Origin of the sequence: Kitasatospora sp. NPDC036755 (genome assembly GCF_040636595.1) — a bacterium.
GTDB lineage: Bacteria > Actinomycetota > Actinomycetes > Streptomycetales > Streptomycetaceae > Kitasatospora.
In genome coordinates this window covers 1-48,898 of sequence record NZ_JBEZUT010000019.1, presented here as the reverse complement: position 1 = coordinate 48,898, position 48,898 = coordinate 1, and the positions used below count along the sequence as shown (strand labels likewise).

General features: G+C 71.5%; 50 protein-coding genes and 2 riboswitches. Of the genes, 31 read left to right on the top strand and 19 right to left on the bottom strand.

All coding sequences use genetic code 11. The features are described from left to right. A partial coding sequence (locus AB0E96_RS05075; RefSeq protein ID WP_359818643.1) for a transposase domain-containing protein occupies window positions 1-172 on the bottom strand: 172 nt, incomplete at its 3' end. 45 nt (window positions 173-217) lie between these two features. Continuing rightward, a complete protein-coding gene (gene sodX / locus AB0E96_RS05070) occupies window positions 218-673 on the bottom strand; it encodes a nickel-type superoxide dismutase maturation protease (RefSeq protein ID WP_359818631.1) in 456 nt (151 codons plus the stop codon). Between the two features lie 177 nt (window positions 674-850). Between sodX and sodN the strand changes: the two genes are divergently transcribed. From sodN to AB0E96_RS05030, 8 genes are all read left to right on the top strand, one after another. Next, window positions 851-1,246, top strand: a complete 396-nt coding sequence (sodN, locus tag AB0E96_RS05065; RefSeq protein ID WP_045699892.1) for a superoxide dismutase, Ni — start codon at window positions 851-853, stop codon at window positions 1,244-1,246. 89 nt (window positions 1,247-1,335) lie between these two features. Next, window positions 1,336-1,484, top strand: a riboswitch (cobalamin riboswitch). A gap of 91 nt (window positions 1,485-1,575) precedes the next feature. Beyond that, window positions 1,576-2,655 (top strand): iron ABC transporter permease, encoded by a 1,080-nt coding sequence (locus tag AB0E96_RS05060; protein WP_359818628.1) that lies wholly within the window; start codon window positions 1,576-1,578, stop codon window positions 2,653-2,655. Then, a complete protein-coding gene (locus AB0E96_RS05055; RefSeq protein WP_359818625.1) occupies window positions 2,652-3,470 on the top strand; it encodes an ABC transporter ATP-binding protein in 819 nt (272 codons plus the stop codon). The genes AB0E96_RS05060 and AB0E96_RS05055 overlap by 4 nt, the downstream gene beginning before the upstream one ends. Window positions 3,471-3,512: 42 nt before the next feature. Then, window positions 3,513-4,505: an ABC transporter substrate-binding protein gene (locus AB0E96_RS05050; protein WP_359818623.1), complete on the top strand. Its 993-nt coding sequence runs from the start codon at window positions 3,513-3,515 to the stop codon at window positions 4,503-4,505. An 88-nt stretch (window positions 4,506-4,593) separates the two neighbouring features. Beyond that, window positions 4,594-4,977 carry a nuclear transport factor 2 family protein gene (locus AB0E96_RS05045; RefSeq protein WP_359818620.1) on the top strand — a complete coding sequence of 128 codons (384 nt, stop codon included), beginning with the start codon at window positions 4,594-4,596 and terminating at the stop codon, window positions 4,975-4,977. A gap of 9 nt (window positions 4,978-4,986) precedes the next feature. Then, window positions 4,987-5,463, top strand: a complete 477-nt coding sequence (locus AB0E96_RS05040) for a GNAT family N-acetyltransferase (RefSeq protein WP_359818617.1) — start codon at window positions 4,987-4,989, stop codon at window positions 5,461-5,463. A gap of 188 nt (window positions 5,464-5,651) precedes the next feature. Further along, window positions 5,652-6,062, top strand: a complete 411-nt coding sequence (locus AB0E96_RS05035; RefSeq protein ID WP_359818614.1) for an anti-sigma regulatory factor — start codon at window positions 5,652-5,654, stop codon at window positions 6,060-6,062. A 180-nt stretch (window positions 6,063-6,242) separates the two neighbouring features. After that, the gene (locus AB0E96_RS05030; protein ID WP_359818612.1) at window positions 6,243-7,256 is read left to right on the top strand and encodes a SigB/SigF/SigG family RNA polymerase sigma factor; all 1,014 of its coding nucleotides are present in this window, start codon (window positions 6,243-6,245) and stop codon (window positions 7,254-7,256) included. Between the two features lie 71 nt (window positions 7,257-7,327). Here the strand turns inward: AB0E96_RS05030 and AB0E96_RS05025 are convergent, their stop codons facing one another. Beyond that, the gene (locus tag AB0E96_RS05025) at window positions 7,328-7,756 is read right to left on the bottom strand and encodes a hypothetical protein (protein ID WP_359818609.1); all 429 of its coding nucleotides are present in this window, start codon (window positions 7,754-7,756) and stop codon (window positions 7,328-7,330) included. A gap of 50 nt (window positions 7,757-7,806) precedes the next feature. Here AB0E96_RS05025 and AB0E96_RS05020 point away from each other — a divergent pair, with 50 nt between their 5' ends. After that, a complete protein-coding gene (locus tag AB0E96_RS05020) occupies window positions 7,807-8,778 on the top strand; it encodes a diacylglycerol kinase family protein (protein WP_359818607.1) in 972 nt (323 codons plus the stop codon). A 369-nt stretch (window positions 8,779-9,147) separates the two neighbouring features. Next, a complete protein-coding gene (locus AB0E96_RS05015; protein ID WP_014138019.1) occupies window positions 9,148-9,399 on the top strand; it encodes a WhiB family transcriptional regulator in 252 nt (83 codons plus the stop codon). Between the two features lie 548 nt (window positions 9,400-9,947). Here AB0E96_RS05015 and AB0E96_RS05010 read toward each other — a convergent pair. From AB0E96_RS05010 to AB0E96_RS04980, 7 genes are all read right to left on the bottom strand, one after another. Beyond that, window positions 9,948-11,468: a PAS domain-containing sensor histidine kinase gene (locus AB0E96_RS05010; RefSeq protein WP_359818605.1), complete on the bottom strand. Its 1,521-nt coding sequence runs from the start codon at window positions 11,466-11,468 to the stop codon at window positions 9,948-9,950. A gap of 480 nt (window positions 11,469-11,948) precedes the next feature. Continuing rightward, window positions 11,949-13,007: an SIS domain-containing protein gene (locus AB0E96_RS05005; protein WP_359818604.1), complete on the bottom strand. Its 1,059-nt coding sequence runs from the start codon at window positions 13,005-13,007 to the stop codon at window positions 11,949-11,951. A gap of 238 nt (window positions 13,008-13,245) precedes the next feature. Next, window positions 13,246-14,526, bottom strand: coding sequence for an extracellular solute-binding protein (locus tag AB0E96_RS05000; protein ID WP_359818602.1), 1,281 nt, complete (start codon window positions 14,524-14,526; stop codon window positions 13,246-13,248). A gap of 454 nt (window positions 14,527-14,980) precedes the next feature. Beyond that, window positions 14,981-16,534: a glycoside hydrolase family 3 protein gene (locus tag AB0E96_RS04995; RefSeq protein WP_359818599.1), complete on the bottom strand. Its 1,554-nt coding sequence runs from the start codon at window positions 16,532-16,534 to the stop codon at window positions 14,981-14,983. A 6-nt stretch (window positions 16,535-16,540) separates the two neighbouring features. Then, window positions 16,541-17,368, bottom strand: a complete 828-nt coding sequence (locus tag AB0E96_RS04990) for a carbohydrate ABC transporter permease (RefSeq protein WP_359818596.1) — start codon at window positions 17,366-17,368, stop codon at window positions 16,541-16,543. After that, on the bottom strand, window positions 17,365-18,336 hold the full coding sequence (locus AB0E96_RS04985; RefSeq protein ID WP_359818594.1) for a sugar ABC transporter permease: 972 nt from the start codon (window positions 18,334-18,336) through the stop codon (window positions 17,365-17,367). The genes AB0E96_RS04990 and AB0E96_RS04985 overlap by 4 nt, the downstream gene beginning before the upstream one ends. A 147-nt stretch (window positions 18,337-18,483) precedes the next feature. After that, a complete protein-coding gene (locus AB0E96_RS04980; protein WP_359818592.1) occupies window positions 18,484-19,773 on the bottom strand; it encodes an extracellular solute-binding protein in 1,290 nt (429 codons plus the stop codon). Between the two features lie 336 nt (window positions 19,774-20,109). Here AB0E96_RS04980 and AB0E96_RS04975 point away from each other — a divergent pair, with 336 nt between their 5' ends. The 5 genes from AB0E96_RS04975 (at window position 20,110) to AB0E96_RS04955 (ending at window position 24,861) form a co-directional block, all read left to right on the top strand. Further along, window positions 20,110-20,901, top strand: a complete 792-nt coding sequence (locus AB0E96_RS04975) for a GntR family transcriptional regulator (protein ID WP_359818590.1) — start codon at window positions 20,110-20,112, stop codon at window positions 20,899-20,901. Window positions 20,902-21,327: 426 nt separating this feature from the next. Next, window positions 21,328-21,624 carry a DUF3311 domain-containing protein gene (locus AB0E96_RS04970; RefSeq protein WP_359818587.1) on the top strand — a complete coding sequence of 99 codons (297 nt, stop codon included), beginning with the start codon at window positions 21,328-21,330 and terminating at the stop codon, window positions 21,622-21,624. Further along, window positions 21,621-23,231 carry a monocarboxylate uptake permease MctP gene (gene mctP, locus AB0E96_RS04965; protein ID WP_359818584.1) on the top strand — a complete coding sequence of 537 codons (1,611 nt, stop codon included), beginning with the start codon at window positions 21,621-21,623 and terminating at the stop codon, window positions 23,229-23,231. The genes AB0E96_RS04970 and mctP overlap by 4 nt, the downstream gene beginning before the upstream one ends. Before the next feature lie 154 nt (window positions 23,232-23,385). Beyond that, window positions 23,386-24,288 carry a histidine phosphatase family protein gene (locus tag AB0E96_RS04960; RefSeq protein ID WP_359818581.1) on the top strand — a complete coding sequence of 301 codons (903 nt, stop codon included), beginning with the start codon at window positions 23,386-23,388 and terminating at the stop codon, window positions 24,286-24,288. A gap of 66 nt (window positions 24,289-24,354) precedes the next feature. Next, window positions 24,355-24,861 (top strand): N-acetyltransferase, encoded by a 507-nt coding sequence (locus AB0E96_RS04955; RefSeq protein ID WP_359818579.1) that lies wholly within the window; start codon window positions 24,355-24,357, stop codon window positions 24,859-24,861. Between the two features lie 7 nt (window positions 24,862-24,868). Here AB0E96_RS04955 and AB0E96_RS04950 read toward each other — a convergent pair whose 3' ends face one another. The 3 genes from AB0E96_RS04950 to AB0E96_RS04940 form a co-directional block, all read right to left on the bottom strand. Then, entirely contained in the window at window positions 24,869-26,557 is a 1,689-nt protein-coding gene (locus tag AB0E96_RS04950; protein ID WP_359818576.1) for a hypothetical protein, read from the bottom strand. Between the two features lie 187 nt (window positions 26,558-26,744). Then, window positions 26,745-27,920: a LamG domain-containing protein gene (locus tag AB0E96_RS04945; protein ID WP_359818573.1), complete on the bottom strand. Its 1,176-nt coding sequence runs from the start codon at window positions 27,918-27,920 to the stop codon at window positions 26,745-26,747. A gap of 271 nt (window positions 27,921-28,191) precedes the next feature. After that, window positions 28,192-29,403: a ricin-type beta-trefoil lectin domain protein gene (locus AB0E96_RS04940; RefSeq protein ID WP_359818572.1), complete on the bottom strand. Its 1,212-nt coding sequence runs from the start codon at window positions 29,401-29,403 to the stop codon at window positions 28,192-28,194. A 444-nt stretch (window positions 29,404-29,847) separates the two neighbouring features. Here AB0E96_RS04940 and AB0E96_RS04935 point away from each other — a divergent pair, with 444 nt between their 5' ends. The 5 genes from AB0E96_RS04935 to AB0E96_RS04915 all read left to right on the top strand — a co-directional run bounded on the left by AB0E96_RS04935 (window position 29,848) and on the right by AB0E96_RS04915 (window position 37,846). Next, complete coding sequence (locus tag AB0E96_RS04935) at window positions 29,848-31,266, top strand: glycosyltransferase family 2 protein (RefSeq protein ID WP_359818640.1); 1,419 nt, start codon at window positions 29,848-29,850, stop codon at window positions 31,264-31,266. A gap of 5 nt (window positions 31,267-31,271) precedes the next feature. Then, window positions 31,272-32,360 (top strand): glycosyl hydrolase, encoded by a 1,089-nt coding sequence (locus AB0E96_RS04930; RefSeq protein WP_359818569.1) that lies wholly within the window; start codon window positions 31,272-31,274, stop codon window positions 32,358-32,360. Continuing rightward, entirely contained in the window at window positions 32,357-34,021 is a 1,665-nt protein-coding gene (locus AB0E96_RS04925; protein WP_359818566.1) for a glycosyltransferase family 39 protein, read from the top strand. Before AB0E96_RS04930 ends, AB0E96_RS04925 begins: the two co-directional genes overlap by 4 nt. Before the next feature lie 62 nt (window positions 34,022-34,083). Further along, window positions 34,084-34,228: riboswitch (cobalamin riboswitch) on the top strand. A gap of 190 nt (window positions 34,229-34,418) precedes the next feature. After that, window positions 34,419-36,830 carry a ribonucleoside-diphosphate reductase subunit alpha gene (locus AB0E96_RS04920; protein ID WP_359818637.1) on the top strand — a complete coding sequence of 804 codons (2,412 nt, stop codon included), beginning with the start codon at window positions 34,419-34,421 and terminating at the stop codon, window positions 36,828-36,830. Then, window positions 36,830-37,846: a ribonucleotide-diphosphate reductase subunit beta gene (locus tag AB0E96_RS04915; RefSeq protein WP_359818564.1), complete on the top strand. Its 1,017-nt coding sequence runs from the start codon at window positions 36,830-36,832 to the stop codon at window positions 37,844-37,846. Before AB0E96_RS04920 ends, AB0E96_RS04915 begins: the two co-directional genes overlap by 1 nt. Window positions 37,847-37,906: 60 nt before the next feature. Here AB0E96_RS04915 and AB0E96_RS04910 read toward each other — a convergent pair whose 3' ends face one another. Continuing rightward, window positions 37,907-38,116, bottom strand: coding sequence for a DUF397 domain-containing protein (locus tag AB0E96_RS04910; RefSeq protein ID WP_359818562.1), 210 nt, complete (start codon window positions 38,114-38,116; stop codon window positions 37,907-37,909). Between the two features lie 29 nt (window positions 38,117-38,145). Next, the gene (locus tag AB0E96_RS04905) at window positions 38,146-38,793 is read right to left on the bottom strand and encodes a DUF5753 domain-containing protein (RefSeq protein ID WP_359818559.1); all 648 of its coding nucleotides are present in this window, start codon (window positions 38,791-38,793) and stop codon (window positions 38,146-38,148) included. 126 nt (window positions 38,794-38,919) lie between these two features. On the opposite strand from AB0E96_RS04905, the gene AB0E96_RS04900 reads away from it, so the two are divergent. The 9 genes from AB0E96_RS04900 to AB0E96_RS04860 all read left to right on the top strand — a co-directional run bounded on the left by AB0E96_RS04900 (window position 38,920) and on the right by AB0E96_RS04860 (window position 43,160). After that, on the top strand, window positions 38,920-39,198 hold the full coding sequence (locus tag AB0E96_RS04900; RefSeq protein ID WP_359818556.1) for a hypothetical protein: 279 nt from the start codon (window positions 38,920-38,922) through the stop codon (window positions 39,196-39,198). 142 nt (window positions 39,199-39,340) lie between these two features. After that, on the top strand, window positions 39,341-39,547 hold the full coding sequence (locus AB0E96_RS04895) for a hypothetical protein (RefSeq protein ID WP_359818554.1): 207 nt from the start codon (window positions 39,341-39,343) through the stop codon (window positions 39,545-39,547). Next, window positions 39,534-40,037 carry a DUF6879 family protein gene (locus AB0E96_RS04890; RefSeq protein WP_359818551.1) on the top strand — a complete coding sequence of 168 codons (504 nt, stop codon included), beginning with the start codon at window positions 39,534-39,536 and terminating at the stop codon, window positions 40,035-40,037. Before AB0E96_RS04895 ends, AB0E96_RS04890 begins: the two co-directional genes overlap by 14 nt. A 484-nt stretch (window positions 40,038-40,521) precedes the next feature. Then, window positions 40,522-40,725 (top strand): hypothetical protein, encoded by a 204-nt coding sequence (locus tag AB0E96_RS04885; RefSeq protein WP_359818549.1) that lies wholly within the window; start codon window positions 40,522-40,524, stop codon window positions 40,723-40,725. Continuing rightward, window positions 40,709-41,230, top strand: a complete 522-nt coding sequence (locus tag AB0E96_RS04880; protein WP_359818547.1) for a DUF6879 family protein — start codon at window positions 40,709-40,711, stop codon at window positions 41,228-41,230. Before AB0E96_RS04885 ends, AB0E96_RS04880 begins: the two co-directional genes overlap by 17 nt. After that, window positions 41,152-42,060, top strand: a complete 909-nt coding sequence (locus AB0E96_RS04875) for a helix-turn-helix transcriptional regulator (RefSeq protein WP_359818544.1) — start codon at window positions 41,152-41,154, stop codon at window positions 42,058-42,060. Before AB0E96_RS04880 ends, AB0E96_RS04875 begins: the two co-directional genes overlap by 79 nt. A 62-nt stretch (window positions 42,061-42,122) precedes the next feature. Further along, a complete protein-coding gene (locus AB0E96_RS04870; protein ID WP_359818542.1) occupies window positions 42,123-42,359 on the top strand; it encodes a hypothetical protein in 237 nt (78 codons plus the stop codon). Between the two features lie 91 nt (window positions 42,360-42,450). Continuing rightward, the gene (locus tag AB0E96_RS04865) at window positions 42,451-42,687 is read left to right on the top strand and encodes a DUF397 domain-containing protein (RefSeq protein WP_359818539.1); all 237 of its coding nucleotides are present in this window, start codon (window positions 42,451-42,453) and stop codon (window positions 42,685-42,687) included. 74 nt (window positions 42,688-42,761) lie between these two features. Beyond that, window positions 42,762-43,160: a hypothetical protein gene (locus AB0E96_RS04860; RefSeq protein WP_359818536.1), complete on the top strand. Its 399-nt coding sequence runs from the start codon at window positions 42,762-42,764 to the stop codon at window positions 43,158-43,160. 30 nt (window positions 43,161-43,190) lie between these two features. On the opposite strand, the gene AB0E96_RS04855 is transcribed toward AB0E96_RS04860, so the two are convergent. Continuing rightward, window positions 43,191-43,649 (bottom strand): SRPBCC family protein, encoded by a 459-nt coding sequence (locus AB0E96_RS04855; protein WP_359818533.1) that lies wholly within the window; start codon window positions 43,647-43,649, stop codon window positions 43,191-43,193. Between the two features lie 153 nt (window positions 43,650-43,802). Here AB0E96_RS04855 and AB0E96_RS04850 point away from each other — a divergent pair, with 153 nt between their 5' ends. Both AB0E96_RS04850 and AB0E96_RS04845 read left to right on the top strand, forming a co-directional pair. Beyond that, entirely contained in the window at window positions 43,803-44,294 is a 492-nt protein-coding gene (locus AB0E96_RS04850) for a hypothetical protein (RefSeq protein WP_359818531.1), read from the top strand. Between the two features lie 77 nt (window positions 44,295-44,371). Beyond that, window positions 44,372-45,241 (top strand): transcriptional regulator, encoded by an 870-nt coding sequence (locus AB0E96_RS04845; RefSeq protein ID WP_359818528.1) that lies wholly within the window; start codon window positions 44,372-44,374, stop codon window positions 45,239-45,241. 269 nt (window positions 45,242-45,510) lie between these two features. On the opposite strand, the gene def is transcribed toward AB0E96_RS04845, so the two are convergent. The 3 genes from def to AB0E96_RS04830 all read right to left on the bottom strand — a co-directional run bounded on the left by def (window position 45,511) and on the right by AB0E96_RS04830 (window position 48,894). Continuing rightward, on the bottom strand, window positions 45,511-46,161 hold the full coding sequence (def, locus tag AB0E96_RS04840) for a peptide deformylase (protein ID WP_359818526.1): 651 nt from the start codon (window positions 46,159-46,161) through the stop codon (window positions 45,511-45,513). Window positions 46,162-46,203: 42 nt separating this feature from the next. After that, window positions 46,204-47,196 (bottom strand): hypothetical protein, encoded by a 993-nt coding sequence (locus tag AB0E96_RS04835; protein WP_359818523.1) that lies wholly within the window; start codon window positions 47,194-47,196, stop codon window positions 46,204-46,206. 312 nt (window positions 47,197-47,508) lie between these two features. Beyond that, window positions 47,509-48,894 (bottom strand): HD domain-containing phosphohydrolase, encoded by a 1,386-nt coding sequence (locus AB0E96_RS04830; protein WP_359818634.1) that lies wholly within the window; start codon window positions 48,892-48,894, stop codon window positions 47,509-47,511. Window positions 48,895-48,898 lie beyond the last annotated feature (4 nt).

Genomic DNA, 48,898 nt, shown 5'->3' with positions numbered 1-48,898 from the left:
AGTACACGACCACCCGCGCCGGCAGCAGACGGCTGCGCTTCTCACCCCGACCGGTCTCGGCGATCACCTCATCGACCAGACCCGGAGGAAACGCCTGCGTCAGCACCCCGATCGCAATCCGGTCCGACAACCGCTCACCCGCAGGCGACTTGACCTGCCCCACCCTCGCCACACCACAACCAACGAGAGCAGCAAGACAAAGTCACCGGCATTGGCCCTAGACCTCCTCGACCCACGCGCCGAGCCGGCGGGCCAGGCCCGGCACCCGGGCCAGCCGCGGGGTGAGCAGCAGCCGCTCCAGCCGGTGCCCCGGCGCCAGCCAGACCGGGCTCGGGCGCAGCCGCAGCAGCACCCGGCCGAGCACCAGCTCGTCCGGGACGGCGCCGTAGCTGCGGCTGTCGCTGTCCACCGGGCGGTTGTCGGAGAGCAGCCACCAGCCCCGGTCCCGGCGCCCGGCGGCCCGCTTCACCACCAGCAGGTCCTGTTGGAGGGGGTGCCGGAAGAGCACCACCGCCCCCGGCCGGATCGGCGCGCCGTAGCGGACCAGCAGCCGGTCGCCCTCGCGCAGGGTCGGCACCATCGACGGGCCCGCCACGTCGACCAGCCCGAACGGCAGCACGCTGCCCCGCCGCCCCCCGGCCCCGGCGTCCTCCGGCCGCGTGCTCCGCGCCACGACTCCTCCTCCCACTGCGCCCGCCCCCAGTCTGCCGTACGGAGCGCCACCGGTCCGATGTCCGGAATACCCCGGTTCCTGGTCCGTCTTTTGCCCTAGGCCCGCCGCCCGACCGCGAAACCGCGAGGGCGGAAGGGTAATCTCGGGCGCGGGAAGACGATCTAAGGAAGGACTCCCATGTTCTCTCGTCTGTTTGCACCGCGCGCCACCGCCCACGCCCACTGCGACCTGCCCTGCGGCGTGTACGACCCCGCTCAGGCCAAGCTGGAGGCCGAGTCGGTCAAGGCCACCCAGGAGAAGTACCAGGCCAACGAGGACCCGCACTTCCGCGCCCGCGCCATCATCATCAAGGAGCAGCGCGCCGAGGCCGTCAAGCACCACATCTCGGTGCTGTGGAGCGACTACTTCAAGGCCCCGCACTTCGAGAAGTACCCGCAGCTGCACCAGCTGATCAACGACACCCTGAAGGCCGCCTCGGCCGCCAAGGCGTCCACCGACCCGGCCACCGGCCAGGCCCTGCTGGACCTGATCGCCGAGGTCGACAAGATCTTCTGGGAGACCAAGCAGGCCTGAGCCTGACGCGTCGCCACCCCGACCGCCCCCGTCCGCACCGCCGGACGGGGGCGGTCGTGCGTCCACGTCCGACCCGCCCCCGGTAAGGGTCACCCGCACTGAGCGGCTGTTATGCTGCCTGGGCGTCCGAGGGGGAAGTCCGGTGCGAATCCGGCGCTGACCCGCAACGGTGAGCACGGCCCGTACCGCCCGTACGACCGCGCCAGCCCGATCGCCCTCGGCCGCTGACCTCCCGACAACTCGCCGTGGACTGCGAAGGGAACGGCGCCCGGCACACCTCCGGCCCGCGCCCGCCCCGGCGCACCCGAGGCCCGAGGCAAGGCGCACCCGTGAACCGCGCACCCGCAGACCGTGCAGTCGGCCCGCCCACTCGTCGCATACCCGTCGCCCCGCTCGCCGCCGGCCTCTGCGCCGCCCTGCTGCTGTCGCTGGTCTGCGGGGTCGCCCTCGGCTCCGCCGGGCTCGACGTCCCCCGGGTGCTGCGGCTGCTGGGCGCCGGGCTGACGGGCGGCCGGCTGGACGCGAGCGAGGCCTCCGCGTACGCGATCGTCTGGGAGATCCGGCTGCCGCGCACCGTGCTGGCCGCCGTGGTCGGCGCCGGGCTGGCCGCCTGCGGGGTCGCCGTCCAGGCGCTGGTGCGCAACCCGCTGGCCGACCCCTTCGTCCTCGGCATCTCCTCCGGCGCGGCCGTCGGCGCCAACGCCGTGCTGCTGTTCGGCGCCTTCGCCGCGCTCGGCGTGTGGGCGATCTCCGCCTCCGCCTTCGGCTCCGCGCTGGTCGCCATGACCCTGGTCTACCTCGCCGCCCGCACCGCGTACGGGCTCACCCCGCTGCGCCTGGTGCTCACCGGCACCGCTCTGTCCTACGGCTTCTCCGCCGCCACCACCCTGATGGTCTTCGCCGCCGACCGCGGCGAGGCCGCCCGGGACGCCATGATGTGGCTGCTCGGCAGCCTCGGCGGCGCCACCTGGGGCTCGGTGCCGATCGCCGCCGTCACCGTGGCGGCCGGACTCGTCCACCTGACCTGCTCCGCCGGGCGGTTGGACGCGCTCGCGATGGGCGACGAGACCTCCGCCTCGCTCGGCGTGGACCCGGACCGGCTGCGCCGGGAGCTGTTCGTGGTGACCGCCGCCGTCACCGGCACCGTGGTCGCGGTCAGCGGGGCGATCGGCTTCGTCGGACTGCTGGTGCCGCACCTGGCGCGGATGCTGGTCGGCGCCGGCCACCGCCGGGTGCTGGTGATCGCGCCGCTCGCCGGGGCGCTGCTGCTGGTCTGGGTGGACATCGCCTCGCGCACCCTGCTGGCGCCCGCCGAACTGCCCGTCGGGGTGTTCACCGCGGTGCTCGGCGTGCCCGCCTTCCTATTGATGATGCGCCGCCGCGGCCAGGCCTTCGGAGGCACCCGATGACCGACGTGACCGCGGTGGACACCGCGACCGGGCCCGCCCAGGACCTCGCTGTCGACGGCGTCTCGGTGCAGCTGGCCGGCACCCGGCTGGTCCACGAGGTGAGCCTGGCGGCCGCCGCCGGGCAGGTGGTCGGGCTGGTCGGCCCCAACGGCAGCGGCAAGTCGACCCTGCTGCGCTGCGTCTACCGGGTGCTGAAGCCGGCCGGCGGCGCGGTCCGGCTGGCCGGCGACGACCTGCACGCGCTCACCGCCCGCGAGTCGGCCCGCCGGGTCGCCGCGCTCTCCCAGGAGCACTCCGCCGAGTTCGACTTCACCGTCGCCGAGGTCGTCGCCATGGGACGGCTGCCGCACCGCCGCGGCTTCGGCGCCCCGGGCGACGGCGACGCGGAGCGCTGTGCCGAGGCGCTGCGCAAGGTCCGGGCGGGGCACCTCGCCGAGCGGGGGTTCCTGAGCCTGTCCGGGGGCGAGAAGCAGCGGGTGCTGTTCGCCCGCGCCCTCGTCCAGGAGCCGCGCCTGCTGGTACTGGACGAACCCACCAACCACCTCGACATCGCCCACCAGTTGGAGGTGCTGGCGCTCGCCCGCGAGGCCGGCCCGACGGTGCTCACCGCGCTGCACGACCTCAACCTGGCGGCGAGCCACTGCGACCTGCTGTACGTGCTGCGGGCCGGCCGGATCGTCGCCTCCGGACCGCCCCACGAGGTGCTCCGGCCCGCCCTGCTGGCCGAGGTGTTCGGCGTCCGGGCCACCCCGGTGCGCCACCCGGAGACGGGCGCCGTCCAGTTGCTGTTCGACCGCCTCGCCCCGTCCGCCTGACCCGCCCACCCGTTGACCCGCCCCCTGCTCAGAGGAACCACCGTGCGCACCAAGGCCGTTGCCGCCACCGCCCTGCTCGCCCTCGGACTCACCGCCTGCGGCGCCGAGATCGCCCCGAAGGAGGCCGCCACCGCCTCCGCCCACTACCCGGTGACGGTGGACAACTGCGGCGAGAAGCTCACCTTCGCGCAGAAGCCCGCCCGGACGGTGACCAACGACGTCAACATCACCGAGCTGATGCTCTCCCTCGGCCTCGCCGACCGGATGGCCGGCTACGTGATGCCCGACGACAAGGGGCGGGTCGACGAGGTCGCCTGGAAGGACGGCTACCAGCAGACCACCTGGCTCTCCAAGAAGACGCTCACCAAGGAGATCGCCCTGGACGCCAAGGCCGACCTGGTGTTCGCCGGCTGGCACTACGGCTTCGGCGAGGGCAACGGCGTCACCCCGGAGGCCTTCAAGGCGCTCGGCATCGACTCCTACGTGCTCACCGAGTCCTGCCGCAGCGGCAAGGGCACCGTGCGCGGCGTGATGGACCCGCTGGAGGCGCTCTACACCGACCTGGCCAACCTCGGCGAGATCTTCGACGTCAAGGACCGCGCCGACAAGCTGATCGCCGGCTTCAAGGCCCGGATCGCCGCCGTCCCGGCGCCCGAGCGGCGCCCGTCCGTCTTCCTGTACGACAGCGGGCAGGACAAGCCGTACACCGCCGGGAAGTTCGCGGCCGCCAACGAGATCATCGCCAAGGCCGGCGGGACCAACATCATGGGCGACCTCGACGACACCTGGGTCACGGCCGGCTGGGAGAGCGTGGTCGAGCGCGACCCCGAGGTGATCGTGATCAACGACTACGCGACGCCCAAGGCCGAGGAGAAGCGGCAGTTCCTCAGGTCCTTCCCGCCGCTGGCCGGCGTCTCCGCGGTCAAGAACGACCGGATCTTCGTCATGGACTACGCCGACATGGTGGAGAGCCCGCGCAACCCGGCCGCGATCAGCGCGCTGTCGGCGTACCTGCGCACCGTACCGGCCCGCTGACCGGCCCTGCCGGAGCTCCTCCGGGCGGGGGCGGCCGGGCGTACGCTCAAGGTACGAGCCGACGGAACCCGACCGGAGGAGCGAGATCATGACCACCACGGCGGCCCCCGCCGCCTTCGACACCCGCGCGCTGCGCGAGGGCATCGAGCGCCGCGACGCCGAGACCCTCCTGGCGCTCTACGCGGACGACGCCGAACTGCGCGTGGTCGATCGCACGACCCAGCCCAGCCACCCCCTGGTGGTGCACGGGCGGGAGGAGATCGGCGCCATGCTGGAGGACGTCTGCAGCCGCGAGATGACCCACAAGCTGGAACAGGTGGTGGTCCAGGGCGACCACGTGGCCTTCCTGGAGTCCTGTCGGTACCCGGACGGCGTCCGGGTGCTGATGTCCTCGATGGCCGGCCTGCGCGAGGGACGGATCGTCGACCAGACCTCCGTCCAGGCCTGGGACGAGACCGGCCCCGAGCAGTAGGCTCACCACATGATCCGCACCGCCGTCTCCACCGACGTCCCCGTCATCCACGCCATGATCCGCGAACTCGCGGACTACGAGCAGGCCCTGCACGAGGCGAAGGCCACCGAGGAGCAGCTGCACGAGGCCCTGTTCGGCGAGAACCCGGCCCTGTTCGGGCTGATCGCCGAGGACGACGCCACCGGCGAGCCGGTCGGCTTCGCGGTCTGGTTCCGCAACTTCTCGACCTGGCGCGGCACCCACGGGATCTACCTGGAGGACCTGTACGTCCGCCCCCAGGCCCGTGGCGGCGGCCACGGAAAGGCACTGCTGCTGGAACTCGCCCGGATCGCCGTCGAGCGCGGCTACTCCCGGGTCGAGTGGTCGGTCCTGGACTGGAACCAGCCCTCGATCGACTTCTACAAGTCCATCGGCGCGGTGCCGATGGACGAGTGGACGGTCTACCGGCTCACCGACGAGGCGTTGGCCGCCGCCGGACGGCGCTGAACGGCTCCTCGGAGTCCGGGCAAAGGGTCTGCCACCCTGCGTCGCAATGCCTTACCATGAGTAACTCCCGAACCGGGGTGCGGAAGGCAGAGCGATGGCGGATCCGCGGCACCGGACCCCCTTCGGGGGTAGCAAGAGGCAACAAGCGGGGTACCAAGAAAGCACAGCGCGTCACCCAGGAGGCAAGGGTGTCCCAGATCGACGGCGATCTCGGTGTTCAGGACTTCGTGGAGGTCCGGCTGCCCGCAGCGGGGGCCTACCTCTCCGTCCTGCGAACAGCGACGGCCGGGTTGGCGGCCCGGCTGGACTTCACGCTCGACGAGATCGAGGATCTGCGGATCGCGGTCGACGAAGCCTGCGCCATCCTGCTCCAGCAGGCGGTGCCCGGCTCCGTGCTGTCCTGCGAGTTCCGGCTGGTCGGTGACTCGTTGAAGGTCACCGTCTCCGCCCCGACCACCGACGGCAAGGCTCCCGAACGGGACACCTTCGCCTGGACGGTGCTCTCCGCACTGGCCGGCGAGGTCGACTCCTCGGTCGCCGAGGACAACACCGTGTCGATCAGCCTGCACAAGAAGCGCGGCGGCTCCCCCGCCCACTGACCGGGCGCCGGACCGAACCGCACGACCGAGCAGCACCGAGCAGCACCCGCGCAAGGGCCGTCCGCCGCTCCCCGCCCCCGGGGACGGACGGACGGCTCCCGGTACCGCACCCCAGGCGGTACGACCAACGAGACGAATCCGGGGCCCGCGGCCCCGGTGCTCCCGGAACGGAACGGGGGAATGGCCGTGAGTGATCTGGACCGTACCGGCCTCGCGACGGCGGGACCTGCCGTACCGACCCAGGCGAGCGTTCCCGGCCTCGCCGCCAACGACGAAGCGCACCCGAAGGACGCCCAGCGGATGAGCCACCCCACCGAGCCGACGTCCGAGCCGACGCCTGCCTCCGTGCCCCCGCCGGACCCGGCGGCGGAATCGGACCCGGCGGTCGAGGCCGAACTGCACGGCGCCGTGCCCGCCCAGGGCTCGCACCGCACCGGCGCCCCGGACCGCGAGGCCGCCCGCGCGCTGTTCGTCCGGCTGTCCGCACTGCCCGAGGGCTCCCCGGAGCGGGTCGAACTGCGCAACCAGCTCGTGCGGATGCACATCCCGCTGGTCGAGCACCTGGCCCGGCGCTTCCGCAACCGGGGCGAGCCGCTGGACGACCTGACCCAGGTCGCCACCATCGGCCTGATCAAGTCGGTGGACCGCTTCGACCACGAGCGCGGGGTCGAGTTCTCCACCTACGCGACGCCGACCATCGTCGGGGAGATCAAGCGGCACTTCCGCGACAAGGGCTGGGCGGTGCGCGTCCCGCGCCGGCTCCAGGAGCTGCGGCTGTCGCTGACCACGGCGACCAGCGAACTGTCCCAGCGGCACGGCCGCTCCCCCACGGTGCACGAGCTGGCCGAGCACCTGGGGATCTCGGAGGAGGACGTCCTGGAGGGCCTGGAGTCCGCCAACGCGTACTCCACGCTGTCCCTGGACGTGCCGGACAGCGACGACGAGTCGCCGGCCGTCGCGGACACCCTGGGCGCGACCGACGAGGCGCTGGAGGGCGTCGAGTACCGCGAGTCGCTCAAGCCGCTGCTGGCCCAACTGCCGCCCCGGGAGCAGAAGATCCTGGTGCTGCGGTTCTTCCGGAACATGACCCAGTCGCAGATCGCCGCCGAGGTGGGGATCTCCCAGATGCACGTGTCCCGGCTGCTCGCCCGGACCTTGGCCCAGCTGCGGGAGAAGCTCCTGGTGGAGGAGTAGGACTGACGGCCGCTCAGCCCGGAGGCCCGGCGGCCGCACGGTTCCGACGGCGGCCCTGCGCGCCCCGCGTCCTAGCTCTCGGACGGGGCGTACAGGGCCGCCGTCGACTTCGGGTTCAGCAGGCAGCCGATGCCCACCAGGCCGAGCACGCCGATCAGCGCGCCGACCGCGATCATCCCGCCGCCGCTCTCGAACATGTAGTAGGCGACCGGCAGGCAGATCGAGTTGGTCAGCACGGCCGGGCTGCGGCCCCAGCGGCGCTCCTTGAGCAGCGCGCGGGCCGCCAGCACCGGCAGCACGCCGAGCAGCACGATGACCGCTCCGCCGAACTCGTTCAGCGCCAGCTGCTTGGACTGGCCGGACAGCGCGGCCACCATGTCCCAGATTCCGACGACCGCGAGCGCGGCGCCCTCCAGGGCCGTGATGGCGGCGCCCAGGGTCAGGGAGGCCGGGCGGCCGGAGCCGGCCGAGGGTACGGGTGCGGAGGTTTCTGCGGTCACTCCAGCAGGGTAGCCGCCGGTCGGTCCGTACCGACCCGTAGGCTTTCCCCATGCGCGCTCTCCTGGTCGTGAACCACAAGGCCACCACCACCAGTGGCCGGACCAGGGACGTCCTGATCCACGCCCTGCGCAGCGATCTCAAGCTGGAGGTCGCCGAGACCCAGTACCGGGGCCACGCGCGCGACCTGGCCCGCGAGGCGGCGGAGGACGGCACGGTCGACCTGGTGGTGGCACTGGGCGGGGACGGCACCGTCAACGAGGTGGTGAACGGGCTGCTGGCGCACGGCCCGGGCGAGAAGGTCCCGCGACTGGCCGTGGTGCCGGGCGGTTCGACCAATGTGTTCGCCCGCGCGCTGGGACTGCCCAACGACCCGGTGGAGGCCACCGGCGCCCTGCTGGACGCGCTGGAGCACGAGCGGGAACGGCCGATCGGGCTGGGCAAGGCGATGACCGACGGGCTGCCGGACCGCTGGTTCACCTTCACCGCGGGGCTCGGCTTCGACGCCGGGGTGGTGGGCCGGGTCGAGGAGCAGCGCCGGGCCGGGCGCAAGTCCACCCACGCCCTGTACGTCGGCCAGGCCCTCCGGCACTACTTCACCCAGCGTGAGCAGCGCCGCTCCGGCCCGGTCTCGCTGGAGCTGCCGGGCCACGAACGGGTTCCGGGCCTGGTCCTGTCGATAGTCAGCAACACCTCGCCGTGGACCTTCCTCGGCAACCGTCCGGTCTACCCCTCACCGCTCGCCTCCTTCGACACGGACCTGGACGTCTTCGGCATCACCCGGATGACCGCGTTCGGCACGGCTCGAACGGTCCGTCAGATCCTGCGGTCGTACACGACTTCGAGCGACGGCGCCCCTCCGGCCGGCCCCTCCGGGAAGCACGTCGTCTCCTATCACGACGTCAGACACTTCACCTTGGTTTCACAGGAACCGGCCCCGTTCCAAGTCGACGGGGACCATCTTGGAGACAGGAGTCGCGTCAGTTTCACAGGCGTACGGCGGGCACTGCGTGTGATTGTGTGACCGGAAGGGGGGTTCCTCCTTCTTCTCGAACGCACAAGCCCCCTTCACTCCATAGAAGTACTGGCTGTGAGCTAGGCGACACCGAAGAATCCAAAATTCCTCCCCGAAGGGGGTTGTATCCGAGCCCGAGGTTTGCGAACCTCTACATGGCGATCGGGACACATCGCAGCGACGGCAACTCCGGAACCACAGGAGCGCCGACCGCGGGGCGTCCCTCGAATCGCCGAATCCCCCCCAGCACAGACCACCCGGGCCCGACGGGCCTTTGGTCTCTTTTGCTGTTGCGGGATTCGTGAAAGCGTTCACATTCACAAGCCATTCGATTATGCCGATCGGGCCACCCCCCGCGGCAGGAGGAGTTGGACGACCATGGACTGGCGCCACCGCGCTGTCTGCCGCGAAGAGGACCCGGAGCTGTTCTTCCCGATCGGGAACACCGGTCCTGCTCTGCTGCAGATCGAGGAAGCCAAGGCCGTGTGCCGCCGCTGTCCGGTGATGGAGCAGTGCCTCCAGTGGGCGCTCGAGACCGGTCAGGACGCCGGCGTCTGGGGCGGCATGAGCGAGGACGAGCGTCGCGCGATGAAGCGCCGCGCTGCCCGCAACCGCGCCCGCACCGCCTGATCGCGCAGCGATCACACGCCGTAGCACCCGCAGTAACCGCCGTACCGATCGACACATGATCAAGGCTTCCCTGCACCTCCTGGTGAAGCCTTCCGTACAAAGGACCTCGCCCAGCCAGGTCCTGCGACACCGGACCCGCCCAGCCACTTGATACTGTTCACTTAGAGCAATATCGTGGAGCTGCGGCGCTCACCGTGTGCAACGCACCGGCGAGGTGTCGCACCACCCAGAGCCCCCGCTCCGGCCGACTCCCCCCGACGGCCGGAACGGGTTGAGAGGCCCTGTCGACCCACCCCCCCCGGTCGACAGGGCCTCGTTTCTGTCTCTCTCCCCGGATCTCCCCCGGCTCCTCCTCGGGCTCTCCCCCCCCCGAGGGTTTTCGCATGCCGCTGCCGCGCTCCGGCGTGCGAAGCGCGCGGCCGGCGCCTGTGGCGGGCGCGCGCCCCCACCACGCACCTTCACACGGGTTCGCGCACCTTCGCGCGCCTTCGCGCACCTGATGTCCAGCGGGCCCGGACCGCGCACGGACCAGGGCCCCCACCCGCCCCTCAGCGGACCGGGATCTCCAGGATCACCTTGGTCCCGCCGTCCGGGCCGGCCACCATGTCAAAGGTGCCGCCCAGCTCGCCGGTCGCCAGCGTCCGGACGATCTGCAGCCCGAGGTTGCCCGCCGTCTTCGGGTCGAACCCCTCCGGCATGCCGCGGCCGTCGTCCTGCACCGTGATCAGCAGGTACTCCTCCGGCCGGGCACCGCCGTTCCAGCTGTCCGACCAGCCCATGCCGGTCGCCGGGGCCCGTCCGCGCAGTGCGCTGACCTCCAGGTTCCCGGAGGCCGTCGGGCCGAACGCGTGCTCCAGGGCGTTCTGGAGCAGTTCGGTCAGCACCATCGACAGCGGGGTGGCCACCTCGGCGGACAGGATCCCGAAGCTGCCGGTGCGCCGGGTCGCCACCCGTCCGTCCTGGGACAGCTCCATCACCATCGCCAGCACCCGGTCGGCGATCTCGTCGAAGGCCACCTGCTCGTCCAGCGCCTGGGAGAGCGTCTCGTGCACGATCGCGATCGAGCCGACCCGGCGCACGGCCTCGTCCAGCGCGGCCCGACCGGACTCCGAATCCATCCGGCGGGACTGCAGCCGCAGCAGGGCCGCGACGGTCTGCAGGTTGTTCTTCACCCGGTGGTGGATCTCCCGGATGGTGGCGTCCTTGGTCATCAGCTCGCGGTCGCGGCGGCGCAGCTCGGTGACGTCCCGGCAGAGCACCAGCGAACCGGTCAGGGTGCCCTTGGGCTTGAGCGGGATCGCCCGCAGGGTGACCACTCCCCCCTGCGCCTCCACCTCGGTCTGCCGGGGCGCCCAGCCGCTCGCCACCTTCACCAGCGCCTCGTGGACGGCCGAGCGGGACGGCGGGGCGAGGTCGGCGGTGGCCCGGCCGAGGTGGCTGCCGACCAGGTCGGTGGTGAGGCCGAGGCGGTGGTAGGCGGAGAGGGCGTTGGGGCTGGCGTAAGTGACGATGCCGTCCGCGTCCAGCCGGATCAGGCCGTCGCCGACCCGGGGCGCGGCGTCCATGTCGGCCTGCTCGGCGCCGGGGAAGGGGAAGGAGCCGGCCGCGATCATCTGGGCCAGGTCGGAGGCGCTCTGGAGGTAGGTGAGCTCCAGCCGGCTCGGGGTGCGGACGGTCAGCAGGTTGGTGTTGCGGGCGATCACGCCCAGCACCTTGCCCTCGCGCCGGACCGGGATCGACTCGACCCGGACCGGGACCTCCTCGCGCCACTCCGGGTCGCCCTCGCGCACGATCCGGCCCTCGTCGAAGGCGGCGTCCAGGAGCGGGCGGCGGCCGCGCGGGACGAGGTGGCCGACCATGTCGTCCTGGTACGAGGTGGGCCCGGTGTTGGGCCGCATCTGTGCCACCGAGACGTAGCGGATGCCGTCCCAGGTGGGGATCCACAGCACCAGGTCGGCGAAGGAGAGGTCGGAGAGCAGCTGCCACTCCGAGACCAGGTGGTGGAGCCATTCCACGTCGGCCCCGGTGAGGGTGGTGTGGCGGCGGACGAGTTCGTTCAACGAGGGCACATGGCGAGGGTAGCGCCGCCGGTCCGGGCGGGGCGCGGCGGACCGGTGGCTGCGGCGCCCCGCCCGGGAGGGCCGGTGGAGGCGGGGCGGAGGCCGGGTCGGGCCCCGGTGGGCGGACCGGCACCGCCCGCTCACCCCCCCCCCGGAGTTGTTTAGACCAATTTTCCGAGAGGCCTGGACAACCGAGATTGGTCTAGTCCACAATGAAAGGGCACCAAGGAGAGGCCCCCGCGCAACTGCCCTGACCGCGCGCGGCCCCTCCTCGGTCGGACGCCGCAGATCGAGGACCCCGCACAGTTCTCGATCGGAGCCGGCGCCCGACGACAGCTCCGGGCTGCGGTGCCGCATGGGTTGAGGGTCCCGTGTCGGCGCCGTGGCCCGTAGTGTTTTCCACCCCCGGAACCACGTTTCCGCCGCTCAAGGAACCGGCCCCCGATCCACAGGCTGTGGACCGGGGGCCGGCTCGCGTCCGCGGGACGCCTACCTGGTCTCGGTGACCTTGGCCAGGGCGCGCGGGGCGTCCGGGTCCTGGCCGCGGGCGATGGTGACCTCGTAGGCCAGCAGCTGCAGCGGCAGGATCTCCAGGATCGGCTGCACCTCCTCGGGCACGCCCGCCGGCAGCGCGAAGCCGGCCGAGGCCGCGTCCACCTGCGCCTGCTGGCCGACCACCACCAGGTCCGCGCCGCGCCCGCGCAGCCGGTCCAGCACCGGCTGGAGCGCCTCGCCGCCCTTCCCGTCCGGGACGATCGCGATGACCGGCGAGACGTTGTCCACCATGGCCAGCGGACCGTGCAGCAGGTCGGCGCCGGAGAACGGGGTGGCCGGGATGTAGGTGGTCTCCATCAGCTTGAGCGCCGCCTCGCGGGCGGTCGGGTAGCCGTAGCCGCGCGAGGTGATGACCAGCCGCTGGGCGAAGCGGTAGCGCTCGGCCAGCGCCTTCACCTCGGCCCTGCGCGCCAGCACCCCGGCGGCCAGCCCCGGCAGCTCCTTGGCGGCCGCGCCTTCGCCTCCGCGCAGGCCCTCGACCAGCAGGTAGAGCGCCAGCAGCTCGGCGGTGTAGGTCTTGGTGGCCGGCAGCGCCTTCTCCGGGCCGGCCAGCACGTCGATGTGGAACTCGGAGACCTCGGCGAGCGGCGAGGCGGCGTTGTTGGTCACCGCGAGGGTGATGGCACCGGCCTCGCGGGCGGCCTTGGTCGAGGCCACCAGGTCGGGCGAGCCGCCGGACTGGCTGACGGTGACGACCAGCACGTCGGTGAGGTCCGGCTTGGCACCGTACGCGGTGGTGGTGGACATCGAGGTCAGGCCGGCCGGCTTGCCGAGCAGGATCTCGATCAGGTACTTGGCGTACAGCGCGGCGTTGTCGGACGTGCCGCGCGCGGTGAGCAGGACGAAGCGCGGGCTGCGGGCGGCGATCTGCGCGGCGACCTCGCGGATCTTCGGGGCACCCTCGTCGAGGATGCGCTGGAGGACGGCCGGCTGCTCGGCCATCTCCGCCGCCATGATCCGGCCGGGGACGGAAACAGTCTGCGGGTCGGACATCTGGGTCTGCCTCCGATGAGACGGTTCGACCCCACCCGGGCGGCTGCCCGGCGGGGACCTCCACGGCGGCGAGTCCGCACACTCGCTGCGGTCCTTCGTCCCGCAATCCTACGGGCGCGCCCGCTGCCGGGCACCTCCGTCCGCACGCCCGGGCGCCTTCCGACGCGCCCCCGCCCGGCCCACCGGCGCACCCCTCCGCGGACGGGAGGAGCGCACCCGGGGCCGGGCGGCGGTGAGGTCAGGACGCCTTGTTGATCAGCTGGTCGATCGCGGCGTCGGCCTCCTTGGTGGCCTGGTCCACCGACTTGCCCTTGAGGACCGCGGTCAGCATGTCCGGGATGATCTTCTGCTTCTCGATCGAGCCCCAGCCGGGCGCCAGCGGGGTGAACCAGGCGTCCGGGACGGCGTTGGCCGCGGCGGAGGTGGTCGGCTTGTTCTTCAGCGGGTTCAGCTGGGTCAGGTTGTTCGGCAGGATGTCCTTGTCGGCCAGCGCCTGCTGGGACTTGGCGCTGGTGAACATCCGGATCCAGTCGGTGGCCGGCGCCGTCTGCTGGGACTTGGCGGTGACGGCGAGGTCCGAGCCGCCGATGAAGGTCGGCAGCGGCTTGCCGTCCGGGCCGGGCATGGTGGCCACCTTGACGGCGTCCTTGAGGCTCGGGTCGCCGGTGACCGGCGCGGTGACGCTGGCCGCCTCGTAGCCGTTGCCGTAGAAGGACGCGGCGTGCCCGCGGGCCATCGCCTCGAACTGGTTCTGCTCGGTCACCGACAGGTCGCCCTTGTTGTACTTGCGCACCAGGTCGACGAAGTGGCTGATGCCCTGCTGGGACTTGGGGTCGTGCAGGGTGCCGTGCCAGTTGCCGGAGCCGTCGAACTTGGCGATGGCGCCGCCGTACGCGGCCACGTAGCTCATCGCGGCGTACCAGTACGGGCCGGGCAGGTAGAGCGCGGAGTAGGTCTTGTCGGCCTTGTTCCGGTCCGCGATCTTGTCCAGCGCGGCCGTCAGGTCCGCCTCGCTCTTCGGGAAGTCGGCGCTGCCGGTGGCCTGTTGGAAGGCGGTGGCGTTGTAGACGGCGACCCGGGCGCCGGCGTAGTAGGGCACGCACCAGAGCTTGTCCTGGTAGGTGCAGGTGTTGGCGAGCGCCTTGATCCAGCTGTCGGAGTTGTCGAAGGTGCTGCGGTCCACCGGGGCCAGCGCGCCGGAGAGCACGTACTTCATGGTCTCGGTGTTGCCCAGCTCGACCACGTCGGGGGCGTTGCCGTCGGCGATCGCCTTGTCGAGCTTGCCCACCTTGTCGGCCCAACCCTGGTAGGCGAGCTTGAGGCTGACGTTCGGGTACTTCGCCGCGAACTCGTCGTTGACCCGCTGGACCAGGTCCGGCCAGTTCTTCTGGGCGTCGTCCATCAGCCAGACGGTGACGGTGCCGGCGGCGGCCTTCGCGTCCGCTGAACCACTCGCGCCGTCGGAGCCGGCGGGCTTCGCGGTCGAGGAACAGGCCGTCAGTCCGACTGCCAGTGCCATGGTTCCGAGCGTCGAGACGAGTTGACGCTTCTTCACGCCGTCCTCCGAAGGTGTAGAGCCTGTTGCCCGCCGGCAGCGTGATTGGCGCCCGCGGCGGAGAGTCCGGACTGGGGGCGGCGAAGAGCTTCGGGGTGGGCCGATACCACATCCGGCGAGGTTGAATCTCGAACCGGATGACTGGACTCTGGCCTAGACCATAGGTGGTGTCAACGGCCAAAAGCCTTCGTCGGGGCGGCCGTTGCAGAGCTGTTGTACCGCGTGGCCGGCAGTCGCCGTTCCGTCACCCTAAGTAGGTCTTAAGGTGGATTTAAGGCCCCCTTGAGGGAACACGGTCACCCGGCGGGTCCACGGGTCGACGTCCGGGGAAACGGAACGGGCCCGCCATGCGACATGCGCATGACGGGCCCGTCGGCCGACGTCACCGGACAGGGCCGGTGACGTCTCGTCGTTCGTCTCAGCCGACCGCTCCCGGCTGCCCGGTGAGGACCTCCACGGCCGCCAGCCCGCAGACCCGGGCGGCGCCGTGGGTGGCGATGTACAGGGCGCCGACCGGCTCGGACTGGGGCAGGCCCATCTCCACCACCGCGGCGTCCGGACGGGCCGCCACCAGGCGGCCCAGCGCGGCGGACATCCACGCGTGCCGGTGCGCGTCCCGGACCACCAGCACCAGGCGGCGGCCCTCGGCGCCGGCCACCACCTCGTCGACCAGGGCGTCCAGCAGCTCCGGCGCGGCGTCGCCCGCCGACACCTCGCGGGTGCGGGTGCCCGGGAAACGGTCGGCCAGCATGCCGGCCACGCCCCACGGGGTGACGTCGCCGACCGCGATGTTCGGCTCGTCCGAGAACGAGGCCACGTACGGGCGCTCGCTCACCGGCGACACCGCCCGGCCCGGCGCCCGGACCACCCGCAGCGCCCGGCGCGCGGCCCGCAGGCCGACCGCCAGGTCCGGCTCGATCCGCTCGCCCTGGGCCGCGATCCGGCCCCAGCTGCCCAGCGCCCGGACCCGCTCGGCGGCGTCCGCCAGCCGCTCCTCGGCGAGCGCGCCGGAGCGCACGCCCGCCACGATGGCGTCGCGCAGCATCAGCACGGTCTCCTCGTCGGCGAGCCCGCCGCCGACGCAGATCGCGTCCGCACCGGCCGCCAGGGCCAGCACGGTGCCCTCGCCCATCCCGAAGGTGTCGGCGATGGCGCCCATCTCGATCGCGTCGCTGACGATCAGGCCCTGGTAGCCGAGGCCGCCGTCGGCCGGGGCCGCGCGCAGCAGGTCGCGCAGCACGGCCGGGCTCAGGGTGGCCGGCAGCTTCGGGTCCAGCGCCGGGATCATGATGTGGGCCGTCATCACGGCCTTGGTGCCGGCCGCGATCGCCGCCTGGAAGGGGATCAGGTCGCGGGCCCGCAGCACGTCCAGGTCGACGTCGATGACCGGCAGGCCGTGGTGCGAGTCCACCGCGGTGTCGCCGTGGCCGGGGAAGTGCTTGGAGCAGGCGGCCACACCGGCCGACTGCAGGCCCTCCACCCAGGCGGCGGTGTGCCGGGCGCACAGCTCGGGGTCGGCACCGAAGGAGCGGACCCCGATCACCGGGTTGCGCGGGTTGGAGTTGACGTCCGCGGTGGGCGCCCAGTTGTAGTTGACGCCGGCCGCGGCCAGCGCCCGGCCCAGCTCGCGGGCGACGTCCCGGGTCAGCGCCGGGTCGTCGATCGCGCCGAGCGCGAGGTTGCCGGGCCAGGACGAGCCGGAGCCCGCCTCCAGCCGGGTGACGTCGCCGCTCTCCTCGTCGATGGCGATCAGCAGGTCGGGGTTCTCGGCGCGCAGCGCCCGGGTGAGCGCGGACAGCTGGTCGAGGTCGGCCACGTTGCGGTCGAACAGCGCGACCGAGCCGAGGCCCGCGGCGAGGTGGCGGCGCAGCCACTCCGGCGGCTCGGTGCCGACGAAGCCGGGCTGCAGGACGGTCAGGGCGTCACGGTGCAGCTGGTCGCTGTCCGGAACGGTGGGAACGAGGATGCTCACGTGGACTCAGCCCTTCACGGCGCCGTCGGTCAGACCGCCGACCGCCTTGCGCTGGAGGAAGACGAACAGGATCAGCACGGGGATGGCGAACATCGTGGACGCGGCCATGGTGGCGCCCCAGTCGTTGCCGAAGGCGGTCTTGAACGACGACAGCCACAGCGGCAGGGTCTTGCCCTCGTCCTTGTTGAGGATCAGGACGAGCGGGAACTCGTTCCACGCCGTGATGAAGCCGAACAGCGAGGTCGACATGAGGCCCGGGGCCAGCAGCGGGAAGATCACCTTCACGAAGGCCTGGGCGCGGGTGCAGCCGTCCACCATGGCCGACTCCTCCAGCTCCTTCGGCACCGCGGCGATGAAGCTGCGCAGCGTCCAGATGGTGAAGGGCAGGACCATCATCATGTAGAAGAGGGTCAGCGGCACCAGGCTGTTCAGCATGTCGTTGTCGCGGGAGATGATGTAGACCGCGATGGTCATGACCTCCCAGGGCGCCATCTGGGCCATCATGATGACCAGCACGAAGGTCTTGCGGCCGCGGAACTTCATCCGGGCGATGGCGAAGGACGCCAGGGTCGCGATCACCAGCGAGCCGAGCACCGCACCGACGGTGACGGTGACGCTGTTGAGGACGTACGTCCAGAAGTTCGGCGCGTTGACCGCGGTGGTGAAGTGCTCGAAGGTCGCGTCGAGCGGGATGAACACCGGCGTCGGGCTGATGATGTCGCTGTTCTGCTTGAACGCGGTCGCGAACATCCAGTAGACGGGGAAGACGAAGAAGACGGCGAGGACGGCCGCGATCACGTTCAGCCAGGTACGTCCGAAGAGAGAGCGCCTCACAGCTCGTCCTCCTGCTTGATCATGATGCGGAAGTAGTACGCCATCAGCACGCCCAGCATCAGGATGGTGAGCACCGCGATCGCGGAGCCGATGCCGTAGTGCTGGCCGGCCGAGCCCTCCAGGAAGGCGTGCACCGGCAGCGTCCGGGTCAGCTTCTCGGGACCGCCGGCATTGACGGCGTACACCTGGGTGAAGGCCTTGAACACCCAGATGACCTCCAGGAAGGTCGTGGCCAGGAAGAACGGCTTCAGGTTCGGGAAGATCACCGCGGTGAAGATCTTGACGGGGCCGGCGCCGTCCATGCGCGCGGCCTCGTAGAGCTCCTTGGGGATGGTGGTCAGACCGGCGTACATGTTGAACGCCACGAACGGGATCGACATCCAGACGATCAGCAGGATGATGATGAAGAACGTCGAGTAGGGGTCGCTGAGCCAGTTGTAGCTGCGCATCGCGTGCCAGCCCAGCTGGTCCAGGATCCAGTTGACGACGCCCCACTGGGAGTCGAACAGCCAGGTGTAGACGGTGGTCGCGGCGACCACCGGCATGGCCCAGGCCAGCAGCAGCGCGATCTGGAGGACCAGCCGCATCTTCTTGCCGAGCTGGTTGAGCAGCAGGCCGATCAGGGTGCCGCCGACCATGATCAGCACCACGTTGATCAGGGTGAAGGCGACCGTCCGGCCGGTGACCGACCAGAACTCCGGGTCGGTCAGCTGCTCCTTGTAGTTGTCGAAGCCGGTCCACTCGGTCAGGTGCAGGACGAGCTGGCGCCTGTTGAGGTTCTGGAACGACAGCAGGACCGTCTTGAGCAGCGGCCAGCCCAGCAGGGCCAGGGTCGCCACGGTGGCCGGCAGCAGCAGCAGGTACGGCGCGAGGCGTGAGCCCAGGCTGGGGCCGCCCGCGGATCTTGCGCCCTTCGGCGCGGAACCGTTCGAGCCGCCACCCGAGGCGCTCTTCCGAAGACTGGTCACGTCAGCCTTCCCTGGTTCCGGGGACTGTGTCTGCACCCGCTCCGAATGCACAGCCATCGTTCTCACTTCCTCACAACCTGGCCCACGACGGACAGGCGTCGCCCACCGACCCCCCGCCGGGGGCCGGTGAGCGACGCCGCTCGGTGCTTACTGCTTCTGGTTGAGCTTCTTGGCGATCTCGTCGTCGTACTTCTTGGCCGTGGAGGCGAAGTCGCCGCCCTGGAGGGCAGCGGTCAGGAACTCCTTGATCGGGTTCGGGTTGTCCTCGACGCTCGCCCAGTTCGGCGTGTTCGGGGTGATCGCACCGACCGCGGCGGCCAGCTGCGCGGCCTTGGCGAAGTCACCGGTGATCTGGCTGTTCAGCGAGGCCTTGTTCGGGATGTTGCCGGCCGCGGCGACGACGCCCTCGTTCTTGTCGTTGAGGGCGATCTTCAGGAAGTCCTTGGCCATGTCGGTGTTCTTGCTCTGCGCGGCGATCGCGAGGTTCGAGCCACCGAGGAACACGCCGGAGGGCTTGTCGGCGGTCTTGCCCGGGAGCGGGAAGAAGCCGATCTTGTCCTTCGGGATGGCCTTCTCGTCCGGGAGCTCCCAGCCGAGGCCGATCATGGTGCCGACGTTGCCCTGGCCGAAGACGTCCTTCTGCTGCGGGGTGGCCTCGTCCTTGTCCTTCGGACCGGTGGCCGAGTAGCCCTGGAGCTTCTTGTAGGTCTCGAAGGCCTTCTGGCTCTCGGGGGAGGACAGGCCGCCGACCCACTTGTCGCCGTCCTTCTTGGCGATCTTGCCACCCTCGCTGGTGAGCAGACCGAAGTAGACGTACCACTCCTGGCCGGGCATGTAGATCGGGTCGACGACGCCCTCGGTGGTCTTCAGCTTCTCCAGGTCGCCGTAGAACTCCTCCAGGGTCTTCGGCGTGTCGGTCAGGCCGGCCTTGGCCCACAGGTCCTTGTTGTACGCGACCACGCGGTTGGTGACGTACCACGGGGCGGCGTACTGCTTGCCGTCCAGGATCGTGGACTCGTTCTGGTTGGCGGCCCAGGAGTCGCCGCCCAGGGCACCCTTGTCCTTGGTGATGTCGAGCAGACCACCCGAGGCGGCGTAGCCGGCGGTCTGGGTGTTGCCGACCTCCAGGACGTCGACCGAGCCCTCCGACAGCGCGGCGGTGACCTTGGCGCCGATGCCGCCCCACTCCTGGGTCGCGAACTCGACCTTCGAACCCGGGTAGGTGGTCTCGAACTCGGTCTTGACCCCGTCGGTCCAGCCCTTCGGGGCCGAGCCGCTCATGGTCCAGACCTTCAGCGTCTTGCCCTTGTACTTGTCGGCCGCGGAGGCGGAGGACGACTTCGAGTCACCCTCGTTCTTCTTGCCGTCCGAGCTGCAAGCCGCCAGGCCGACGACCATTGCTGCGACGCCGACCGCCGCGATGAGCTGACGCTTCACGCCATCCTCCTGAGGGATGCCTGGGTTGCCCCCGTCGGGCGGCAGCGGCAGACCCACACAAAGCGGGGGGAAAGGTGCCGCGGACCCCTTCGAACGGGTGGGGGGATTCATAGGTACCGGTCTAGTGGTGTAGACCAGCTGCCTGGAGCTTGGCCTAGACCAATGGGCCTGTCAACGGCTGTCCGACCGATCTCGACCACCCGTTATCAAGCCGACACCGCACATCGTTCATCGCGTGATGAGGTATTCGTTCCGTAGCCATACATGCAACGATGTGAGCCGTTAACGATGTGGCGGGGCCGCTGAAGCCTCGCGAGAAGCGGGAGAACAGGTCCGATGAGCAGCGACGGGGGATCCACCGCCCAGGTCAACGACCCCGAGGTGAACAGCCTCCCGGCGCAGGCCGGCACCGACCCGACCGCGCGCATCCCCAAGTACTACGGACTGAAGCGGCACCTCCTGCAGCTTACGGAAACCCAGCCCGCCGGCACCCCGGTACCGCCCGAGCGGGCACTGGCCGCCCAGTTCGACACCTCGCGCACCACCGTGCGCCAGGCCCTCCAGGAGCTGGTGGTCGAGGGCCGGCTGGAGCGCATCCAGGGCAAGGGCACCTTCGTCGCCAAGCCCAAGGTCGCCCAGGCCCTCCAGCTGACCTCCTACACCGAGGACATGCGGGCCCAGGGCCTGGAGCCCGCCTCCCGGCTGATCGAGATCGGCTACATCACCGCCGACGACCGGCTCGCCCCGCTGCTCGACATCAAGCCCGGTGGCCGGGTGCTGCGGATCGAACGCCTGCGGCTGGCCAACGGCGACCCGATGGCCATCGAGGTCGCCCACCTGTCCGCCAAGCGCTTCCCGGCCCTGCGCCGCAACCTGGCCAAGCACAACTCGCTGTACGCGGCGCTGCGCGAGGTGTACGGGGTCACCGTGGCCGAGGCCGAGGAGACCATCGAGACCACCCTGGCCAATCCGCGCGAGGCCGGCCTGCTCGGCTCGGACCTCGGCCTGCCGATGCTCCAGCTCTCCCGGCACTCCTTCGACGCGGAGGGCGACCCGGTCGAGTGGGTCCGCTCGATCTACCGCGGCGACCGCTACAAGTTCATCACCCGACTGAAGCGTCCGGAGTAGCCGCACTCCCCCACCGCACCTCCGGGCACCGGCGCACGCGACCCGCGCGCCGGTGCCCTTCGCGTTCCGCGAGGCCGCGTTCACACCCGGGGACGGCGCGTGCGCGCCCGGGGAGGGAGGTGCCCACGCCCCGGGACGACGGCGTGCGCGCCCCGGGGAGAGGGGCGCTCGCGCCGGGAAGGGCGGTGCGCGCCGTTCGCCCGCGCCGTCGCTTTTCCGCCGCCCCGGCGGGGGACATCGGTCGGCTGCGTCCGACTGGCGGGAACTTCGGTCAATCCTGGTGACATGGATCACCCCATGCCCTAGATTGCGCAGCCGTACCGAACTGACTGCCGATCACCGATGGTGCTGCCGGCGGGCCCGTACGGCGCTCGGCGCCGGCCGGGCTGCGGCGCCGACGGGGAACCCTCCGGAGCGGAGCCGAAGATGCCGTCTGATCCCCCCGCCGTCGAACGTGTCATGCCCGAGCCAGCCAGGACACCCGTCCCGGCGGTGACGCCCGAGCGGGTGCTGGCCGGCCTCGCCCTGCTCGTGCCGATCGTCGCGATCCTCTGGGTGTCCTCGTACGACAAGAAGGACCCGGCGGTGGCCGGGATGCCGTTCTTCTACTGGTACCAGCTGCTCTGGGTGCCGTTGTCGGCCGTGTTCACCGTCGCCGCCTACCTGCTGATCAACCGCGACGAGAAGGCCCGCAAGGCGGCCCGGAAGGGCGGTGCGCGATGAAGGACGTCAACGTGCCGGCCCTCGCGGTCTTCGTGCTGTTCTTCGCGCTGGTCACCGTGATGGGCTTCCTCGCCTCGCGCTGGCGGCGCGCGGACGACGCGGCGCACCTGGACGAGTGGGGGCTGGGCGGCCGCAGCTTCGGGACCTGGGTGACCTGGTTCCTGCTCGGCGGCGACCTCTACACCGCGTACACCTTCGTCGCCGTCCCGGCCGCGGTGTACGCGACCGGCGCGGTGGGCTTCTTCGCGGTGCCGTACACGATCATCGCCTACCCGCTGGTCTTCCTCTTCCTGCCCCGGCTCTGGTCGGTCTCCCGGGTGCACGGCTACGTGACCCCGGCCGACTTCGTGCGCGGCCGGTACGGCTCGCGGCCGCTGTCGCTGGTGGTCGCGCTCACCGGCATCCTGGCCACCATGCCGTACATCGCCCTGCAGCTCGTCGGCATCCAGGCCGTGCTGGACGTGCTGGGGGTCGGCGGCGGGCCGAACGCCAACTGGTTCGTCAAGGACCTGCCGCTGTTCATCGCCTTCGGCGTGCTGGCCGCCTACACCTACTCCTCCGGCCTGCGCGCCCCGGCACTGATCGCCTTCGTCAAGGACGCCCTCGTCTACATCGTGATCATCGTCGCGGTGATCTACATCCCGATCCGGCTGGGCGGCTACGGGCACATCTTCGACACGGTCGCGCAGCACTTCAAGGAGACCAAGGGCGGTTCGCTGACCGTCCCCGAGAACAAGCAGTGGACGTACGCGACGCTCGCCCTCGGCTCGGCGATGGCGCTGTTCATGTACCCCCACTCGGTGACCGGCGTGCTGGCCTCCAAGTCCCGCGCCACCGTGCGCCGCAACATGGCGATCATGCCCGCCTACTCGCTGATGCTGGGCCTGCTGGCGCTGCTCGGCTTCATGGCGGTCGCGGCCGGCGTCGGCAAGGGCGTCAAGGGCTACAACTCCCAGCTGTCCGTGCCGCAGCTGTTCGCCGACATGTTCCCGGACTGGTTCACCGGCGTGGCCTTCGCCGCGATCGGCATCGGCGCGCTGGTGCCGGCCGCCATCATGTCCATCGCGGCGGCCAACCTGTTCACCCGCAACGTCTACAAGGAGTGGCTCAAGCCGGCCGCCACCCCCGCGGACGAGACCAGGATCGCCAAGCTGGTCTCGCTGCTGGTCAAGGTCGGAGCGCTGGTCTTCGTCCTCGGCATGGACAAGCAGGCCGCGATCAACCTCCAGCTGCTGGGCGGCCTGTGGATCCTGCAGACCTTCGTGGCGATCGTCGGCGGCCTGTTCACCCGCTGGTTCCACCACTGGGCGCTGTTCGCCGGCTGGGCGGCCGGCATGGTCTACGGCACCTGGAAGGCCTACGGCATCGCCAGCCCGGCCACCAAGCACTTCGGCGGCAACGCGGCCGCGATCCCCGGCATCGGCGAGATCGGCTACATCGGCCTGACCGCCTTCGCGCTCAACCTGATCGTCGCGGTGGCCCTTACCCTGGTGCTGAGGGCGGTCAACGCGCCGGACGGCCCGGACGAGACCAAGCCGTCCGACTACAGCGCCGAAGCCGGCGACGAAGAGCTGAAGAACGCGCCGGAGCCTGTAGCGGCGCACTGATTCGCGCGGTACGCGCCCTGTGATCGCGCCGCCTTCTCCGTGAACACTGGAGAAGGCGGCGCGATCATATGTATGAACAGGCGTGCACGCCGGGCACCACCAGACCGGACCGGCATCCGGCCGGAACCTGATCGACCACGGGGAGCTCGCGGCCATGGCAGAACTCGGCACCACCCTCAACGGCCAGCACCAGTCCGCCCAGAACCAGCACCACCACGTCGACACGCAGGGCCCGCACGGCACCGGCCAGGGCCAGCACACCGGCGCCCAGGGGCAGCACGGCGCAGGCCACGGACAGCAGCACGGCACGGGCACCGGGCAGCACGCCCCCGGCCACCGGCCCGCGGCGGCCGGCCGGCTGCCGTCCGTGCTGATCGCCACCCGGCACGGCGAGTCCACCGCCAACGTCGAGTTCCAACTGGCCGAGGCCGCCGGAGCGCTCAGCGTGCCGATCAGCTGCCGCGACGCCGACATCCCGCTGTCGCTGCACGGCCGGCAGCAGGCCCAGGCGCTCGGCCACTGGTGGGCCGCCCTGCCCAGCGCCGACCGCCCCCGCAGCGTCTGGTGCTCGCCGTACGTGCGCACCGCCGAAACCGCCCGGATCGCGCTCGCCCAGGCCGCCGGGCTCGGCGCCGTCCCCGTCACCCTGGCCGTCCGGTACGACGAGCGGCTGCGCGACCGCGAACTCGGCGTCCTGGAGATGCTGCCGAAGGCCGCGATCGAGGCCAAGCACCCGGAGGAGGCGGCCCGGCGGCGCAAGATGGGCGAGCTGTACTACCGCCCGCCCGGCGGCGAGTCCTGGGCCGACGTCGCCCTGCGGGTGCGCAGCCTGCTGCGGGACCTCTGCGAGGAGGAAGCCGGACGGCCCGTCCTGCTGGTCGCGCACGACTGCACGGTGCTGATGCTCCGCTACGCCCTCGACCGGCTCACCGAGGAGCAGCTCACCGCGCTCGGGCCGGTGCACAACTGCTCCACCAGCCTCTGGCGGGCCCAGGACGGGCGGCTGCGGCCGGACGGCTGGAACGGGGTCGGGCACCTGGCGTTCGGGGAGGACTGACGGACGGCCGCGCGCTCGTTCGACCCCGGAGGAGCACCCCCCACCGGGCTCCGGCACACTGGCCCGATGGACTTCCTCATCCGCCAGGCCCTCCCCGAGGACCTCACCGACGCCGGCCGGATCACCGTCGAGGCCTTCGTCGGCGACGGCTTCACCAACCCCGCGAGCGGCTACGTCGACCTGCTGCGCGACGCCGAACGACGGGCCCGGGAGGCCGAGCTGCTGGTCGCCGTCGACGCGGCCGGAGCGGGCGTGCTCGGCTGCGTGACCTTCGCGGTCGGCGGCACCGAGTGGGCGGACATCGCCACCCCGCGCGAGGGAGAGATCCGGATGCTCGCCACCGCCCCCGCCGCCCGCGGCCGCGGCGTCGGCGAGGCCCTGGTCCGCGCCGCCGTCACCCGCAGCCGCGAACTCGACCTGGCCGGCATGGCCTTCTCCACCCGCCCGGAGATGACCACCGCCCACCGCATATACGAGCGGATCGGCTTCCGCCGCACCCCCGAGCGCGACTGGGCCCCGTACCCGGGCATGGACCTGATGGTCTACACCATGGCCTTCCAGGAGGGCTTCTGAGCGCCCGTCACGGCCTCTTGTCGTACCCGGGCGCCACGTAGACGGTGTACCGGCCGTGCTTCCCGCTCGTCACCACGGTGACCACGCGGTACCCGGCGGCCTTCAGGGTGGGCTGGATCGCCTTGTCGATGGCCCCGGTCTGGGTGAAGTCCAGGACCACGACCTTCCACTCGTGGGCCTGGATGCCGGCCTGGATCGCGGGCACGCCGTTCTGCATCTCGCCGGTGTCCGGGTTCCGGCGGAAGACGGCCACCAGGTCGTGCCACTGCTGCCAGTTGCTCTGCTTGCGCAGGTAGTACGCGGGGACGTTGTAGTTCTCGACCAGGTACCGGTCGTCGCCCTTGACGATGTACGGCTCCAGGGCGGCGACGAACTCCTTCGAGTTCGACCACTCGCCGTTCATCTCCCGGCCCTGGGCCGCGCCCACCCAGGCGAGCGGTCCGACCACCAGGGCCGCGGCCGCCACCCCGGCCACCAGGTGCAGCCGTCCCTTCAGCCACAGCACCGTCCGGGCCAGGACCAGGCCCACCACGACGCAGGAGAACCAGGCGCCGAAGTCGACGTGCTTCTGCAGCGACAGCCAGGTGTGGATGCGGATCTGGTTCACCGGCGCCATCAGTCCCGCCAGCAGCAGGAGCAGCGCCAGCCAGAACTCGGGCCAGGCCGCACCACCGCGCCGCCGCGCCCGCACCAGCTGCACCAGCACCCCGGCCAGGGCGACCACCAGCAGCGGGCCCACCCAGCGGGCGGCCTCCGAGGCCACGTAGGAGTACGCGTCGTGGCCCGGGGCGCGCTTGAGCGTGGTGTGGTTGAAGCCGTTGACGTACTTCTCGCCGGCCGCCAGCGCTGCCGCTCCGACCGCCACCACGAAGGTCAGCAGGACCAGCAGCCCGCGCCGCCAGGCGTGCCAGCGGCGCAGCGACCCGTGCGGCCCGGCCAGCACCGCGATGCCCGCCACCACCGGCACCCACAGCAGCGCGGCGTACTTGGTGGCGCCGGCCAGGGCCAGCAGCAGCCCGGAGGCGACCAGGCTCGGGTAGCCGCCGCCCGTGGTCAGCCGCACCGCGAAGTACCCGGCCCAGGCGAGGACCGCCAGCGCCATCGCGTCGTAGGTGGCCAGGCCGCCGAGGAACTGGGTGGGGCCGAGCGCGACGAAGGCGGCCGCCGCGCAGAACGCCGCGAGCGAGCCGTGCAGCCGCCGGGTGGCCAGGTGGACGGCCGCGGTGGCGGAGAGCATGAACGCCAGGCTCAGCAGCCGGGCGCCGTTGAGCCCGCCGAGGTGGTCCGCGACGGCCACCACCACCGGATAGATCAGCGGCGAACCGGAGAAGAAGGTCTCGTACGTCGCCACGGGGGCGCCGTGCCGCAGGTGCGCGATCTCCTGGTAGCCCGCGTAGATGTAGGTGCCCTCGTCGATGAAGGCGGTGTTGCTGAGGATCAGGTGGTACGAGAGCGCTGCCTGGACCAGCAGCACGGCCGCCAGCGGCAGCCAGTCCGCCCGCAGGGCGGGCCGGGCCGGGTGCGGTACCCGGGGCAGCCCCGGCTTGCGACGGCGCCGGTCTGCCGCCGGGTAGGCCTGCCCCGGCCCGGTGGCCGCCCGATCACGCTCACCGAGGGCCGCCCCGGCCGGCCTGGCCACGCCGAGGACGGGCTTCCGGGTGGACTCGGGCCGGATCCAGCGGCCGTCCGCGCTCATCAGTACTGCTCCTCATCTGGGACTTCGCATCCGGCCGCCGGGGCCGCGCGCCCCTGGGCGTGCTTCGGCCGCCGCCCCGCACTGCCGGGGGCGGCGGCCGGACGTTCACCAGGGCCGGTCGGCCCTGCGGCGGGTCCTGCTGGTCGTCCTCACCGGAACCGGACCGCTGGACCCGCGCCGGACGGGCTCAGCCGCCGAGCCAGGCGCCGGTCGGCGCGATGGACGGCGGCGAGCTCGGCCCCGCCACGATCTTGACGATGTCGGCCTCGGGCAGCATCTGGTCCCACACCTGGACGTCGGCGACCGCGCCGTGCCAGGGGTCGGCCCACTGCGAGTTGGAGCTCAGCCGGCCGACCTGGAGGGTGTTGGTGCCGCTCGGCTGAACCCCCGCCGACTTCGCCGAGGACTGCGCGGCGCCGTTGACGAACAGGGTGATCTGACCGGACGGATCGTCGTACACGCCGGTCAGCATCACCCACTGGTTGACCGTCGCATCGCCCTTGGACCACGCGATCGCCGAACCACCGCCCGGCATCTGAACCTTGAAGTACCACTGGTCGTGACCGTTGTTGCCGGCCCGGCCGATCGACCACGCGTAGTACTGGCCGTCGCCCTGGCTGACCGCGCTGCGGTTGCCGTTGGGCACGTCCACCAGCACCCGCGCGGAGACGGTGAAGCTCTTGCTCACGTCGACGACCGGCGTGGACGTCGAGGCGAACGAGTCCTGGCCGCTGGGCAGTTTGAGGACCTGGCCGGAGAAGCCGGCCATCGTCCCCTGCTTGGCGTCGGCCCCCAGGTTGAGCGCGGCCGGTCCCTTCTTGGCGGGCAGCGAGCCGACGGTCGGCGGGCTGTCGATGCCCTTGACCGGCGGCGCGCCCGTCTGACCCGACGGCCCGGAGGCCGTCGGGCTCGGCGTGCCGGTGCTGTGGGCCACCGGCTTCTCGTCCTTGCCGCGCTGGTAGTACCAGTACCCGCCGCCACCGGCGGCGGCGACCACCACCACGGCGGTCACCGCGCCGATCAGCTTGAGCCTGCGGCCGCGCTTGGCGGACTGCTCGTTGCGGTCGGCCAGCGCCTCCCAGTCCGGTGTGGCGGACGAGGGAGCCGGTACGCCCGCCGGGGGCGCCGGCGGCTGGAATCCGCCCTGCTGCTGCCAGTGCGCCACCGGCTGGGCCGGCTGCGGGCCGGGCGGGAAGGGCTGCCGGCCAGGCGGCGGGGCCGGCGCCTGCGGCTGCGGCTGGACGGGCTGCGCCTGCTGTGGCGCCACCGGACCGGGCCGCACCGGCCCCGGCGTCACCGGGGCGGGCCCGCCGCCCGGATGCGGCACCGGCGGCACCGGCTGCGGGACCGGATGCGGCGTCATCTGCTGGGGCTGCGCTGGCGCAGCGGGCGGCGGCCCGTAGCCGGACGCGGGGCCGAATGCTCCGCTCGGGGGCCGCGGTGGCACACCGGTGGCCGGAGCGGCCCCCCCGGCCGGTGCCTGCTGCGGTGGCGTGGGGGGCTGCCCCGGCTCGCCACTCGGTACCGGTCGATCGCTCATGGCCCGAATGCTAGGGCATCCGCCCCGACACGCCCATGGGGGGTGCGCGGACGAAACGTCAACGCGCCTGCGGCTTCCCGCGGGGGACGACCACTCACGCGACGCCGTTGTACGGCAGCTTCCAGCGCTGCGAAACGGTGTCCGCGCACGGCCGCAGGAGCACCGCCGTGCCCTCCGCGAGCGCCCCGCCCGCGGTTCCCAGGCACAGCCCGGTGTCCTGGTGCTTCAGCCGCTGCCCCGGGGCGGTGACCCAGCGCTGCGCCGAACCTCCGGTGCACTCGGCCAGCGTCACCGAGGAGCGGTCGCCGGCCGGCGCCAGGCAGGCCGCTCCGCCGCGCAGCGAGCCGTCGTTGCCCACCGTCCACCCGGTCGAGACGGCCTGGTCGCCGCAGGACCCGACGGTCACCGGAGCACCGGCCGTCCCGCCTCCGCCGTGCCGCAGACAGATCCCCGGGGCGCCCGCCGGCACCTCGCCGGACGGCAGCCCGACCCGGTTGTGGAAGGCGAAGGAGTTGCTGCGCAGGCCCGTTCCGCCGCTCCAGACCTCGAAGCCCGCCTGCACCCGGCACAGGTAGGAGCCCTTGGGGACGTAGCCGCGCGCCATCGCGTCGGCGGTGAGCAGCCTCAGGTTCAGCCCGCGGGTGGTGTGGGTGGGGACCGTGCGGACGTAGCTGATCACGCTGTGCGGGCCGGTGATCGGCGCCTGGTACACGTGGTAGTTCGCGTCCCCGAACGGCAGGGCGTCCGCCACCTTGTCCCCGGCGGGCCGCACATTGTCGGTGGCGTCCAGCCAGATCATCACCTCGGCGCTCTCCCCCGGGAGGCAGTTGTCCGGGCTGGAGCCGTACCAGAGGTCGAAGGAGAGGTTGAAGGAGCCGCTCACCCGGCCGTTGGCGTCCCAGTCCACGGTGGCATCGCCGAGCGCGCTGACCGGCACCGGCAGGCCACTCGCCCCCGGAGCGGTGGAGACGTTGGGGTAGGCGCCCGGGGCCAGCGGGTTCTTCGGGACGAAGTCGTCGGTCCGGGACAGCGTGAACCCGCTGTCCCCGACCGGGTCCACGCAGACCGTGCCGGCGGTGTTCCACGGGTTCGGTTCGAGGACCTTCGCGCCGCCGTCCATCGCCAGCTTGGGGAACGGCTCCCGGACGGTCGAACACAGGCCCGGCGCCCCCGTCGTGGCGGCCGGCGGCTCCACCGCTCCGACCTCTCCGCTGCACCCGGCCAGCAGCGCGGCGACCGCACCGAACGCGGCGACCGCCCACAGGCCGCGGCCCAGGCGCCCGGCTCTGCCGTCCTCGATGACCATCGCTCTCCCCGAACCGTCCGAACCGTCCTCGTCCGCCGAGCGGACAACCGTACACAAGCGCTCCGGCCGCACCTTCGTTCGCATCACGATCGGAACTCGATATCGGTTCCGGATGGGCGTCCGAAGAGGGGGGAGCGAACTCCGTGCGATCGGTCCCGTACGATCCTGGCGTCCCCCTGTCGCCCGATTCACAACGGCCGCTGCCCGGGGACGGTTCAGATCAGTACGGCTTTCGGGGGAGTAGAGCACGTGACTGTCACCGAGCGCGCGCGACTCGCGGGAAGCGGTCAGCCGCCGGCCTCACGACGCCGGAGCCGGCGCGACCCGGCCGCCCGCAACCGGTGGGGCCTGCTCCCCCAGCCCCCGGACAACACGGAGAAGTACCTCTACGCCCGCACCAACCTGTGGGTGCTGACCTGCTTCTCGCTCATCAGCTTCGCCTGCATGGTGGCCAGCGAGATCGGCCTGCTGAGCGCGACGCCGTGGTTCCTCTTCTTCATACCGCCGCTCGCCTTCACCATCGTCTACTACCTGATCTCCCGCTGGGTGCACGGCTTCAACGAGACCTTCGACCTCGGCGCCCACCGCGCCCTCGTCAAGTCCTGGCAGCCCGAGCGCCATCCGACCGTCGACGTCTTCCTGCCCGTCGCCGGCGAGCCGATCGAGGTGCTCCACAACACCTGGACCCACGTCGCCCGGCTGCGCGACCAGTACCCGGGCGAGGTCACCCCGTACGTCCTCGACGACAGCAACAGCCCCCAGCTCGCGCAGATGGCCGTCGACTTCGGGTTCGTGTACGGCACCCGCGACAAGCTCGGCTGGTTCAAGAAGGCCGGCAACCTCCAGTTCGGCTTCCGCAACTCCGACAGCGACTACATCCTCATCCTGGACGCCGACTTCGCGCCCCGGCCGGACCTGCTGAACGAGATGCTCCCCTACATGGAGGCCGACCCGCGCCTCGGCATCGTCCAGTCCCCGCAGTTCTTCCGCATCATGGACTCGCAGAACTGGATCGAACGCGGCGCCGGCGCCGTCCAGGAACTGTTCTACCGGACCGTCCAGGTCTCCCGGCAGCGCAACGACGGCGCCATCTGCGTGGGCAGTTGCGCGGTGTACCGGCGCGCGGCGCTGGAGGAGAACGGCGGCACCACGCTGATCGGCCACTCCGAGGACGTGCACACCGGGTTCGACCTGCGCCGGCTCGGCTGGGACCTCCAGTACATACCCGTCGCGCTGGCCACCGGCGTCTGCCCGGACAACGTCGGCGGTTTCTTCAACCAGCAGTACCGCTGGTGCACCGGCTCGATGAGCCTGCTCGGCAGCAAGAAGTTCTGGCAGACCAAGCTGCGGCCGATCACCCGGGCCTGCTACCTGTCCGGCTTCTTCTACTACATCCACACGGCGCTGTTCACCGTCGTCTCACCCCTCATACCGATCGTCCTGCTGCTCGCCCGCCCCGACCTGATCCGCTGGGAGAACACCGCTCTGGTGCTGCCCGGCCTGCTCTACGCGACCGTCATATTCCCGCTCTGGCACCGCAATCCCTACCGGCTGGAGGCCTGGGCCGCCCGCATGATGTACGGCTGGGCGCACGTCTTCGCCATCTGGGACATCGTGCGCCGCAACCGGATGGCCTGGCAGCCGACCGGCTCCGACGGCGCCAAGCGGAACAAGACCCGCCGGTTCTGGATCGGCGTCATTGCCTGGGGCGGAGGAACGGCCCTGCTCTGGGTGCTGTTGAGCATCTGGCGGATGCTCACCATGGGCCCCCTGAACTTCGCCCTCGTCCTCGCCTCCGGCCTCTTCTACGCCACCATCGTGGGCCGGGTCCTCGTCCAGCCGCGTCCCACGGAAGCAGTGTGATCGCCATGACCGCCCACCCCGGACGGGCTGACCGGCTCCGTCGGCGGCTGGCGCTCCCGCTGCTGGCCGCCGCCGGCCTGCTGCTCACCACCGCGTGCGGCCCCGAGGACCCCGGCTTCGCGATGCAGCGGGACCTCGCCCGGACCGCCCCCACCGCGGCCCCCGGCGCCTCCGGGGGCCCCGGCGGCACCGCACCGGCCGCGCCCGCCCAGCCCAAGGCCCTGCCGACCGGCGTCCCGTACGACGTCACGCCGCTGCTCAAGCCGGACCGCAAGTACCTCGGCGCCGCCCTGCCCGACGTCCCCGCCACGATGGACGCGCTGCCCGGTTACAGTTCCGCGATCGGCAAGCAGCCCAACGTCCTGGAGTACTACGCCTACTGGAAGGGCGGCTTCGACACCGCCGGCGTGCGCCGGATCTACGAGGCCGGAGCGCTGCCCTTCATGGCCTGGGAGCCGCACGACCGCTCGCTCGCCTCCATCGCGGCCGGCGACACCGACGACTACGTGCGCGGCGTCGCCAAGTCCGTGGCCAAGCTCAACCTGCCGATCGCCATCAGCATCGCCCACGAGATGAACGGCGACTGGTACCCGTGGGGCCGCCAGGCCGCCACCCCCGAGGACTTCGTGGCCGCCTGGCGCCACGTCCACGACATCTTCGACCAGGCCGGCGCCACCAACGTGATCTGGGTCTGGAGCCCCAACATCATCGACCCCGCGCCCAACACCCGCCTGCAGCCGTACTACCCCGGCGACACCTACGTCGACTGGGCCGGCATGACCGGCTACTTCACCCGCACCGGGCCGAAGACCTTCGAGACCCTCTACGGGCCCACCATGGCCGAGATCCGCACCTTCTGCGCCAAGCCCTTCTTCATCAGCGAGACCGCGTCCGAGCAGGGCAAGCGCCAGCAGGCCGACATCGACCAGCTGTTCTCCGGGCTGGAGGCGCACGACGACATCATCGGCTTCGTCTGGTTCAACATCGTCAAACGGGCGGACTGGCGGGTCGAGGCCGTCCCGGACACCCTCGCCGCGTTCAAACAGCGCGTGTCCGACCCCCGTTACGGCTTCGACATCCGGAACCCCCGATGAGCACTGAGTCCGAGTTCCCCCCCGTCCCGACCAGCCGCTCCGCCCACGGCCCGACGGCCGGTCCGGAACCGGACCCCGCCGAGCACCGCGCGGCCGTGGCGGTGGACAACCCCGACGGCATCGAGCTGGCCCCGTACACCATCCCGCCGGTCCCCGCGATCGGCTGGGACCCGGGCAGCAGCCCCCGGCGCCGCTGGATCGCCCGCGGCCTGCTGGGCGCCGTCCTGACCGTCCAGGCCGCGCTCTCGCTGCGGCTGCTGGCCGCCGCGCACCCCGACGAGGCCGCCGCCATGGTCGCCGGCCGCCAGCAGCTGGCCCACCTGCTGCACGGCACCCCGGTCACCACCGACCTGGTCGACCGGGTGCACGGATCGCCCTGGCTCTACCCGCCGCTGGCCGGCGCCGCCGCCGACGCCAACGGCATCTGGGGCACCCGGCTGCTCAGTCTCGGCTTCGCACTGATCACCACGATGCTGCTGTACGCGCTGACCAGGCGTCTGTTCAACGAGCGGGTCGCCATCTGCGCGATCGCCGTGTACGCCGTCCTCCAGTCCACCGTCGTCGTCGGCTTCTACGCCGCGCCCGAGTCCCTCGCCGTCCTGCTGATCGCCCTCGCGGCCTGGACCACGGTGTTCACCGCCCACCGCCATCCGGCCCTGGCCCTGCTCGCCGCCCCACCCGCGGCACTGGCCTGCGCCGTGGCCTACTCCGCGGCCTTCGCCGTCCCCGCGCTGGTCGCCCTCGCGTTCGCCGCCGCCCGGCCGCACCACCGGCCCGGCCCGGCCGCCGTGCGCGCGCTGCTGTCGGCCGCCGCCACCCTCGTCCTGCTGCTCCCGTACGGCACCCTCGGCGCGGTCGCGGGGTGGTCGCCCTCGCGCGGCAACGCGCCCGGCCCGGCCGGCCCGATCCTGCTCGGCACGCTCCAGTGGGCCGGCCTGTTCACCGTCCTCGCCGTCGCCGGCACCGTCGCCTACGCGCGCCGCGAGCAGATGAACGAGCACGACGCGCCGGAGAAGGACGCCGTCCCCACCACCCGGGGGCAGCGCGCCCTGCTCGGGGCCGTCCTGACCGTCACCGCCCTGCTGATCCCCGCCGCCCACCTGTGGACCGGCACCTCCGGCGCGCTGTTCCGCCACCTCGGCTACGGCATGCTGCTCGCCGCCCCGCTCGCCGGGGTCGGCCTGACCCGGCTGGTCGGCGCCCACTTCCGCCACCCCCAGCTGGGCATCCTGGTCTGGGTCGCGCTGCTCGCGCTCGGCATGGAGCAGTCCGCCCTGCGCTACCAGAACGGGCCCGACTCCGGCCGCCTGCTGGCCGTTCTGAGGGCCCACACCGAGCCCCAGGGGCGCTATCTCACCGAGGTCGACGGCCTGGCCGAGTACTACCTCGGCAGCGTCTCCGAACCCGCGCAGTGGATCTCGACGCGGGCCGGCACGGAGTACCGCGACGGCGGCGGGGTGCAGCACCACGGGGACGACGGCAGTGTGGCCGCGATCCGGGACGGCTGGTTCACCATGGTCGTCCTGGACAGCACCGCGCCGAGGGGCACCGACCGGGCCCTGAGCGAGGCCCTGGCCGCCGCCGGACACTACCGGCTGGTCGCCCAGTTCACCTCGCCGACCGGTGATTCGAGCACGTACAAGGTCTATCTCAAGCACTGACCGGCTGTCCGGCCCACGCACACCCGCGACACGACAGGCACAACATATGGTGCCGCCACAGTCTGGCGGCACTACATGTATGCTCGCTTCTGCTGTCGATGCAGGGGAACCCGGTGCGAATCCGGGACTGCCCCGCAGCGGTGAGCGGGCGGCTCCAGCAGCCGCACCCCGCGAGTCCGAGTACCTGCCGACGGCGTGCGCCACGGCCCTCCCGCAGAGGCCGCGCCGGCACGAGCAGTACCCCTCCGGGCCTCGCGGGCGGGCCGGGGAGTCACCTCGCGCGACGCTTTTTGCGTTCGCGCCGTGCTCCCCTGCCCAGATCGGCCCGGTGGCCCCCGAGCACCGCCGCCGATCGCCGCCAGGAGAGAGCGCCTTGACCACCGCTGCCTCAGCCACCCTGCCCGCCCAGGGCTCCGGTACCGCCTTCACCGACCCGACGGTCTCCGACCCCGGGGGCGCGCTGCTGCGGCTGCTCACCGACCGCAGCACCGACCTCACCGAGGTCGACCCCGGCCATGTCGCCGCCGCCGCACTGCGCGGCCGCCACGCCGGCTCGGACTTCGCCGAGCTGCGCGGGCTGGCCGTGGACGCCGCCGCGTCGATGATCGCCGAGGACCCCCAGTACTCGAAGCTGGCCGCCCGCCTGCTCGCGCTGGAGATCGTCGACGAGGCGAACAGCCAGGGCTCGGTGTCCTTCTCCGCCTCGATCGCCGTCGGCCACGCCGAGGGCCTGATCGGCGACACCACCGCCGCGTTCGTCGCCAAGCACGCCGCCGCCCTGGACGCGCTGATCGACCCCTCGGGCGACGACCGCTTCGAGTACTTCGGCCTGCGCACCGTGCAGTCCCGCTACCTGCTGCGCCACCCGATCACCCGCAAGGTGATCGAGACCCCGCAGCACTTCCTGCTCCGCGTCGCCTGCGGCCTGGCGGTCGGCGACAGCGAGCAGTCGGTGCGCGAGGTGGCCGAGCTGTACGGCCTGATGAGCCGCCTGGAGTACCTGACCTCCTCGCCGACGCTCTTCAACTCCGGCACCCGCCACCCGCAGATGTCGAGCTGCTACCTGCTCGACTCGCCGCTGGACAACCTGGACTCGATCTACAACCGCTACGCGCAGATCGCCCGCCTGTCCAAGCACGCCGGCGGCATCGGCCTGTCCTACTCGCGCATCCGCTCGCGCGGCAGCCTGATCCGCGGCACCAACGGCAAGTCCAACGGCATCGTGCCGTTCCTGCGCACCCTCGACTCCTCGGTCGCCGCCGTCAACCAGGGCGGCCGCCGCAAGGGCGCGGCCTGCGTCTACCTGGAGACCTGGCACGCCGACATCGAGGAGTTCCTGGAGCTCCGCGACAACACCGGTGAAGAGGCGCGCCGCACCCACAACCTCAACCTGGCCCACTGGATCCCGGACGAGTTCATGCGCCGGGTCAACGCCAACCAGGACTGGTCGCTGTTCTCCCCGGCCGACGTGCCCGAGCTGGTCGACCTGTGGGGCGCCGACTTCGACGAGGCCTACCGCAAGGCCGAGCTGGCCGGCAAGGCCGTCCGCACCATCCCGGCGCAGACCCTGTACGCCCGCATGATGCGCACCCTGGCACAGACCGGCAACGGCTGGATGACCTTCAAGGACGCCTCCAACCGCGCCGCCAACCAGACCGCCCTGCCGGGCCGCACCGTGCACTCCTCCAACCTGTGCACGGAGATCCTGGAGGTCACGGACGACTCCGAGACCGCCGTCTGCAACCTGGGCTCGGTCAACCTGGGCGCCCACGTCGCCCCGGGCGCCACGGCCGCCGACCTGATCGGCGCCATGGACTGGGAGCGGCTGGACGCCACCGTGCGCACCGCCGTCACCTTCCTCGACCGCGTGGTGGACATCAACTTCTACCCGACCACCGAGGCGGGCACCTCCAACTCCCGCTGGCGGCCGGTCGGCCTCGGCGTGATGGGCCTCCAGGACGTCTTCTTCCAGCTGCGGATCGACTTCGACTCCGCCGAGGCGAAGGTCCTCTCCACCCTCATCGCCGAGCGCATCATGCTCACCGCCTACGAGCGCTCCGCCGACCTGGCCGAGCAGCTCGGCCGCCACGAGGCGTACGGCGAGACCCGCGCCGCCCGCGGCGAGCTGCACATCGACCACTTCCCGACGGCCGCCCCGCAGTGGGCCGACCGCTGGACGGCGCTGCGCGCCCGGATCGCCGAGACCGGCCTGCGCAACTCGCTGCTGCTGGCCATCGCGCCGACCGCGACCATCGCCTCCATCGCCGGCGTCTACGAGTGCATCGAGCCGCAGGTGTCCAACCTGTTCAAGCGCGAGACGCTGTCCGGCGAGTTCCTCCAGGTCAACCCGTACCTGGTGCGCGAGCTCAAGGAGCTCGGCGTCTGGGACCAGCAGACCCGCGACGCCCTGCGCGACGCCAACGGCTCCGTCCAGGAGCTCAACTGGCTGCCCGCCGAGGTGCGTTCGCTGTACCGCACCGCGTGGGAGCTGCCGCAGCGCGCGCTGATCGACCTGGCCGCGGCCCGCATGCCGTACCTGGACCAGAGCCAGTCCCTGAACCTGTTCATGGCGGCGCCGACCATCGGCAAGCTCAGCTCGATGTACGCCTACGCGTGGAAGGTCGGTCTGAAGACCACCTACTACCTGCGTTCGCGCCCGGCCACCCGCATCGCCCAGGCCGCGTCCGGCACCGCCCGTGCCGCCGCGCCGGCGCCGGTGCCCGTGAACACCCCCTCCCTCACCCCGGAGCAGGAAGCCGCCATCGCCTGCTCCCTGGAGAACCCCGAGTCCTGCGAGGCCTGCCAGTAATGTCCGACGACCGCCAGAAGATGCTGCTCGACCCCGGCTTCGAGCTGACCCTGCGCCCGATGCGCTACCCGTCGTTCTACGACCGGTACCGGGACGCCATCAAGAACACCTGGACCGTCGAGGAGGTGGACCTGCACTCCGACGTCGCCGACCTGGCGAAGCTCAGCGAGGGCGAGCGCCACCTCATCGGGCGACTGGTCGCGTTCTTCGCCACCGGTGACTCGATCGTCTCCAACAACGTGGTGCTGAGCCTCTACAAGCACATCAACTCCCCGGAGGCGCGGCTGTACCTGTCGCGCCAGCTGTTCGAGGAGGCCGTGCACGTCCAGTTCTACCTGACGCTGCTCGACACGTACCTGCCCGACCCGGAGGACCGCAACGCGGCCTTCGCCGCGGTGGAGAACATCCCCTCCATCCGCCAGAAGGCGCAGTTCTGCTTCAAGTACATGAACGCGGTCGACCACATCGAGTCGCTGCAGACCAAGGAGGACCGCCGCGCGTTCCTCCTGAACCTGATCTGCTTCGCGGCCTGTGTGGAAGGTCTCTTCTTCTACGGCGCGTTCGCCTACGTGTACTGGTTCCGCAGCCGCGGCCTGCTGCACGGCCTGGCGACCGGCACCAACTGGGTGTTCCGCGACGAGTCCATGCACATGGACTTCGCGATGTCGGTGGTCGACACCGTCCGCGAGGAGGAGCCCGACCTCTTCGACGACGAGATGGCCAAGCAGGTCACGGAGATGCTGGAGGAGGCCGTCGAGGCCGAGCTCCAGTTCGCCCAGGACCTCTGCGGCGACGGCCTGCCCGGCATGAACACCGCGTCCATGCGCGAGTACCTGCAGGCCGTAGCCGACCAGCGCCTCGCGCGGCTCGGCCTGCCGATCCGCTACGGGTCGACCAACCCGTTCGGCTTCATGGAGCTCCAGAACGTCCAGGAGCTGACCAACTTCTTCGAGCGCCGGGTGTCGGCGTACCAGGTCGCCGTCGAGGGCACCGTCGCCTTCGACGACGACTTCTAATCCACAGATACGACAGGGGTGCCCCGCACGGCCACAGCCGTGCGGGGCACCCCTGTTTGATCAGTCGGTCGGAAACTCCCCGGACTTGATCCCGGAGAGGAAGGACGACCAGGCACCGGCCGGGAAGAGCAGCGCCGGCCCGCCCGGGTCCTTCGAGTCCCGGACAGCCATTCCGCCCGGGACCAGCCGACGGGTCTCCACGCAGTCGTTCGCCTGAGCGCTGAAACTGCTCTTGAACCAGCCCCGAACAGCGATCTCCGGTACGACCATCGCGCTCACACCCCTGTCTGGTCCCGCACTCACGTCTCCGCTGCAATTTCCGCGATCATATCCAGCGATTTCGCCGGATCCAGGGCCGCCGACCGGAGGTACTCGAAGACCAGTCCGTAACCGTCCAGCTCCACCTGGTTCTCCAGGTAATGGCTGCTCGTCAGCGTCTCCAAGAAGACCGCCCCGGGGTTCGGAGAGTCCGTGAACCCGAACATCACGAAGGCTCCGCACGCACCAGCCGTCGCACCTACCTCCAGCGGCACCACCTGCAAGGTCACAGTGGGCATTTGAGCAGCTATGGCCAGGTGCTCCAGCTGCGCTCGTTGGACTTTCCTGCCTCCGACCGGGCACCTGAGCGCTGGTTCCCAGATGATCGCCCAGAATCTGGCCGGTTCGGCCTTGGAGAGGACTTCCTTCCGTTCCATCCGGATCTCGACCAGCTGGTCGATGCGCTCCGGGCGAACGGCAGCCGGGTTGGCCTCCAACACCGCGCGTGCATAGTGCTCGGTCTGCAACAGGCCCGGCACCACCATGGATTGCCAGGTACGGATGTACCGGGCATCTCCTTCCAGCCCGAGGAAGTCGGCGTATGCCGGCGGAATCGTGTCGCCGTAGTCGTGCCACCAGCCGCGCTTCTTGCTGTCCCGGGCCAGTACCTCAAGAGCGTCGCGCTCCACCTCCGCCGAGACCGGCCGGGGCCTGTTCCTCGTCCAACAGCTGGCCACCCAGTGGGGCTGCTGCCCGTGCAAGGGTGGCGTCGGGAAGTTCGTCTGGTGCCACGTCTCCCCCGAGGCGGACGCCGCGTGACCGCCGTCCGGGCCGGGATCGCCGGCGTCATGCTCCCCACCGACTTCCCCAGCCTCGACCACGCCCTTCCCGTCCTCTGGGAGCGCGTCCGCAAGCTCCCCATCCGGGAGGCCCACCGGGACTTCATCCGGATCTGCATCGGTCCGGGCGGCGGCCAGGGCATCGCCACCTGCCTCTCCCGCAACGACAGCTGGAGCGTCACCCTCTACGTCGGCGAGATGGCCGACTGGACCTCCCACCTGATCACCATCACCACCGCCGCCCCGCAGCCCTGAACTCCCCAGTCCCCGCCCGGCGTTCACGCCGGGCGGGGACGGCCCGACCGCCTTCCCGTTCTGGAAAGATCAGGTTCTTGACCCTGGGAAGGTGGGATCGGGAGCATCGAGCGAGACAGGAACCTCTCGCGACTGGAGGCACATGATGCTGCGTAGGCTGGCGGGGGAAGGGTCCTGCAAGAACGGCAACTGCCCAACCCTGTGGGGCACCGAGAACGCGGACTACGGGGTCCAGGGATACGTGATCACCGATCCGCGCCGCCTGGCGGAGTTGAACCTGCCGGACGGTGAGTCCGCGGTCGTGGTTCCCGCCGCGATCCTGGAGGGATACTTCCGTGCTCAAGGGTGAAGACTTCGGCCGCCTCTTCGAGACCTTCGAACGAACGGCCTTCCGTCTCGAAACGCTGGCCGTCTACGACGTGGACGAGGAGCGTGAGGAGTTCGCCGACTTCCTCGCCGGCAAGGGGCTGCCGCCCGAGTCCTCCGACAACCCCTGGGTCCGCTCGATGACGGACCTGGGTAAACAGGTGGCCCGCGTACACGTCCTCCGCTCGCCGCTGTCGGACTACCTCCGGTACGAGCTGGCGTCGTACCCCGGCAACATCAAGGCCGGTGAGTCGATCGGCATCATCGACACGGCCCGCCAGGAGGTCGCCGGGCTCCCCGACCACGACTTCTGGCTGTTCGACGACGCCTACGTCTACCGCATGCACTACACCGACGCCGGCCGGTTCCTCGGCGCCGAACTCCTACCCGAGAACCGCCTCCCCGAGTACCAGCAGTACCGAGCTATCGCCCTGGCCAACGCCATCACCTTCGGGGAGTACACGGAAGCTTGAGCGGGGGACATCACAACGACTTGAGCAAAGCCCTGCGGGCGCTGCGAATCGCCTCGGACAAGACGGCCGGGACCACCGCCCGCAGGGCTTCCATGTCGGCTGCACGAGTAAGCCTCCCACCGTCGGGAAGCCCCTCGGGTTTTCCTGAGGGGCGAACATCCCGCGGCCCTTCGTGCGCAGGAAGTCGGACCAGCCGACTTCCTGCGCACGAGGGTCCGGCTGCACAAGGAGCCGCCAACTGCCTCGCCCACAGCGGCACTTGGAGCACCATCCTCCGCATCGGCGAGATGACCGACCGGACGGCCCACCCGATCACCATCACCACCAACGGCGAGCCCTGAACAACCCCCGCCCCGCCCGGCGTTCACGCCGGGCGGGGCAGCCACCCATCGTCCCGATTTCCCGTTCTCGAAAGATCACGTTCTTGACCCCGCACTCGGGATGTCGGGAACATGGAACAAGCAGCCAAGGGGAGGACGCAGCCTTGAAGCTGACCGAACTCGACAGTTCCTGCGACAACGGGCCGTGCCCGACGATCTATGCCACCGACACCGGAGAACTGGTCGTTCAGGGCTTCCGGGTGGAGGACCCGGAAGCCCTGGCAACGATGCGGTTGCCCGAAGCCGAAACTGCCGTACGCATTCCGATCGATCTCCTGGTGAGGGTTGCCCGTGACCATCTCTCCTGACGCCTTCGGCGCACTCTTCGACGGCTTCCAGCTGGAAGCGTTCCGGCTGGAGACACTGGACGACTACGGCAAGTCCGGCAGCGTCGATGCCTACCAGGCATTCCTGGCCGGAGAGCCGCAGCCGGCCGGCTACAACGCCGCGTGGCTGACACGGGTCCGGCGCAACACCGACGCCGGCCGCCGGATGTACCGCGTCCACATCCTGACCCGGCCGCTCACCCGCTACCTCCAGTTCGAACTGGGTTGGGGCTACCGGACGAACGCAACCGCAGGCGAAGAGTTCTTCATCCTCGACATCACCGACAAGCCGAACCCACTCGAAGGCGTCCCCGACTTCTGGATGTTCGACGAGTCCACGACCGTGTCGATGATCTACGACAATGAAGGTGGATTCCTCGGAGCAGAGGAAGAGCCCGATGCGCAGAAGTGGCTCCGACTGCGAGATGCGGCCCTGAGCCACGCCGAGCCCTTCGCTGGGTGGTGGGAGCGGCACGGAAACACGTGAGGGGAAAAATCGGTAGCACGCTGCGGGAGCTGCGGAAGGCCAGCGGGAAGGAGGCCAAAGCAGTCGCCCGCAGCGCTGCCATGTCCGCGTCCAAGCTGAGCCGCATCGAGACCGGGAAGATCGCCCCGACGGCAATGGATGTGGACCGCATCCTGACTGCCATCGGAGTGCCGGATGAAGTCCGGGCAGGAATCGTGGAGACCGCGCGGAGAGAAGCCACCGAAGCCACAGCCTGGCGCCTGTACCGCCGCAGCGGCTTTCACTTGCACCAGGACGCCATCCGTGCCGTCGAAGCCGAAACCGCTGTTCAACGGATCTTCCAGCCGTCCTGCATTCCTGGCCTGTGCCAGACACCGGAGTATGTCCGGGCGATCCTCAGCACGAAGGGCCTGACAGAGCAGGTTCTGTCGCAGACCATCGGCGCCCGAATCCAGCGGCAAGCCGTACTGTTCGAGCCGTCCAAGTCCTTCCGGTACGTGATCACCGAATCGGTGCTGCGCTGGCGGCTCCTCTCCCCACTCGCGATGGCCGTCCAGCTCGACCGGCTCATCACTCTCTCCCGTCTCCCGAACGTCCGGATCGGTGTCGTGCCGCTCTCGACCCACACGGCAGAACCGCCTTCCTCGTCGTTCGTCGTCTTCGACAACCGATTGGTCATCGTGGAGATCCCGCACGCGGAGGTCACCACCAGCGAACCGAGAGACGTGGAGTTGTACCTGGACCGGTTCGACCGGTTCGAAAGAGCGGCACTTTTCGGAGACGCCATGCGGGAGATGGCCGGAAGAATCCGGGACGAGTTCTTTCGGGAACAGGAAAGCGCGCCGGAATAGGCCTCTTCCGGCCGTAATTTGGTGGCTCGGCAGAGAAAGTCAGAGAGCCACGGGAGTCCTCCATGTCCGCTGCGGGTTTCGCACAGCCGGCCGAAAACGACCGCCGCCGTACGCATGCGGAGCTCATGGCGCGGATCGACGAGAACCCGGTGCGGAAGGATCTGACGACCGGGCGCCTGGTCGAGCTGGTCGGTGCGGAGCACGGTCGGGCCCTCGTCCGGCCGCTGTTCGAGCCGGACACGCCGCCGCGCCAGGTGCCGGCCGACCAGCTCACCACCCGTATCAGCCTCTGGCGCTGACCGTCCTCTCCCCCCTCATTCCTCCGCCCAAGTCCTGGGCGGGGCGGGGCCGCTCCTCGCCGCCCCGAAGCGACACCGGAAGGTGCAGGCGATGACCGACGACAACCTGTACGAACTCGACCTCTCCCGGGTCGAGTTCAACCGCGCGTGCGGCGGCAACCAGGGCGGGGGCGACGACGGCGAGTCGTGCGTGACCCTCGGCCTGGTGACGCACGGCGTCTTCGCCCTCGGCGACAGCAAGCGTCCCGACCGCGAGCCCCTGCTGTTCACCGCCGAGGAGTTGGCCGCGGCCGGGATCGACCCGGCGCGGTTCGGGCTCTCGGCCTGACCTCCGTTGCGCCCCGTCCGCCCGCAGTCCCGTGCGGGCGGACGGGGCGCCAACGCCATTGAGGAGAAGCGCAGTTGCACTTCCACGGCTACGAGTGGGCCGGTGACGGACGGCTCCTGGCGAGGGAGTCGGAGCGCCGGCCGGTCGACGGTTCGGGGTTCCGCCTCTCCGAGCTTCCGCCGATGATGACGGGCTGGTGGCTGCTGCGGCCCGCCGCCCAGGTCCGCGGCACCTGGACGACGCCGGCCGATGCGGTCACCTGGCTGGTGAACCGCTACGAGGAGCACACCCCCGGCGGTGAACCCTGGCTCCCGGTCACCGCCCGCCGGCAGTCCGCGCTCGACCAACTGGCCCAGGAATCCGACGTGGTGTGGTCCCGCTGGGTCTCCGACAGCCGCTGGTCCGGCCACTACGTGATCGTCTGCCCCAACAGGGCCTGGCCGGGCCTCCCCTGCCCGGCTCCGACCGGCTGACGCCCGCGGGGCGGCGATCAGGGGCGGGGGTCAGGGTCGGCGTCCGGCCGTGAGGTCGGCGTCGGCGGCGGCGAGGATGCGGGCGAAGGTGTGGGCGATGAGGGGCTTGGCCAGCACCCGGGTGAGGGTCGCGCCGAAGGGCAGGCGGACCTGGAAGGTGGTCGTCCAGGCGACCTCCGTTCCTCCGGGGACCTCGGTGAAGGTCATCCGGCCGAGTTCGTGCCGGGACGGCGGCACGCTGCGCTCGACCGTGTAGTCGAAGCCGTACGGCCGGTCGTAGGTGGTGACCCGCTCGCGGAACCAGCCGATCGCCCAGGTGTGCACCCGCACCGCGCCCACGCCGTAGGGCGCTCCGGCGCCCGGCCGGGCCAGGCGGGCCCGGAGGATGAGCGGGGAGCGGGTGTAGTTGGTGGTGGTGGCGCACCAGTCGAAGACGTCCTCGATCGGTGCGGCGATGACGCGTCGGACGGTCAGGGTCTCCATGGTCATGTCCCCTCTCTCGGTCGGCAGCGGCACTGACTGCGGCGGCCGCACTCGACAGGTGGACCGGGGAGCCGCCGGAAACGTGACACCGGCGCCGGCCCCCGCCCCGGAACGCTCCGCCGATCGCCGAAATCTATCGCAGCTGCTACGGTCGTAGACATGATGAAAGAAACCGATGCCCAGTCCGCCGTGACCGAGCTCCGGATGCCCCTCGACACCAAGGTGGTCATCTGGGCCTTCTGCGCCGCGGTCGGCGCCGGCCTCGGCTTCGCCGTCCCGTGGCTGCTCCAGTTCGCCGCCCGGCACCCGATCCCCTACGCGGACACCGTGCGGTTCCTGGGCTCGTTCACCTCCCCCGCCATGGTGATCGGCCGACCGGTGGCGCTCGCCGCCGTCGGGCTCCTGGTCGGACTCTTCGTCACCTACCACGCCGCCACGCTGCGCATCTCGGACGAGAGCATCACCGTCGTCGAGGGCGACGACAGCCGGGTGATCACCCGCGACCAGGTCGGCGGTGTCTTCCGCCACGGCGGCAAGGTGCGGATCGAGTCACCGCTCGGCCGCGTCCTCTTCGACGACGACGTCGAAGGCGGGAAGGCGGCCGTCGCCTCGGCCTTCCGCCGCCACGGCTACCCCTGGGAAGGCGCCTGAGCTCCCGCGTGCCGCATGTGGCACATTGACCGGACGGCCCCACCCCCGGGGCGCGCGATCGAGAACCGAGGTCTCCCGTGTCCGCACAGAACGCCGCGCCGTACCGACCCGCGCCGCGTACGGTCGTCGAGGCCTGCTTCGATCCGCAGGGCACGGCCCCGCTCGACTACGTCTACGACGTCGCCGCGGCCGCCGGGCTGTCGGACCAGCCGGTACGGCTGGCCGTTCGCCGGCTGGAGGCGGCGGGCGTCCTGCGGCAGGAGGGGCGGGGCCGCAAGGGCCGGCTCGTCCTGACCGACCGGGGCAGGATCCGCTCGGACCTGGACGTCCGGTTCGTCGCCCTCGCCTACGCGCAGGATGCCGGCCTCGCCCCCTGGGACGGGCTGTGGCGCCTCTACACCTTCTCCGTCCCCGAACGCCACCGGCCGGAACGCGACGCCCTGCGCACCGCGCTGACCCGGCTCGGCGCCGCACCGCTCGCGCCCGGCGCCTACGTCAGCCCGCACGACCTGCTCGACGAACTGGCCGCCGAGGCCTCGGCGGCGACCGTCGACGCCTACCTGGTCACGGCGGAGGCCACTCGCCTGACCGGCCGGGGCTTCACCGGCCCCGGCGCCACCGCGGAACACCTCTGGCCGGCGGCCGGGACGGTCGAGGCCTACCGGCCCCTCGCCGACGCGCTGGCCGAGGAACCCCTCGGCCCCGACCGCGGCTCCGTCGAGCTCGTCGCCACCGCGCTGCGCCTGGCCGAGGCCTTCACCCACGCCCTGGAGCTCGATCCGCTCCTCCCCCCGGAGCTGCGGCCCGCCCCGTGGCCGCCGTCCGAGGTCCGGCGCGACTTCCACGAGGCCTGGACCGCGATCCGCGGCCGCACCCCCGACCTCTCGCTCTTCCGCGCCTTCGAGCCGGAGCCGGAGCCGGAGCCCGAACGGCCCCTGCCCGCCTGATGCCCACCCGGACCTCACCCGGACGGACGTGACTTCCCCGCACGGACCCGCCGCCCCACACGGATCGCCGCGCCCTCCCGGACACCGGGGACGTCCGGGGCGGCGGGTGCGCGCCTTCAGCCCTTGACCGATCCGGCGGCCAGGTCAGGGACTACCCGGTCGCCCCGGAGCCGGTCGCCCGCGAGGCCGCCGGCCGGGTCCGGCGCGGCCGGCGGAACGCCGAGGGCCGGGACACCCGCGGTGTCCCGGCCCTCGCGCACGACGGACCGTCAGTCGTTCGCCACGGTCGCGTACTTCGGGGTGCCCTCGGCCATCTGCCGCAGGGCGTCCTTGCGGTCCCGCTTCGACAGCTTGTCGATGTAGAGGGTGCCGTAGAGGTGGTCGGTCTCGTGCTGGAGGCAGCGGGAGAAGAAGCCGGTGCCCTCGACGCGGATCGGCTGACCGTTCTTGTCGACGCCGGTGACCGCGGCGTAGTCCGGGCGGGCCAGCTCGGCGTACGCGGTGGGGACGGAGAGGCAGCCCTCGTTGCCGTCGTCCAGGTCGCGGCGGCGGTCCGCCGGGTACTCCTCCAGCACGGGGTTGATCACGTGGCCGATGTGGCGCACGCCCTCGTCGTCCGGGCAGTCGTAGACGAAGACCTTGAGGTCGACGCCGATCTGGTTGGCGGCGAGGCCGACGCCCTCGGCGGCGTACATCGACTGGAACATGTCGTCGATCAGCGCGGACAGCTCGTCGTCGAAGACGGTGACGTCCTTGACCTCGCGGTGCAGCACCGGGTTGCCGACGACGGTGATCGGACGGGCGGTGCCCTTGCTGAGGTCGGGCTCCTCGCCGATCACCTTCACGGGCGCCTCGGGCGCCGCCCCCTCCACGTCGTGCTCGTGGTCGTGGTCGTGGTTGTGCCCGTGCTGCTCCGCCATGTCTTCCGCTTCCATAGGTCTACGCGTACCTCACCAGGGTACTCAGCACACTTCTTCGAGATCCCGGTAAGCCCGGCTTCCGGGGGCGGCCGCGGCCCAGCGGTCCAGCAGGGTGCGCACGAGGTGCGCCGGGGCGGCGATCCCGCACTCGCGCTCGACCAGCCAGGACATCCCGGCCGCGCCGCCCTGGCTGAGGTGGCTGAGGTGGCCGGGGTGGGCGGCGTCGCCGTCGTCGTGCGGGTCGTGGTGGGCGGCGACACCGTCGTCGGAGGCCATCCGGCTCTCCGAGCAGGCCCGGCAGAGCAGCCGCACCGAGGAGGTCCAGTCCTCGGCCGCGTAGCCGGCGTCGGCGACCAGCTGCTCCAGCGCGTCCCGGTCTCCCGCGGTGGCGGCCTGGAGCAGCACCACGTAGGTCGGCACCGGGGACGGCGCCCACAGCTCGATCTCGTCGAACACCGGGTAGGCGACGCCGTCGGTGACCCGTTCGCCGTGCGGGGCGCCGTCGTGCAGCACCACCTCGCCCCAGCGGCGGCCGGAGGACGGCAGCGGGATGGACAGCACCTCGATCCGGGCCGGGTCCAGCCGACGGCCCCAGACCACCTCGGACTCGCCCTCCGGGGACAGCCGCACCGGCGTGGTGCCGAGGTCCAGGCTGACCGGGCCGTCCTGCTGCCCGCCGGGGCCGCCGGGCAGCTTCAGTCCGTACGCCTGCCAGGCGCGGCGGGCCAGCGGCCAGTCCTGCAGGGCGGTGGCGGTGATGCCGAGGTTCCACCAGTCGGGGGCGCCGTGCTCGCGGTCCAGCAGGGCGACGGCGCGCAGGCCGGCCGAGCGGGCCTGCTCCCAGTCCCGGCGGAACTTGTGCAGCAGGGCGAGGTTGAACCAGGAGTCGGAGAGCCACGGCTCCAGGTCGGCGGCCATCACCAGCAGCGCGCCGGCTTCCTCGTAGCGGCCGTCGCCGATCAGCGTGAAGGCCCGGTCGGTCGTCTGCCGCCAGGTGGCGGACGGCCGGTGCCGTGCCCGGTGGAAGATCCTCACGTTCGTCCCTGCCGTCGTCGTCCGCTCAAGTCCCGTGCCACCGTGCCCGTACCGCCTCGGACGGCGTTCGGGGCCCGGTGCCCCGGGTCGGTGTTCCACGCTACGACCGCATCCAACCACGCCCGCCCCCGGCCGCGCTCCCCACCGCCGAGGTTGGGGCCCGCCCCTCCCCAGCCTGCCTGTCCGATCCCGCCCGCTCAACCCCTGACGGCCGGAACCCGGTTCCCCGGGCCCTCGGCGGTGGCGGACGGACCCGGCCGCGCGGCCCCCGCGGGCCCGGCCCGCCGGCCGGCCCTTCCCACTCGTCCTGCCCTAGCCGCCCACCCTGGCCAGGGCGTCCACCACCCGGGCGTCGTAGATCCGGCCGCGGCCCAGCCGCAGCGCCTCCAGCACCTCCAGCCGCCCGACCGCCCCGCCGACGCCCCGGCCGCGGGCCGCCGTGAGCAGGTCGTCGTGGGCGTTGGCGACCCGGATGATCCGGGACGCGAGCGGCACCGGGCCTTCCCCGGGGGCGGCGCAGGCGCCGGGCCCGGCGCACGGGTCGGCCAGCCGGGCGACCTGCTCGGCGACCTGCCGGGGCACCCCGGTGCGGCTGATCACCTCGCTGCCGAGCCGGGCGATCCGCTGCTGCTCGGCGCCGGGGAGCAGTGCGGTGGCGCCGTCCGGCACCGGCTCGACCAGGGACAGCTGGCCGACGTCGTGCATCAGCGCGGCGTACTCCAACAGGGCGAGCTCGCGGGTACCCAGGCCCAGCTCGCGGCCGAGCGCGCACGCCGTGTCCGCGACCCTGCGCGCGTGCCCGTGCGGGGTGTACCCCGCCACCTCGGTGGCCCGGGCGAGGCTGGCGATGGTCTGCCCGGTGGTGGCCCGCACGGCGGCGGCGCGCCGGAAGGACACCTGGGCGAGCAGCAGCGGGGTGCAGAACAGCGGCAGGGCCCACAGCCCCACCTCGCCGGCCGCGAGGCTGACGAGCATCCCGGTGGCGACGATCGCCGACCCGATGCCGAACAGCGAGCGCAGCTCGTCCTCCAGTGCCGCCGGGAACCGCGGCCCGCCGCCGGAGCGGCGCAGCAGCGCCGCCAGGGTCGCGTCGCAGAGCGCGGCCAGGGCCGCGACGGCGGTCAGGAACACCCCGTACGCCGGGCCCTCGGGCGAGAAGCGGTCGACCATGCCGCCGTTGTAGAGCGGCTGGAAGACGGCTCCGGCGAAGCCGACGGCGAGCAGCCGGCGGGCGGCGCCGTCGCGGCGGGCCGGGTCGGCCCAGGTCGGACGGCGGTGCGCGCCCGGAACCCCCGGACCCCCCGGACCCCCTGCGCCCCCCGGACCCCCCGGGCCCCCCGGGCCGGCGCGGTGCGGCAGGACGAGGCAGGCCAGTCGGCCCAGCAGCAGGCCGGCCCCGGTCACGGCGACCACCTGGAGCGTCCCGTGCGCCGTCGGCACGCCCCGCAGCGGCCCGAGCAGGGCGTACGCGAGCGCGCCGGCCGCCCCGATCGGCGCTTGCTCGCGGTCCCCCGGAAGGGTGATGCGGACGCACTCACCGAGCGCGATCAGCGTGGTGAAGGCCAGCGCGACCCTGGGTTCCGCGACCCCGCGCACCGCGACCGCGCCCAGCGCGAGCGCCAGCAGCGCGGCGGTGACGACGGCGGTGGCTCGCGGGGACCTCACCCAGAAGATCGAGGTCGACGCCCGGGGCGAGATCCTG

Bases quoted from the DNA above. Each gene is read 5' to 3' on its own strand.
- sodN (WP_045699892.1), top strand. From the start codon at position 851: ATGTTCTCTCGTCTGTTTGCACCGCGCGCCACCGCCCACGCCCACTGC.
- AB0E96_RS05055 (WP_359818625.1), top strand. From the start codon at position 2,652: ATGACCGACGTGACCGCGGTGGACACCGCGACCGGGCCCGCCCAGGAC.
- AB0E96_RS05045 (WP_359818620.1), top strand. From the start codon at position 4,594: ATGACCACCACGGCGGCCCCCGCCGCCTTCGACACCCGCGCGCTGCGC.
- AB0E96_RS05040 (WP_359818617.1), top strand. From the start codon at position 4,987: ATGATCCGCACCGCCGTCTCCACCGACGTCCCCGTCATCCACGCCATG.
- AB0E96_RS05030 (WP_359818612.1), top strand. From the start codon at position 6,243: ATGGCCGTGAGTGATCTGGACCGTACCGGCCTCGCGACGGCGGGACCT.
- AB0E96_RS05020 (WP_359818607.1), top strand. From the start codon at position 7,807: ATGCGCGCTCTCCTGGTCGTGAACCACAAGGCCACCACCACCAGTGGC.
- AB0E96_RS05015 (WP_014138019.1), top strand. From the start codon at position 9,148: ATGGACTGGCGCCACCGCGCTGTCTGCCGCGAAGAGGACCCGGAGCTG.
- AB0E96_RS05005 (WP_359818604.1), bottom strand. From the start codon at position 13,007: ATGTCCGACCCGCAGACTGTTTCCGTCCCCGGCCGGATCATGGCGGCG.
- AB0E96_RS05000 (WP_359818602.1), bottom strand. From the start codon at position 14,526: ATGGCACTGGCAGTCGGACTGACGGCCTGTTCCTCGACCGCGAAGCCC.
- AB0E96_RS04975 (WP_359818590.1), top strand. From the start codon at position 20,110: ATGAGCAGCGACGGGGGATCCACCGCCCAGGTCAACGACCCCGAGGTG.
- AB0E96_RS04970 (WP_359818587.1), top strand. From the start codon at position 21,328: ATGCCGTCTGATCCCCCCGCCGTCGAACGTGTCATGCCCGAGCCAGCC.
- mctP (WP_359818584.1), top strand. From the start codon at position 21,621: ATGAAGGACGTCAACGTGCCGGCCCTCGCGGTCTTCGTGCTGTTCTTC.
- AB0E96_RS04960 (WP_359818581.1), top strand. From the start codon at position 23,386: ATGGCAGAACTCGGCACCACCCTCAACGGCCAGCACCAGTCCGCCCAG.
- AB0E96_RS04955 (WP_359818579.1), top strand. From the start codon at position 24,355: ATGGACTTCCTCATCCGCCAGGCCCTCCCCGAGGACCTCACCGACGCC.
- AB0E96_RS04950 (WP_359818576.1), bottom strand. From the start codon at position 26,557: ATGAGCGCGGACGGCCGCTGGATCCGGCCCGAGTCCACCCGGAAGCCC.
- AB0E96_RS04945 (WP_359818573.1), bottom strand. From the start codon at position 27,920: ATGACGCCGCATCCGGTCCCGCAGCCGGTGCCGCCGGTGCCGCATCCG.
- AB0E96_RS04940 (WP_359818572.1), bottom strand. From the start codon at position 29,403: ATGGTCATCGAGGACGGCAGAGCCGGGCGCCTGGGCCGCGGCCTGTGG.
- AB0E96_RS04935 (WP_359818640.1), top strand. From the start codon at position 29,848: ATGGTGGCCAGCGAGATCGGCCTGCTGAGCGCGACGCCGTGGTTCCTC.
- AB0E96_RS04930 (WP_359818569.1), top strand. From the start codon at position 31,272: ATGACCGCCCACCCCGGACGGGCTGACCGGCTCCGTCGGCGGCTGGCG.
- AB0E96_RS04925 (WP_359818566.1), top strand. From the start codon at position 32,357: ATGAGCACTGAGTCCGAGTTCCCCCCCGTCCCGACCAGCCGCTCCGCC.
- AB0E96_RS04915 (WP_359818564.1), top strand. From the start codon at position 36,830: ATGTCCGACGACCGCCAGAAGATGCTGCTCGACCCCGGCTTCGAGCTG.
- AB0E96_RS04910 (WP_359818562.1), bottom strand. From the start codon at position 38,116: ATGGTCGTACCGGAGATCGCTGTTCGGGGCTGGTTCAAGAGCAGTTTC.
- AB0E96_RS04895 (WP_359818554.1), top strand. From the start codon at position 39,341: ATGATGCTGCGTAGGCTGGCGGGGGAAGGGTCCTGCAAGAACGGCAAC.
- AB0E96_RS04870 (WP_359818542.1), top strand. From the start codon at position 42,123: ATGTCCGCTGCGGGTTTCGCACAGCCGGCCGAAAACGACCGCCGCCGT.
- AB0E96_RS04865 (WP_359818539.1), top strand. From the start codon at position 42,451: ATGACCGACGACAACCTGTACGAACTCGACCTCTCCCGGGTCGAGTTC.
- AB0E96_RS04855 (WP_359818533.1), bottom strand. From the start codon at position 43,649: ATGACCATGGAGACCCTGACCGTCCGACGCGTCATCGCCGCACCGATC.
- AB0E96_RS04850 (WP_359818531.1), top strand. From the start codon at position 43,803: ATGATGAAAGAAACCGATGCCCAGTCCGCCGTGACCGAGCTCCGGATG.
- def (WP_359818526.1), bottom strand. From the start codon at position 46,161: ATGGCGGAGCAGCACGGGCACAACCACGACCACGACCACGAGCACGAC.